Annotated in this window: 36 protein-coding genes and 1 riboswitch (1 of these 37 only partly in view); of the genes, 24 read left to right on the top strand and 12 right to left on the bottom strand. The window is 60.0% G+C overall.

Translation table 11 applies throughout. The annotated features are described in order from the left end of the window. Nucleotides 1-2133, top strand: the 3' portion of a protein-coding gene (polA, locus tag HMPREF2942_RS08035; protein ID WP_070688818.1) for a DNA polymerase I. The gene continues 879 nt to the left of window position 1, outside the view; the window shows 2133 of its 3012 coding nt (coding positions 880-3012); its start codon lies beyond the left edge, outside the window; it ends in the stop codon at nt 2131-2133. 777 nt (nt 2134-2910) lie between these two features. Then, nucleotides 2911-4365 (top strand): 30S ribosomal protein S1, encoded by a 1455-nt coding sequence (rpsA, locus tag HMPREF2942_RS08030; protein ID WP_005506223.1) that lies wholly within the window; start codon nt 2911-2913, stop codon nt 4363-4365. 224 nt (nt 4366-4589) lie between these two features. Here the strand turns inward: rpsA and coaE are convergent, their stop codons facing one another. Further along, nucleotides 4590-5225, bottom strand: coding sequence for a dephospho-CoA kinase (coaE, locus tag HMPREF2942_RS08025; RefSeq protein ID WP_049353143.1), 636 nt, complete (start codon nt 5223-5225; stop codon nt 4590-4592). Between the two features lie 58 nt (nt 5226-5283). Between coaE and HMPREF2942_RS08020 the strand changes: the two genes are divergently transcribed. Beyond that, nucleotides 5284-5970, top strand: coding sequence for an IMPACT family protein (locus tag HMPREF2942_RS08020; protein WP_049353142.1), 687 nt, complete (start codon nt 5284-5286; stop codon nt 5968-5970). 511 nt (nt 5971-6481) lie between these two features. Next, nucleotides 6482-7810: a 2-oxoglutarate dehydrogenase gene (locus HMPREF2942_RS08015; RefSeq protein ID WP_070634110.1), complete on the top strand. Its 1329-nt coding sequence runs from the start codon at nt 6482-6484 to the stop codon at nt 7808-7810. 152 nt (nt 7811-7962) lie between these two features. Here the strand turns inward: HMPREF2942_RS08015 and HMPREF2942_RS08010 are convergent, their stop codons facing one another. The 3 genes from HMPREF2942_RS08010 to HMPREF2942_RS08000 all read right to left on the bottom strand — a co-directional run bounded on the left by HMPREF2942_RS08010 (nt 7963) and on the right by HMPREF2942_RS08000 (nt 11361). Further along, nucleotides 7963-9114 (bottom strand): ABC transporter substrate-binding protein, encoded by a 1152-nt coding sequence (locus tag HMPREF2942_RS08010; RefSeq protein WP_246822826.1) that lies wholly within the window; start codon nt 9112-9114, stop codon nt 7963-7965. Between the two features lie 160 nt (nt 9115-9274). Then, on the bottom strand, nt 9275-10219 hold the full coding sequence (locus tag HMPREF2942_RS08005; RefSeq protein WP_083313478.1) for an ABC transporter ATP-binding protein: 945 nt from the start codon (nt 10217-10219) through the stop codon (nt 9275-9277). Further along, nucleotides 10219-11361 carry a FecCD family ABC transporter permease gene (locus HMPREF2942_RS08000; protein WP_083313477.1) on the bottom strand — a complete coding sequence of 381 codons (1143 nt, stop codon included), beginning with the start codon at nt 11359-11361 and terminating at the stop codon, nt 10219-10221. The genes HMPREF2942_RS08005 and HMPREF2942_RS08000 overlap by 1 nt, the downstream gene beginning before the upstream one ends. 453 nt (nt 11362-11814) lie before the next feature. Between HMPREF2942_RS08000 and uvrB the strand changes: the two genes are divergently transcribed. The 3 genes from uvrB (at nt 11815) to HMPREF2942_RS07985 (ending at nt 16565) form a co-directional block, all read left to right on the top strand. Continuing rightward, on the top strand, nt 11815-13983 hold the full coding sequence (uvrB, locus tag HMPREF2942_RS07995) for an excinuclease ABC subunit UvrB (protein ID WP_070688817.1): 2169 nt from the start codon (nt 11815-11817) through the stop codon (nt 13981-13983). A 165-nt stretch (nt 13984-14148) separates the two neighbouring features. Next, nucleotides 14149-14928 (top strand): ornithinee aminotransferase, encoded by a 780-nt coding sequence (locus HMPREF2942_RS07990; protein WP_246822943.1) that lies wholly within the window; start codon nt 14149-14151, stop codon nt 14926-14928. Nucleotides 14929-15362: 434 nt separating this feature from the next. Beyond that, nucleotides 15363-16565, top strand: coding sequence for a TerC family protein (locus HMPREF2942_RS07985; RefSeq protein WP_049346459.1), 1203 nt, complete (start codon nt 15363-15365; stop codon nt 16563-16565). A gap of 105 nt (nt 16566-16670) precedes the next feature. Here the strand turns inward: HMPREF2942_RS07985 and HMPREF2942_RS07980 are convergent, their stop codons facing one another. Further along, nucleotides 16671-18122, bottom strand: coding sequence for an alpha/beta fold hydrolase (locus tag HMPREF2942_RS07980; RefSeq protein WP_049346461.1), 1452 nt, complete (start codon nt 18120-18122; stop codon nt 16671-16673). An 81-nt stretch (nt 18123-18203) separates the two neighbouring features. Further along, a complete protein-coding gene (locus HMPREF2942_RS07975; RefSeq protein WP_070688816.1) occupies nt 18204-20804 on the bottom strand; it encodes a DEAD/DEAH box helicase in 2601 nt (866 codons plus the stop codon). A gap of 444 nt (nt 20805-21248) precedes the next feature. On the opposite strand from HMPREF2942_RS07975, the gene HMPREF2942_RS07970 reads away from it, so the two are divergent. The 3 genes from HMPREF2942_RS07970 to HMPREF2942_RS07960 all read left to right on the top strand — a co-directional run bounded on the left by HMPREF2942_RS07970 (nt 21249) and on the right by HMPREF2942_RS07960 (nt 27059). Then, nucleotides 21249-23150 (top strand): ABC transporter transmembrane domain-containing protein, encoded by a 1902-nt coding sequence (locus HMPREF2942_RS07970; RefSeq protein WP_070688815.1) that lies wholly within the window; start codon nt 21249-21251, stop codon nt 23148-23150. A gap of 1 nt (nt 23151) precedes the next feature. Continuing rightward, a complete protein-coding gene (locus tag HMPREF2942_RS07965; protein ID WP_070688814.1) occupies nt 23152-24900 on the top strand; it encodes an ABC transporter ATP-binding protein in 1749 nt (582 codons plus the stop codon). 239 nt (nt 24901-25139) lie between these two features. After that, nucleotides 25140-25325, top strand: a riboswitch (TPP riboswitch). Beyond that, the gene (locus HMPREF2942_RS07960; protein WP_083313476.1) at nt 25314-27059 is read left to right on the top strand and encodes a bifunctional hydroxymethylpyrimidine kinase/phosphomethylpyrimidine kinase; all 1746 of its coding nucleotides are present in this window, start codon (nt 25314-25316) and stop codon (nt 27057-27059) included. Its footprint overlaps the riboswitch before it by 12 nt. Before the next feature lie 452 nt (nt 27060-27511). On the opposite strand, the gene HMPREF2942_RS07955 is transcribed toward HMPREF2942_RS07960, so the two are convergent. The 4 genes from HMPREF2942_RS07955 to HMPREF2942_RS07940 all read right to left on the bottom strand — a co-directional run bounded on the left by HMPREF2942_RS07955 (nt 27512) and on the right by HMPREF2942_RS07940 (nt 32803). Beyond that, nucleotides 27512-28366, bottom strand: a complete 855-nt coding sequence (locus tag HMPREF2942_RS07955) for a YoaK family protein (protein ID WP_070688813.1) — start codon at nt 28364-28366, stop codon at nt 27512-27514. A gap of 113 nt (nt 28367-28479) precedes the next feature. Beyond that, nucleotides 28480-29253, bottom strand: a complete 774-nt coding sequence (locus HMPREF2942_RS07950; RefSeq protein ID WP_005506196.1) for a slipin family protein — start codon at nt 29251-29253, stop codon at nt 28480-28482. Nucleotides 29254-29540: 287 nt separating this feature from the next. Next, on the bottom strand, nt 29541-30383 hold the full coding sequence (locus tag HMPREF2942_RS07945) for a transposase (RefSeq protein ID WP_049341322.1): 843 nt from the start codon (nt 30381-30383) through the stop codon (nt 29541-29543). A gap of 2 nt (nt 30384-30385) precedes the next feature. Next, nucleotides 30386-32803, bottom strand: a complete 2418-nt coding sequence (locus HMPREF2942_RS07940; RefSeq protein ID WP_070688812.1) for a nitric-oxide reductase large subunit — start codon at nt 32801-32803, stop codon at nt 30386-30388. Nucleotides 32804-33418: 615 nt separating this feature from the next. Between HMPREF2942_RS07940 and HMPREF2942_RS07935 the strand changes: the two genes are divergently transcribed. The 8 genes from HMPREF2942_RS07935 (at nt 33419) to HMPREF2942_RS07900 (ending at nt 46374) form a co-directional block, all read left to right on the top strand. Then, nucleotides 33419-34099 (top strand): lysophospholipid acyltransferase family protein, encoded by a 681-nt coding sequence (locus HMPREF2942_RS07935; protein WP_044150489.1) that lies wholly within the window; start codon nt 33419-33421, stop codon nt 34097-34099. Nucleotides 34100-34289: 190 nt separating this feature from the next. Continuing rightward, nucleotides 34290-36230, top strand: a complete 1941-nt coding sequence (uvrC, locus tag HMPREF2942_RS07930; protein ID WP_070688811.1) for an excinuclease ABC subunit UvrC — start codon at nt 34290-34292, stop codon at nt 36228-36230. Between the two features lie 198 nt (nt 36231-36428). Continuing rightward, the gene (gene metK / locus HMPREF2942_RS07925; RefSeq protein ID WP_049341317.1) at nt 36429-37634 is read left to right on the top strand and encodes a methionine adenosyltransferase; all 1206 of its coding nucleotides are present in this window, start codon (nt 36429-36431) and stop codon (nt 37632-37634) included. A 33-nt stretch (nt 37635-37667) separates the two neighbouring features. Continuing rightward, a complete protein-coding gene (locus tag HMPREF2942_RS07920; RefSeq protein ID WP_070688810.1) occupies nt 37668-40064 on the top strand; it encodes a primosomal protein N' family DNA-binding protein in 2397 nt (798 codons plus the stop codon). Nucleotides 40065-40176: 112 nt separating this feature from the next. Next, nucleotides 40177-42852 carry an aconitase gene (locus HMPREF2942_RS07915; protein ID WP_246824405.1) on the top strand — a complete coding sequence of 892 codons (2676 nt, stop codon included), beginning with the start codon at nt 40177-40179 and terminating at the stop codon, nt 42850-42852. Nucleotides 42853-43080: 228 nt separating this feature from the next. Next, nucleotides 43081-43332, top strand: a complete 252-nt coding sequence (locus tag HMPREF2942_RS07910) for a DNA mismatch repair protein (protein ID WP_070688809.1) — start codon at nt 43081-43083, stop codon at nt 43330-43332. Nucleotides 43333-43693: 361 nt separating this feature from the next. Then, nucleotides 43694-43936, top strand: coding sequence for a DNA mismatch repair protein (locus HMPREF2942_RS07905; RefSeq protein ID WP_070688808.1), 243 nt, complete (start codon nt 43694-43696; stop codon nt 43934-43936). Nucleotides 43937-44313: 377 nt separating this feature from the next. Then, nucleotides 44314-46374 carry a hypothetical protein gene (locus HMPREF2942_RS07900; RefSeq protein WP_141755602.1) on the top strand — a complete coding sequence of 687 codons (2061 nt, stop codon included), beginning with the start codon at nt 44314-44316 and terminating at the stop codon, nt 46372-46374. A 181-nt stretch (nt 46375-46555) separates the two neighbouring features. On the opposite strand, the gene HMPREF2942_RS07895 is transcribed toward HMPREF2942_RS07900, so the two are convergent. Next, complete coding sequence (locus HMPREF2942_RS07895) at nt 46556-47683, bottom strand: glycosyltransferase family 4 protein (protein ID WP_070688806.1); 1128 nt, start codon at nt 47681-47683, stop codon at nt 46556-46558. A gap of 24 nt (nt 47684-47707) precedes the next feature. Further along, nucleotides 47708-48748, bottom strand: a complete 1041-nt coding sequence (locus tag HMPREF2942_RS07890; protein WP_070688805.1) for an alpha/beta fold hydrolase — start codon at nt 48746-48748, stop codon at nt 47708-47710. A gap of 276 nt (nt 48749-49024) precedes the next feature. Between HMPREF2942_RS07890 and leuS the strand changes: the two genes are divergently transcribed. The 6 genes from leuS to HMPREF2942_RS07860 all read left to right on the top strand — a co-directional run. Beyond that, nucleotides 49025-51466, top strand: a complete 2442-nt coding sequence (gene leuS, locus HMPREF2942_RS07885; protein ID WP_210399429.1) for a leucine--tRNA ligase — start codon at nt 49025-49027, stop codon at nt 51464-51466. A 195-nt stretch (nt 51467-51661) separates the two neighbouring features. Further along, nucleotides 51662-52720 carry a DegV family protein gene (locus HMPREF2942_RS07880; protein ID WP_049345392.1) on the top strand — a complete coding sequence of 353 codons (1059 nt, stop codon included), beginning with the start codon at nt 51662-51664 and terminating at the stop codon, nt 52718-52720. 586 nt (nt 52721-53306) lie between these two features. Next, nucleotides 53307-54311 (top strand): type I glyceraldehyde-3-phosphate dehydrogenase, encoded by a 1005-nt coding sequence (gene gap / locus HMPREF2942_RS07875; protein ID WP_005506148.1) that lies wholly within the window; start codon nt 53307-53309, stop codon nt 54309-54311. A 342-nt stretch (nt 54312-54653) separates the two neighbouring features. After that, nucleotides 54654-55877, top strand: a complete 1224-nt coding sequence (gene pgk, locus HMPREF2942_RS07870; RefSeq protein WP_044150479.1) for a phosphoglycerate kinase — start codon at nt 54654-54656, stop codon at nt 55875-55877. Nucleotides 55878-56308: 431 nt separating this feature from the next. After that, entirely contained in the window at nt 56309-56899 is a 591-nt protein-coding gene (locus tag HMPREF2942_RS07865) for a DUF6318 family protein (protein ID WP_070666679.1), read from the top strand. A gap of 16 nt (nt 56900-56915) precedes the next feature. After that, the coding region (locus tag HMPREF2942_RS07860) for a DUF6318 family protein (protein ID WP_070688803.1) at nt 56916-57671 on the top strand (756 nt) is incomplete at its 3' end.

Raw genomic sequence — 57671 nt, 5'->3', positions numbered from 1 at the left:
CGCAAGCGCGCCGCCGACACCCTCGGCCCCATCGTGCGTGCCGCCGGATCCGCTGGCTCTGCAAGTTCCACCGCAGAAGTAGGGGAGGAGGGCGCCACCAAGAAAGCACCCACCGGCCCCGTCTACGCACCCATTGCCACCAGCGCACCCACCAAAAACGCAGACGTAGCAGCATTCCGCGCCTTCTGCGCCGCCGCAGCCGAAGAAAACTACGGCAACGACGAACAGGGTGCGCCCATCGCCGTACCCGAACGCCTCGAAGGTGCCGTGACCCTCTACCCGGTCACCAACCTGCCCGTAGCGCGCCCCGCCATCGGCGACGCACCCGCCGTCAAGGTCACCAAAACCAAGATCCGCGCTGCCGAAGAAAACCCCGAACTGCTCGGCGTGCTCCTCACCAGCAAGAACACCAGCCTCTGGATCGACACCCGCACCATCGACCCGGAACTCGACGCCGCCCTCGCCGCCTGGCTCTCTGACGAAGCAGCCCGCAAAATCGTCATGGACCTCAAGGTTCAGCGCAAACTCCTGCGCGCCTACGGCTACGAACTCGCTGGCGCCGTCGAAGACCCCGTCCTGTCCTCTTACATGTGCGGCTTCATCCCCACCGCAACCCGCAAGCTCTTCTCCGAACGCATGGAAGACCTCGCCGAACGTTACCTCTGGATCCCCAAGGACCCCTACGCGCAGCTCGTCTTCCAACCCGAAGAAGACGAGGCAGAACCCTCCCTCTTCAGCCTGCCCGGCGAAGCCGAACCCGTCGAAAACCTGCGCTACTTCACGCAAATTAGCCGCATCATCCACGAACTCGCACGCCTGCTGCACTACGAAATGGAAGAACACGGCCAGCTGAAAGTCTACGAAGAAATCGAACTGCCGCTACTCTACGTCCTCGCAGACATGGAGCAGGCAGGTATCGCTGTCTCCGACGCGCTCCTTGCCGAACTGCACGACACCTTCTCCGCACGCGCTAACCAGGCACAGGACGCCGCACGCACCATCATCGGCGACACCGTCCAAACCGACGACGGCGAAGAACCCCTCAATCTCGCCTCCGTCAAACAGCTGCAGACCGTGCTCTTCGACAAGCTCGCCCTGCCGCACACCCGCAAAATCAAATCCGGCTACTCCACCGACGCCGAATCCGTCACCGAACTGCTCACCAAAATCTCCCCGGAGTCCGACGGTGCCGCATTCCTCGGTGCGCTCGCCGCCTACCGCGACAACATCAAGCTCGTACAGACCGTCGAAGGCCTGCAGAAAGCAGCCGCCGACGACGGACGCGTGTACACCACCTTCCAGCAGGGTGCCGCCGCCACCGGCCGCCTCTCCTCGACCGCGCCGAACCTGCAGAACATCCCGATCCGCACCGAAGAAGGCCGCCGCATCCGTGGAGCCTTCATCGTCGCGCCCGCACCCGTCGACGGCGTGGAGTACGAGGGTCTGCTCACCGCCGACTACTCGCAGATCGAAATGCGCATCATGGTGCACCTCGCCGCCGACGAGAAGCTCATCGCAGCCTACGAAGCGGGGGAGGACCTGCACCGTTACGTCGGCTCCGAAGTCTTCGGCGTAGCCCCCGAAGAAGTCACCCCCGAACAGCGTTCCAAGGTCAAGGCAATGTCCTACGGCCTGGCATACGGCCTGTCCCGCTTCGGCCTCGCCAAGCAGCTGAACATCAGCTCCGACGAAGCAGGCGAACTGCGCACCAACTACTTCAAGCGCTTCGGACGCGTGGGACGCTTCCTGCGCGGCGTGCTCAAGCAGGCACACCAGGACGGCTACACCGAAACCATTTTCGGTCGCCGCCGCGTGCTGCCCGACCTGGACTCGCCCAACCGTGTACGCCGTGAAGCCGCCGAGCGCGCCGCCCTCAACGCCCCGATTCAGGGCACCGCCGCGGACATCATCAAGATCGCCATGATCAATATTCACCGCCGCCTGCGCGAAGAGGGCCTGAAGACCCGCATGCTGCTGCAGGTGCACGACGAAATCATCCTCGAAGTCGCCACCGGTGAGCGTGAAGCCGCCGAACGCGTGCTCGTCGAGGAGATGAGTGGTGCCGCCTCCCTGCGTGTTCCTCTGGATGTGCAGGTCGGCTGGGGCAAGTCTTGGCAGGAGGCAGGCCACTAGGTTCGTTTCTTCTCTCGGCTCTGCACGGAAAGCGGTATTCGTCCTCGTTCCTACAGGGGCACCCGCCCTCGCTTCGCTTCGGGCACCCTGATGTCACTACGGACGATACCGCCTTTCCGCGCTGGGGGTAGCAGGTCACCGAGCGGGTGCGGCCGCGTTTTCCGGGTAGCTGCTCAGCGAGCCGCTCTTGGCCCCGCTACCGGAGCGTGCCGGTGCACCTTCCGGAAGCGACATCAGGGTACCCTCTCGGGTGCTCTCCGCAGCGAAGCAAGGAGAGAGCGGAGCGCCCGAGAGGGTGGGTTCCCCTGTAGGAGCGTAGGAAGGTGCGCACCGGTCGCATCCTTGGGTGGGGAGAGGAACGAGGACGGGCGCCGTCCCCTCCGCAAACCACAACGTAAACCACAAGTTCAAAACCGCAAATAAGTACGGGAATCCCGGGCGCGTAACCATTGACGACACGCCCGGGATTCCCGTACACTATTAATCGCGTGTACCAACGTACGGGTTTTCTATGCTCTTTTTTCTCCTTAAGAAAACGGGGAGAAAACGGGCACAGACCGCTCGCACACCCTGCTGAGAGCATCTGCTTCCGGTGGGTGGTACACATTGTAAGTATCCGTCAGCTCGACGTTTCCTCACCCCGTTCAAAGGCGTTAGCGGCCCTATGCCGTGCGCGCCGGGGTGAAAAAGTGAGCCGGTCGGCGCCTCCACTCGGGGGTGTTGAACGGCGAACCGGCAGCGTCGACCTATTAGAAATCCAATTGGAGCCCTCACTACATGAGCACCAACATCCCTCAGGTCGCAATCAACGACATCGGCGACGAGCAGGCATTCCTCGAGGCAGTCGAGAAGACCATCAAGGTCTTCAACGACGGCGATCTCGTCTCCGGCCAGGTCGTTAAGATCGACCACGATGAGGTTCTGCTCGACATCGGTTACAAGACCGAAGGCGTCATCCCCTCCCGCGAGCTGTCCATCAAGCACGACATCGACCCCTCTGAGGTTGTCGAGCTCGGCTCCGAGGTTGAGGCACTCGTCCTCACCAAGGAGGACAAGGAAGGTCGCCTGATCCTCTCCAAGAAGCGCGCACAGTACGAGCGTGCATGGGGCGACATCGAGAAGGTCAAGGAAAACGACGGCGTCGTTACCGGTACCGTTATCGAGGTTGTCAAGGGTGGCCTTATCCTCGACATCGGTCTGCGTGGCTTCCTGCCCGCATCCCTCGTTGAGATGCGCCGCGTCCGCGACCTCGCACCTTACATCGGTCAGCAGATCGAAGCTAAGATCATCGAGCTGGACAAGAACCGCAACAACGTTGTTCTGTCCCGCCGTGCATACCTGGAAGAGACTCAGTCCGCTGTTCGCTCCTCCTTCCTCAACGAGCTGGAGAAGGGTCAGGTCCGCGAGGGCGTTGTCTCCTCCATCGTCAACTTCGGTGCATTCGTGGACCTGGGTGGCGTGGACGGTCTGGTTCACGTTTCCGAGCTGTCCTGGAAGCACATCGACCACCCGTCCGAGGTTGTCGAGGTTGGCCAGCCCGTTACCGTCGAGGTTCTCGAGGTGGACCTGGACCGCGAGCGCGTGTCCCTGTCCCTCAAGGCAACCCAGGAAGATCCGTGGCAGGCATTTGCTCGCACCCACGCTCTGGGTCAGATTGTTCCCGGCAAGGTCACCAAGCTCGTTCCCTTCGGTGCATTCGTGCGCGTTGAGGACGGCATCGAGGGCCTCGTCCACATCTCCGAGCTGGCAACCCGCCACGTTGATCTGGCTGAGCAGGTCGTCTCCGTTGGTGAAGAGGTCTTCGTTAAGATCATCGACATCGACATGGACCGCCGCCGCATCTCCCTGTCCCTCAAGCAGGCAAACGAGGGCGTTGACCCCAACGCTACCGAGTTTGACCCCGCTCTGTACGGCATGGCTGCAGAGTACGACGAGGCTGGCAACTACAAGTACCCCGAGGGCTTCGACCCCGAGGCTAACGAGTGGCTGGAAGGCTTCGACGCACAGCGCGAGGCTTGGGAAGCACAGTACGCAGAGGCACAGGCTCGCTTCGAGGCTCACAAGGTTCAGGTTGCTAAGGCTCTCGAGGCTGACGCAGAGGCTGCAGCAGCAGCTCCCGCAGCAGCTGAGCCCGCACCGACCTCTTACTCCTCCGAGGAGCCCGCTTCCGCAGGTACCCTCGCATCGGATGAGGCACTGGCTGAGCTCCGCAAGAAGCTGACCGGCAACTAATCTGCCGCTCAGATGAGCACTCATCAGGCGTAATAGCCGATAGGTAACCCCCGCGTGGGGTGCCTAGAGCAGAGGAACCCCCTCACCTCCCGTTTGGGAGGTGAGGGGGTTCTTTGCGTTATTGGGGGCCGGGTGAGTCGGGGTTGGGGGACGTTGGGAGCCGGGGTACGTGCCCGGTGTTGCTGTGCTCTGTATTGCTGCGCCCCGTGTTGCTGGGGAGGATTTTAGGCGGCGGTCATCTGCTCCCAGACGGCGCGCACCTGCTCGGCGGTTTCCTCCAGCGAGCCGCCATTATCGATAATCCAGGTTGCGACCGCCTCACGCTGCTCGTCGGTTGCCTGCGCGGCGATGCGGGCGCGCGCATCCTCCTCACTCATGCCGCGTGAAGATACGAGGCGCTGCAGGCGAGTCGCCAGGGGAGTGCGCACCACGACCACGCCCTCAAAAGCGGACGGGTCGCCGGTCTCCACGAGCAGAGGAATATCCTCCAGCACCACGCCGCTAAAACCGGGTTCGGACTGCGCCTGCTCCACCAGCTGTGCGGCACGCTCACGAATAGCGGGATGCACAATTGCGTTCAGACGCAGGCGCGCCTGCTCATCATTGAACACGATACGCGCCAGGGCGGGGCGGTTGAGGCGGCCGTCCTCATCGAGCAGATGCTCACCGAACTCCGCGACCGTGCGGGCGAGCACCGCCTCGCCGGGCTCCATGAGGGAGCGGGAGATAGCGTCCGCATCCACCAGGAACGCGCCCTGCTCAACGAAGAGGGAGGCGATGGTGCTCTTGCCGCTGCCGATACCGCCGGTGAGGGCGTAACGGCGCAGGGCAGTGGAGGCGGGGGAAGAAGGCTGGGACATGGACGGTGCTCCTGACGGGCTGTGCCACAATAGATAGGTACTGATTAGAGGAGGACACATGCAGGAAGAAACTCGCGCCAACCGATACCTTGTGCCGCGCGGCGATGAGCCCTATGAGAGCCTCCTCGAAATTAAGCGTAGCGAATTTATCGGTCACATCAAGCGCGTGAGTACCGTTGAGGAGGCGCGCGCCTACATTGAGTCGGTGCGCAAGACCTACCACGATGCCCGCCACGTGTGTTCGGCGTTCATTATTGGTGCTGACCGCGATATTCAGCGTTCCTCCGATGATGGTGAGCCCGCCGGTACCGCCGGTGTGCCGATGATGCAGGCGCTGCTGGCGCGTCAGACCCGCGAGGACGGCACCACCGACCTGTCGGATGTGGTTGCGGTGGTCGTGCGCTATTTCGGTGGCATTAAGCTTGGCGCGGGCGGTTTGGTGCGCGCCTACACTGATTCGGTGGTGCAGACCCTGGATGGTGCGCTATTCGATTCGCGTGAGCGTCTGCGTGTGGGTCAGGTGCCCAGTTCGCATGCGGATGCTGGCCGCCTGGAGAACGAGATTCGTGCCGCCGGTCTGAATGTGCTGGGTACCGAGTACGGTGCGGAGGGTGCCACGATTTCCTTGGGCGTGTTTGACCGCTCGGAGGAGCTGGCGCGTGCCGAGGAGCTGGTGGTGAGCCTGAGTTCCGGTGCGGCGAGTGTGACCTGGGGGGACACGCAGTGGGTGGATTTGCCGGTCTAGGTTACCGCTCCCTATATTCTCGGTCTTAGATTTCCGGTCCCAGATTTTCGGGCTAGAGCGCCTGCCTAAAGCCCCCAAAACCCAAAAGATAGTCCAACCTTAGTTAATAGTTACTCTAACCCTAGTAATTGCCCGCTAAAGCTGATAGCCTAAAAAGCGTTGCGGAACGCACACGCCCCTCCACGGCACGGGCAACGGGTTCGTCACCAGCGGTAACCCAGCCCGGCGCCTCCACGAGGCAACGCGTGCGCCCGCACCGACGGGCAGGGCTCAACGCTGACATCTCAGCGCCGAGAACTGGGTACTATCTCAGCGCTGAGGTCCTGATGCTGACGTCTTGAAGCTATAGCTTAGTTGCTCAAGGAACGAGGCACAGCTGTATGCCGGTACTATACGATCCGGCAGACGGTAGTGTGTGCACGAACCATCTGCCGGTAGGCGCTGAGCCCCGCCCGTCACCTTACGAAGAATCAGCTAACGAACGCTCTGAAGAGCTCAAGGTCGTGAAAACGTGACGCAGTCGGGAACCTACTATCAACAAGTAGACGAACAAGCAGGCAAAAACTCATCAGAGCAGTCCGCGGGCAGCCGCGGCGGCACCGCGACCCTCAACCGCCAGGGAGCGCGCCTCCCCAAGATGGGCACTGTCGAGCAGCTTGAACCCGCCACCGTCGCCCAGCTACTCAACGCCTACCGCCAGCAGAACCTCGGCACCCTTCTGAGCGTGCTCACGCAGCGTCCGGCAGAGTTTGCCCGTCAGCTCGGCAGGCTCTGCCGCGTCTTCCCCGAACACGTTCACGCTATCGCCCAGGCGTTTGGCGCCGTGGGCCGCGCCCTGCCCATTGACGAGCTGGTGCGCTTGCACAACCGCTATTCCAACGCCGCCCGCGGAGTTGGCGAACACCTCAGCCTGGACAACTCCGGCGTGGCGCACCTGGTTCAGAGCCCAGCACTGAGCCGTGAAGGTGCGGGTCACCTGCTTATGGCGGTTGAACTCTGCCTCGCCGGCAGGATGCGCGGGCTCACCATCGCCATGCCCGCCACCGAGGCATTCACCCCGGCTGATCAGGCGCCAAGCCTCGGCTCCTGCAACCCCGCCCTGGACGGTGCCCTCAACGCTTTTGAACCGGCAGGCTGGGAGCCGTTCTCCCTGGACGGCAGCGAAGTGCTGCTCGCGACCGGTGTGCGCGATGTGCCCGATGGCTACGAGCTGTCCCTCTGGCTGCTCGACGACGACTACCAGTGCCGCGCCCGCATTGAGCGCGGCGCCCCGCAGGTATGCGTGGCAAGCTTCTACGATGAAGAAGTCATCACCCGCACCGTGGAAGAAACCGGGTCGGGTGAAGCTGGCCTGGTCGAAAACTACCGTGTGGAGGAGTACGCGGAACTGGACTTCCTCAACGCCATGGACCGGCAGGTACGCTACGTGGCGGTCACCGCCGCGGTGGGGGAGCCGCTGCTGTCTGTACTGAACGAGAAGAGCGCGGTGCCGAATAGTATTCCCGACCCTGCTGCTTTTGCGAACGGTGCGGGCGCCTCCCGGTTTGCGAGGAGTGCCCGCCCGGATATCCGCACCGCTGCCGTGGTCGGTAAGGGCCTGCGCACCGTCAATCACCGCGGCATGCTGCCGGTGTTGGGCGTGCCGAACCGCACCGTGTGCGCGGTGATTGACCTGTATAAGCAGCGCATTTGCGTGCCGGGTGTGGGTATTCCGCGCGGGCTGAGCGTGGAGGATGAAGAGCGCACCATGCAGCTGATTTTGAGCGCCCTGAACGGGTACCTTCCGCTAACGAACCGGGCGCTGATGAGCCTCGCCGGAGCCACCGTGGAGGTGCGCTAGCACTGCGGTCAACTAGCGCTGCCGTCAACTATCACTGTGGCGCCCCACGGCTACAAACCAATAAAATACCGCCCGGAATCGTGTTGTGAGCACGGTTCCGGGCGGTACGTGTTTAACGAACTAACCAATCGCCAGGCGAGCTAGTTGCCGGATTAGCTAGCCGCGGGACCCTGACCGTTGATGATGCGCTGCGCCTCATCCTCGGTCAGCTGGTAGCCGTAGAAGGTCGAGTAGAACTCGCGGGTCTCCTTCACCAGGTCAACGTCGGAGAACTTCTCGGGATGGAACAGCTTCGCCGCCCACAGAATCTGCAGAGCCTCCTCGGCGGAGTAGCGGTCCCAGTTGAAGGTGCCGACCGGGTTCTTAATAATTTTGCCGTTCTTCACCGCCGGAACGTCAGCCCACGCGGCGTCCGCCTTAATCGCGTCCACGCCCTTCTGCGCATCCGCGCCGCCAATGATGATGTACTCCGGCTGTGAGGCAATAATCTGCTCCAGGGAAATGTTCTTCAAGTTCTCCACGCCGTCCAGGGAGTTCTTCGCACCCGAAAGCTTCATCCATTCACCAATTAGGGAGTTCGAGCCGTCCACCTTCGTCAGGTCAGAACCGCCCGCAATGTGCAGAACCTTCGGGGACTCGGTGACGCCCTGCAGGCGCTCCTTGATGAGGTTCTCGTTCTTCTCCAGGTACGCCAGGTACTTCTCGGCACGCTCAATCGCCTCATCGGTGCCAATGACCTCGGCGGTCAGCTCAACGGTGCGCTTCAGATCCGCGAAGTTCTGGAACTCCACGTGCACCGCCGGGATACCCGCCTCAGATGCCTTCGCAATCTGCTCCTTCGAGGAGGCGAGTAGCACCTCCGGCTTATCGGCAAGCAGCTGCTCCATGTTCACGTCGGTGCCCTTCACCGGCGCGTCAACCTTCTCAATACCGGGGTACACCTGCTTGAACCATGCCAGGGACTTCACGGTAGAGGTGGTGGACACCAGCTTCTCAGCGCCGCCGAGCAGCAGAACCACCTGGTTGTTTGCGTGCCACAGGTCAGCGATGCGCTCCGGGGTGGTGGGTACGGTGACCTCCTTGCCGTCAATGTCCTTAATGACCTTGGTGCCGTCACCGTTATCCTTCACGAAGAAGCTGGTGTGCTTCTTCGAGCTCTGAGAGGAGGCGGAAGCGGACACCGAGCTCGAGGCGGAACCCGATGCAGAGGAGGAGGCGGTGTTCGCGGCACCGCAACCGGTCAGCGCAGCCAGCAGCAGGGAAGTGGTCAGGGCAATGCCGGTGTGGAACTTCGTAATCTTCATGATGTGTCTTTCTGTGTCGATAGGGTGGGTGAATAACCCGGCGGCGGCCTGGGTGGGGCAGGCGTGCTAGGGACACGCCTCCCACAAGACAAAGGGCACCTCTACCGTATCTCTTGTGTGCCACCCAAACCACCGCCGGAAATCTAAACGCTGCGGAGCCTCAGATATCGAGGCTCGTCATGTGCACGCTGGAACGACCCAGCTCGGGGGAGTAAGCCACCGTCAGGCCGGTATTGAAGGTGCGGGAGAGAACCTCGCTCGTGAGCACCTTGGAGGCGCGGCCCGTCAAAAGTTGAGCCGGCGCATCTGCAGGTACCTCCGGCGTTGCGTTTGGCACGGTATCGGGCATATCGCGCGCACCAAGCAGGGCGACGGTCGCATCCAGCATGAGGGCGTGATCCGGGTTGTGGGTCGTGAAGATGACCCCGTACCCGGCATCGCGCAGCTGCCGAATTTTCCGCAGAACCTTCGCCTGATTCGCCACATCGAGGGCGCTCGTCGGCTCGTCCAAAACGATAAGCGGGGCGTCTTGCACCAGGGTTCGGGCAATACCCACCTGCTGACGCTGACCACCCGACAGCTCATCCAACGGGGAATGTGCCAGGTCGAGCAGACCCAGCTCCTCCATCACGGTGTGCACCTGCTCACGGTCACGGCTCGAGGGTGAAGAGAACAACCCGATATAGGGTGCGCGACCCATCAGCAGGTACTCGGTCACGGTGTAGGAGATGCCGCGACCCTCCATCTGCGGAAGGTAGGCGATGCGGCGGGCACGCTCGGTCGCGGTCAAAGAATCTAGCGGCTCACCGCCCAGGTGGACGGTGCCCTCGGTGAGCGAGTGCAAACCAATCAGGGAGTTCAACAGGGTGGACTTACCCACACCGTTGCGACCCAGAATGGCGAGGACCTCACCGCGGCGCACCTGCAGGTTCACGTTGCGGAAAATCCAGCGGCTGGAGCGGTGCCCGGAACGGTGCAGACCAGCGCGGCGGCGATTGATGCGCTCGCCCCGGTGGCCGTAACGGAAGCCCGCATCGTCCAGGTGCAGCAGAACCTCGGCGCTCGCATCCGTGCGGTGCTGAGCATCGGGAACGGAAGGCGACATTACTTCACCCGAACCTTTCCAAGCAGCAGCAACGCCACGTACAGGGGCGTGCCAATGAAGCCGGTCAGTACGCTCAGAGGAACCTCCGCGCTGGTGAGGCTACGCGCCAGGGTATCGACGAACATCATGAACGAAGCACCCATCAGAATGGACAGCGGCATGAGCTTGGTCGTGTCACTACCGACCAGCAGGCGGCACAGGTGCGGAATGACCAGGCCAACCCAAGAAATCGGGCCGCCAATACACACGCTGGTCGCGGTGACCAGGGTTGCCAGCAGAATGGTGATACCGCGGGTGCGGGTCAGGTTAATGCCGAGGGTGCGCGCCTCATCGTCACCGAGCGAGAGGATATTGATGCGCCAACGCATCGCCAAGAGCAACAGAATGCAGGGCACCGCCACCAGCGCAAACTGCGTGAGTGCTTCCGCGCGTACGTCCTGCAGGGAACCCATCTGCCAGAACACGATCTGTGCCAGCTGAGTTTCAGGGTTCGCAATGAACTTCAACGCACCGAGTGCGGCGGTGCCGAAGCCACCCACAATCACGCCCGAGAGCACCAGCATGAGCGTGGACTGATTCTTCAACAGGTGAGGAATACTCACGGTCAGCAGCACGGCGGCGAGACCACCGGCGAGGGCGGAACCCTGAATCGCGAGGCTCGTGCCCACACCCAGCAGAATGGCGGAGGCGGCACCCACCGACGCACCCTGCGAAACACCCAGCAGGTACGGGGAGACCAACGGGTTACGGAAGACCGCCTGGAAAGTAGCGCCCGCAATGGCGAGGGCTGCACCGATGAGCCCGGCGGCGAGCAGACGCGGAATACGCACGGTCAGCAGCATATTTTCGGCGGGCTTGTAGACTTTCAGGTCCATGCCGAACCAGTTCTTACCGAGAATGCGGAAGAGCTCGTCCAATTCGAGCGGGTACCTGCCGGTGATGAGCGAGAGGTAGGTGACGCCCAACAGAATGGCGAGGGCGATGAGCAGAATCAGCGGGTACGAGGACGCGAAGAGGGTGCTACGATGCTCGGTTTTGGTAGCTAAGGTGGCAGCCGGTGCGCCGGTGGGGTTCGCCTCCGGGTTTGCTTCTGTGCATTCGTTCGGGGTTGCCTGTGAAGCTGTCTCCGTGGTCGTGCTCATGGAGTCCTTCCGTGCGCTCTTGTGGTCCCGTTCTGTCTGCGTGTGTGCTCTAAACATATGTGAGCCACATCAAGGAGGCAAAGGGTGCGGGTGCGGAGTGCCCGTCATAAGTCTTTATGTGTTGCCGCTTATCTTCTGCGGTGCGGCACCCGTGAGTGGCGGTGGCTGTGGGGGAGGGCGGCCACCCCTAAGAGCGCTGTTCCTAAGATCACCGTCATCGTGCGGGAGAATGCTCCCGCTCGCCTCCTGCCCGGTAGCGCAGATGAACCAGTCGAATACCTCTTATCTTTTGCGTCCTTTCTTTTATGAACTTGGGCACTTTCACGGGTAGCTACGCCGATGGTTGTGATGGACCCGGCCGTGATGGACCCATTGCGCGTGATTATATTGCGCCAGCAGAAAAGGGCGACCAATCCGGGGGCGCGTCGGGCGGCTTTCCCCTAGGATGGATACATGAGTTACGCACCCGAGATTAACCGCATTGTCGCCCCCTTTGAAGTGGTCAGCCCCTTCCAGCCTGCCGGTGACCAGCCGAAGGCTATCTCCGAGCTTACCGAGCGCGTACAGAACGGTGAGAAAGACATTGTGCTGATGGGCGCCACCGGTACCGGTAAGTCCGCGACTGCAGCCTGGCTGATTGAAGCGGTGCAGCGTCCGACTCTGGTGCTCGTGCAGAACAAGACCCTGGCGGCGCAGCTGGCGAATGAGTTGCGTGAGCTGCTGCCGAATAATGCGGTGGAGTATTTCGTCTCGTACTACGACTACTACCAGCCTGAGGCGTACGTTCCGCAGACCGATACCTTCATTGAGAAGGACTCCTCCATTAACGAGGAGGTGGAGCGTCTGCGCCACTCGGCGACGAACTCCCTGCTGACTCGCCGTGACGTGGTGGTGGTTGCGACCGTGTCCTGCATTTACGGTCTGGGTACGCCCGAAGAGTACATTGAGCAGATGGTGACCCTGCGTCGCGGTGAGGAGATTGACCGCGACGAGCTGCTGCGCCAGTTCGTGGCGATGCAGTACGCGCGTAACGACATGGACTTTCACCGCGGCACGTTCCGCGTGCGCGGCGATACCGTCGAAATCATCCCCATGTACGAGGAGAACGCGATTCGCATCGAGTTCTTCGGCGACGAGATTGAGGCGATTTACACCCTGCACCCGCTGACCGGCGAGGTGATTCGCGAGGAAGAAGAGATGTACGTCTTCCCCGCAAGCCACTATGTTGCCGGCTCGGAGCGTATGGCGAAGGCTATTACCTCCATCGAGGATGAGCTACGCGAGCGCCTGCAGACTCTCGAATCCCAGGGCAAGCTGCTGGAGGCGCAGCGTCTGCGCATGCGCACCACCTACGACCTGGAAATGATGGAGCAGATGGGCTTCTGCAATGGCATTGAGAACTACTCGCGCCATATTGACGGTCGTGCCGCCGGTAGCGCCCCGAACTGTCTGCTGGACTATTTCCCGGATGATTTCCTGCTGATTATTGACGAGTCGCACGTGACGGTCCCGCAGATTGGTGCCATGTACGAGGGCGATATGTCTCGTAAGCGCACCCTGGTCGAGCACGGTTTCCGTCTGCCGTCGGCGATGGATAACCGCCCGCTGAAGTGGGAGGAGTTCCTGGAGCGTATCGGTCAGACGATTTACCTTTCGGCGACCCCCGGTAAGTATGAGCTGTCGCAGGCTGATGGTTATGTGGAGCAGATTATTCGCCCGACCGGCCTGATTGACCCGGAGATTGTGGTCAAGCCGACCAAGGGGCAGATTGATGATTTGCTTGAGGAGATTCGCGTGCGCGTTGAGCGTGATGAGCGTGTGCTGGTCACGACCCTCACCAAGCGCATGGCGGAGGATCTGACCGAGTACCTGCTACAGCACGGCGTGAAGGTGCAGTACCTGCACTCTGACGTTGACACTCTGCGCCGTGTGGAGCTTCTGCGTGAGCTGCGCCTGGGCACCTTTGATGTGCTGGTCGGTATTAACCTGCTGCGTGAGGGCCTGGACCTGCCCGAGGTGTCCCTGGTTGCGATTCTGGATGCCGATAAGGAAGGCTTCCTGCGTTCGACCACTTCGCTGATTCAGACGATTGGTCGTGCGGCGCGTAACGTGTCCGGTCAGGTGCACATGTACGCCGATAAGATTACGGATTCTATGCGCGTGGCGATTGATGAGACGAACCGCCGCCGCGAGATTCAGCAGGCGTACAACCGTGAGCACGGCATTGACCCGCAGCCTCTGCGGAAGAAGATTGCCGATATTACGGATGTTCTCGCCCGCGAGGAAGAGGACACCCGCGAGCTTCTGCAGCAGCGTAAGAGCGGTAAGAAGGGCGCCCGCACGGTGAGCGCGGGTGCGAAGACCGGTTCTGCGACCTCGTCGAAGATTGCCACGAGCACCCCGGAGTCGGAGGAGCTTCTCGCCCGTGCGGAGGCGCGCGTTCGTGCGGACGGCCTGGCGGCGGCACCCGCTGAGGACCTGCTGGATTTGATTGAGCAGATGAACGAGCAGATGCGTGTGGCGGCGGAGAACCTGCAGTTTGAGTTGGCGGCGCGTCTGCGTGATGAGCTTGCCGATTTGAAGAAGGAGCTGCGCCTGATGAAGGAGGCGGGTCACGCCTAAGCCCGGTGTTCTAAGCCCGGCGTTTAGGGGCCGACGTGGGTTTTTCGCCATGAGGTAACTCATTGTTCATGAAGTTCTACTGAGTGCAGATACATGCTGTACACTATCAAGGTGTTTTACGTGTCAAATAACACCTTGATGCTTCCGAACGATAAAGAAAAATCTGTGACTATTTCGAATAACTCTTCAGACGCACACACCATGGGAGCTCGTTCCGTTACCCGCCGCAACCTCACCCGCGGTGCGCTCTGGGCTCTGCCCGCTATTGCCGCCTCCACGGCGGTACCCGCATTCGCTGCCTCGGCTGATGATTGCAAGACGGTACACGGCCCGGACTTCACCCAGGTCGGCGGCTGGATGATTACCAACCCTGCCAGTGGCGCCCTGCAGTCGCGCACCAAGAACAAGCCCGTGACTGCGCCGGAGACCGGTCAGGCGTGGTGGTCCATGGAGAATGCAACCTCCCCGAATCCCGCAACGATTCGCCTCATGTCCGTGTACGAGGCGACTCACGGCCCCGAGGGCGACCTCAACCTGAACTGCGGTGAGTTCGTGATGACCTACAACGTCTCCGCCCTGGAGGCGACGACCGGCACCACGCACCTGCACCCGTCCATGGACATTTACCTTTTCTCGCCCGAGGGTGAAATCATTGACCGTCAGGTCTTCACGACTGACCCGACCGGCAAGGCAACCGTCATGACCCGCAACGGCAAGACTCAGACCGTTCAGGGTCAGGTCATTCCCTTCGCGTCGAGCGTGAATGATAAGGCGACCGGCATCTCCGCGCGTTTTGCGTTGCGTGGCAATACGCTCATGGAAGGCATGTACCAGTTCGAGGTGGTTATTACCGTCCCGACGATTCGTGAGAACGGCACGCTTGATACGAACAAGCAGGTCAACGCGATTGCTTTCACCCCGCCGACCTTCAACATGGTCTCCTAATTGAATGAAAAGTAGCCCTCCCCGTAATAGTTCACGGGGAGGGCTACTTTGATGTGGGCTTGCTGCGCGGTGTTGATCTGTGCGGTGCCGATCTACACCGTGCCGCTCTACATGTTGTCAAACTCATAGCGTCGCCAGCTAGACCCCCAACTAGACAGCGCGTATTCATCACCCAGAACACCGCATCCGACGGGATAACCCCGCCGGATGCGGCGTTTCGGTGCACCTAGCTCCTGAAAGTCCTCCCGGAGGGGCTCCTGTGCGAAAACCTCAACCTGCTGTATAATCGTTCACCGAGCAAGGGAGTATCCCACCAATCGACTCATCGTCAGCACGTTAGCCGAAGGCGCCTAACCGGTGAATCGAGCCGACCTCCATTTAGGCCGGCGGGAGAGACTTGTGGTCCTGTACGCACACCACAAGAAAGGCTCCCCATGGAAGTTACCGGGTTGCAATGGTTGGTTACTATTCTCATCATCGCGGGTCTGTTGGCCTTCGACTTCGTGTTCCACGTTCGTAAGGCGCACGAACCTTCCGTCAAGGAAGCGGCCATCTGGTCGAGTATTTACATCGGCATCGCGCTGCTGTTCGGTCTGTATATTTTCGTGACGAACGGCCCCTCCGCCGCCACCGAATTCTATGCAGGCTACATCACCGAAGAAGCTCTCTCGGTCGATAACCTCTTCGTCTTCATGATTATTATGGGCACCTTCCGTGTCGCCCGTGAGAATCAGCAGAAGGTCCTGCTCTTCGGCATCGTCTTCGCGATCCTGGCGCGCGGCACCTTCATCTTCGCCGGCGCAGCGATCATCAACTCCTTCGCCTGGGTGTTCTACATCTTCGGCCTGGTCCTGCTCATGACCGCAGGTAACCTGCTCAAGGACGAAATCACCGAAGGCGACGGCGACGACGAAGCAGACAACATCATGGTCCGCCTCGCCAAGAAGTACCTGAAGACCAGCGACCACTTCGACGGCGACAAGCTCTTCACCATCGAAAATGGCAAGCGCGTCATGACCCCCATGATGCTCGTCATGGTCGCTATCGCTGGTTCCGACCTGCTCTTCGCACTCGACTCGATCCCCGCGATCTTCGGCCTCACCCAGTCCGTCTACATTGTGTTCACCGCGACCGCGTTCTCCCTCATGGGTCTGCGCCAGCTGTACTTCCTCATTGACGGCCTGCTGGACCGCCTCGTCTACCTCTCCTACGGCCTGGCGACCATCCTCGCGTTCATTGGCGTGAAGCTCATCCTGCACGCAATGCACGAGAACAACCTGCCGTTCATCAACCACGGCGAGCCCGTGCACGTGGTCGAAATCAGCACCGAAATGTCGCTGATGGTCATCGTGGGCGTTCTGATCATTACCGTGCTTGCCTCGCTGCTCAGCCCCAAGGGCCGCGCGCTGCAGACCATTCAGCGTGTTCAGGCGCTCTCCGAGAAGTACCTGGCACTGCCCGAGGATGCACCTGCCGCCGAGCGTGCGGACATCACCGCCCGCTGGCAGAAGGAAACCGAGAAGCTCAACGCCATTCCCGCCAAGCTGCGTGACGAGCTGATCGAGAAGGAAGACGAATACCATGCCCTCGTGATGCGTGCCCGCACCGCACAGGATGCGCACTCTTCCTCCAAGTAGTTACTGAGCGTGCAGCCTCACCAGGCTGGCGCTAACACTAAAGCCCCTCACACCGGATCAACCGGAGTGAGGGGCTTTAGCTATATCAGAGATATTTCAGAAGAATTACTGGTTGTGAACCTCAGCCAGCATGTTCTTCAGGTGACCCAGAATGGTCAGCGAGTCAGAACCGAAACCGTCGTGGTGGTGGGTCTTCGAGGTCCACACCTGAGTGTTGCCGACCCAGCGAGCGGTCTCCATGGAGTGCTCAAAGTCCACGTACACGTCCGGGTTGTACGCCGCAGCCACCACGGGAACCTCGTTCTTGTGCAGCTGTGCGTGGTCGTACAGGCGACCCCAGTCCTTCTTCTCAGCCAGCAGGTTCGCAACCTCAGCCAGCGGACGTAGCGAGGGATCCTCCTCGTAGTACCAGGGGAAGATGTGCTCGCCGGTGAAGAGTAGACGGTCCGCATCCGGTGCGAACTCGGGGCGGGAAGCCGCCACACGAGCAGCAGACCAGTTGGTCGGCGCGGGGGAGGGGGACAGCTCGTAGCCGGGGATGCCGGGCAGAACGCCGTCAGCGGGGCCGTCAGCGTAAATGGTCTCGTGCATCAGGGCGTACAGCGGGTTCGCCTGGAAGGTCACCTCGGCACCCATGGCGGTCAGGAACTGATCGGAGAGGTGGTCGTTACCCTCAGCGAAAGCGGTCTCCAGGAAGTAGTGCAGGCCGCGCTCGCGCCAGCGGCCACCCAGGAAGTGACCAGCCATCTGGAAGCGGTGATCGGTCAGACGCTCACCGGTGGGCAGGTACTCCTTGTGGGTGCGCAGGTGCTCAGCAATGCGGGTAGCGAGCTCAGCGTCCTCGGGGAACCAGCTGTAGTACTCCTCAACACGTTCCTTCATGCGGTCGAAGGTGTGCTGGTAGACGTTGTCCACGGAGGTACGAATCGGCGCCAGGCCCGCGGTGATGCGCGAATCGCGCAGGGACTGCGGAGCGAAGGACAGGTACGAGAGGGTCAGGAAGCCACCGAAGGACTGACCAATGGTGGACCAGCGCTTGTCGGCACGGTCAGCCAGCAGCACCTCGCGGACAGCCTCCGCGTCAGCGATGATGGAGTCCGCACGGAACAGCTCAGTGTACTCAGCCTGAACCTGCGGGTCACCCACAGCGGTGATGTTGCGGGCAGACAGCGGGGAAGACATGCCGGTACCGCGCTGATCCAGAAGAACCACGCGGTGAGTCTTCGCCAGCTCAGCAATCCAGCCGCCAATGGAGCCGGTCTTCGGCGAACCGAAACCGGGGCCGCCCTGCAGGTACACAATGTAAGGACGCTTATCAGCCGAAACGGTCAGAGTCTCGTTGGTGCTCACAACCTCGCGGGCGAACACGGTGATGGTCTGGTCCGCGAAACGGGAGGAGAGAGCGGCATCCTTGCCCTTGGAGAAAATCAGACCGTGGGTCAGGGGAACCTGGAACCAGTGGTCGGTAATCTCGTAGCCGTCGTGCTTGACGACCGAACCCTTACGGTACTCAACCTTGGGAAGCGAAGAAACGGTCAACGGTGAACCTTCTTTCATTCAAATAGATAGATACTCTGTATTCTAGCCCACTACGGGCAACATCTGGGCAGAGCCTCGGGCGGAGTCTCAATTGGAGCCTTAGAACTCGCCCACGCTCAGAATCTTCAGCACCGGGTAGCCCGCCTCATCGGAGGCCGCCAAATCAACCTCGGCACGAATACCGAAGTCAAAGTTATCTTCGGGGTCGGCGAAGCTCTGCTGAACCTTCCACACGCCCGGGTGAGCGGCGGTGTCCTCATCCATGCTGACCAGGCGAGGCGAGCGCGCGTCGGCGTCCGTGTAGATGTCGTCGTAGGTGTCGAAGTAGTCGTCCATGGCGTCCGCCCAGCGGTCGGCATCCCAGCCGCACCACTCGTCCAGGGCGCCCAGGGCGCGGTCACGCTCGTCAGCGAAGAGCTCCACACGGCGGAAGAGGGCGTTGCGCACCATCACGCGGAAAGCGCGCAGGTTCTTCGTCACGGCGGGAGGCTCTTCCTCCTCGATGGAGGCGTGCTCGGCCGCAATGGTTGCGGTGTCTTCGCCGGCAGCCAGCTTCTCCCATTCGTCCACCAGGGAGGAGTCGGTCTGGCGTACCAGCTCGCCGAGCCACTCGATGATGTCGTCGAGCTCGTCAGTCACGGCAGAATCGGGGATGGTGTGTCGCAGTGCCTTGTACGCGTCAGAGAGGTAGCGCAGAAGCACGCCCTCGGCGCGTTCCAGCGAGTAGTACTGCACGAAGTCGTTGAAGCCCATCGCGCGTTCGTACATGTCACGCACAATCGACTTGGGGCGCGGCTCAAAACGTGCAACCCACGGGGCAGACTGCTTGTAGGTCGTGTACGCCTGATCAATGAGCTCAGCCAGGGGCTGCGGGTAGGTGACCTTGTCCAGCTCGTTCATGCGTTCGGTGTAGTCCACACCGTCCGCCTTCAACTGCGCCGAGAGCTCGTTCTTCGCCTTGCGCTCCTGCGCGTACAGCACCTGGTTCGGCGAATCCAGGGTCGCCTCGATGAGGGAGAGCGCATCCAGGGCGTAGCTGGGGGATTCGGGGTCCAGCAGCTCCAGCGCGGCGACCGCGAAGGCAGACAGCGGCTGGTTGAGGGCAAAGTTATCCTGCAGGTCCTCGGTCAGGCGCAGGTAGGAGCCGTGCTCGTCCGGGGTGTTGGTTCGCTCAATCACGCCGCCGGTCAGTAGCTCCTTGTAGATGCCGATTGCCTTGCGCAGCAGCTCGCGGCGGCGCGCGGGGCTCTCGTGGTTCTCCTGAATGATGCGGTACGCGGCAATGACCGGGTTCTCCGGGCGGTGCATCAGGTTCAGCAGCATCGAATGGGTGATGTCGAAGGAGGAGGTCAGCGGCTCCGGGGCGGCTTCTACCAGCTGGTCGAAGGTCTTCTTAGACCAGCCAACGAAGCCCTCCGGCGCCTTCTTACGCTTGGAGGACAGCGACTGGTTAATGCGCTTGGTGTCGTCACCGAACTTCGCCTGAGCTTTAGCCAGCAGGCGAGCGTTCTCAATATCGTGCTCGGGTGCCTGAACCACCACGGTGCCGGCGGTATCAAAACCGGCGCGGCCGGCGCGTCCAGCAATCTGGTGGAACTCGCGGGCACGCAGACGGCGGCTGCGGGCACCATCAAACTTCGACAGCGCCGTAATCAGCACGGTACGAATCGGCACGTTAATACCCACACCCAGGGTGTCGGTACCGCAAATCACCTTGAGCAGACCCTCCTGAGCCAGCTGCTCCACGAGGCGGCGGTACTTGGGCAGCATGCCCGCGTGGTGAATACCGATGCCGGCACGCACCAGCTTATTCAGCGCCTTACCGAAGCCCGGACCGAAACGGAACTTCGCAATCAGCTCTGCAATGCGTTCCTTATCTTCCTTCGAGGCAATAGCCACCGACAGCAGCGCATTCGCCTGCTCCAGTGCCGCCTTCTGCGAGAAGTGCACAATGTAGACCGGAGTCTGCTTGGTCTGCACGAGCTCCTGCACGGTTTCCTGAACCGGGGTGGTGGAGTAGTAGAAATGCAGCGGAATGGGACGCTCAGAATGCGCCACCAGGTCACTCTCACGACCGGTCAGCGCCGTCATCTCCTCCTGGAAGCGAGTCGTATCGCCCAGGGTCGCGCTCATCAGCAGGAACTGCGCCTGCGGAAGCTCCAGCAGGGGAAGCTGCCACGCCCAGCCGCGCTGCGGGTCGGAGTAGAAATGGAACTCGTCCATAATGACCTGGCACAGGTCCGCATCCTTACCCTCGCGCAGGGCAATATTGGCGAGAATTTCCGCGGTGCAGCAGATAATGGGCGCCTCCGTATTAATGGCGGAGTCGCCGGTAATCATGCCCACGTTCTCGGCACCAAAAATATTGATCAGGTCAAAGAACTTCTCAGACACCAGCGCCTTAATGGGGGCGGTGTAGTAGGAGCGCTGACCGGTCGCCAGGCCCGTAAAATGCGCGGCAACAGCCACAGTGGACTTACCGGAACCGGTCGGAGTTGCCAGCACCACGTTATGTCCGGCGGCAATGCTCAGAACGGCCTCGTCCTGGGCGGGGTACAGGGTCATGCCGCGGGTCGAAATCCACTCGGTGAACGCCTCATAGATTTCTTCGGCGGTGAGGGGGTTGCCCTTAAAATCGCGTCGATTGTAGTCGCCGGGGTTCTCGCCCAGCCCGGGAGAAAGAAAATTCAAAATACTCATGAGGATTCCAGTCTATCGGGAATAGCGCGGGCGCGGGGGCGTTATCGTTACGAGGGAACAAACGGGTACTCGCGGAGTGTTTGCGGGGTGTTCGCTGCATCTTTGCAGGGAGTTCGCGGTTCCTTCGCGGGGCGTTTATAGGGTGTTCGGGAGGCGCGGTGCCGCGCTAACGCGGGAATTCCCCAAATTCGTGTAGTGTAGAACAAAGCACTAAAAGTGCAGTGGTGCAAAAACCTGGTGCTCAGAAGGTCGAAAACGTAGGCCTCCATGCCGCATAGATTACCGCGTAGATGCAGAATCCGCCGATTGATGTCGGTGCATGTTGAGCGGCTGATACAAACTCCAAAATACGTTGCATAAATGACGACACGCCCATCTATGGTGCAAATAGTGTTGCGTGCCACATTGATAAAGGAATAGGGTAAGAGAAAGGAGAGACGTTGAATGACTGAATACAACGCTGACAAGGCACAAGAAAACGCCGCGCGTGAAGAAGCTACGCATGAAGAATCCATGCATAACAAAACCACGCAGGAAAAAGCCGCTCAGAAGAAAACTGCGCAGAAAAAAGCTGCACAGGAAGTAACCGGTAGCGAACAGCGCAAGGCCGAAGAGGAAGCCCTCAAAAAGCGCCTCGCCCTGCGAGTCACCGCACCCGGATACAAATACCCCTGGCACCGCTGGGCAATCCCCGTCGTGGGTGAAACCACCGCGGGTACCGGTGCGATTCTTATCCCCGTCATGGTGGGTCAATTCATCAACCAGCACATCGCCGGCAAAGCCCCCGACGCCTGGCCCATGTTCTGGGTGGTGGTCGCATCCATCACCTTCATCGTGATTAACGAGTTCTTCGGCTGGGGTACCTCCATGACCCTCAGCGCGGAGCTCGGCCGCGACTGGCGCATCTATATCAACCGACTCATGGGACGCACCCGCACAACCGTTGACGCGGGCGAAGCGGTTACCGTCATGAACAAAGACGTACGCCGCATCACGGCCGTCTACTTCTCGCTACCGCTATTCGTCAATGCCATGATTGTTGCGACCCTCGGTGCCGTGCAGCTCTGGCTCATTAACCCCGTCACCGCGATTGTCACCCTCATCGGTACGCTCATCGTGGTCGGCGTGATTGCCTGGTACTCGTCCTTCCTCGAATCCAAGATTGGCGAATACCGCGAAAAGGACGGCGAAGCCTCCTCACGCGCCTCCGACATCGCCACCGGTCTGCGCACCATCGCCGGCCTCGGCGCCGAAGAACAGATGCGTGAACGCTACCACCGCGGTACCGACGAAGTTTTCGACAGCTACATGCGCTACGAAAAGACGCACCGCTGGATGTTCCTCATCCGCGCGCTGCTCGGTGGCGCCGTGACCCTGCTCGGCATCGGCTTCGCCCTCACCGGCCACGTCGAAAACGGCCGCTGGGTCTCCGACACCCCCGCCGCATCCCTGGTGACCGTCGCCTCCATTATCGCGATGATGGGCGGCCCCATCTGGATTACCCAGAACTTCCTCACCGCATGGCGATACGCCAAGATTGCGCTCGCCAAGGTTGCCCGCCTCGAAGGTCACGCGGGCGTACGCCAGGGCGTGCTGAAGAGCCCGCGCACCGACGAGGAAATGGCGCAGCTGGCACACGCCGAACAGGCAGTCGAGGCGAGCACCCTCGAGGTGCCCGTACCCGTCGCCCCCGCCGGTGCCAGCAACCCGCGCATCGTGTACGTCAACCCGCGCGACTACAACCTCACCGCGCAGGACTACGCCGAGGCGCTCGCCCGCACCCTGCGACGCGGGGGAGAGGACCTTAAGGACGCAACCGGCCGCCGCGTGCTGCTGAGCGAACCGAACCCCATGATTTTCGCGGGAACCCTGCAGGAGCACCTGCGCCTGGGCACCGTGCCGAACCCCGACGAGGAGCTGGCACAGGCGAAGGATGAGGAACTGCTGAAGATTACCGACTCCCGCGAAATCGCCTACCGACTGGGCGGACGTAACCCCGAAGACTACTTCGCCGCCCGCATCACCAGCGAAGGCGCGAACCTCTCCGGTGGTCAGCGTCAGCGTCTGGCACTCGCCCGTGCTCTCGCACAGGATGCGCAGGTGCTCATTCTGACCGAGCCGCTGAACTCCGTGGACGAACCCAGCCAGCGCTACATCTACGATGCGATGGAAACCCAGATCGGTAGCGACCGCCTGCCCGTCGGCTACCCCGGCCTGCTGCAGGATTTGGAGCAGGTCTACGTTGTCTCCACGACCGCGGAGACGACCCGCCGCATGGAACGCGACGGCTACCCCGTCGCTCAGGCAGAAACCCCCGAAACCACTCAGAATCAGGAGGTGAACTAGCATGGCAAAGCAGCTCCCCATCGAAAACCCCGCCTACGTGGCACGCCGCATGTGGAACTACCTCGCAGCGCATAAGGGGCGAGCCCTCTACACCTTCGTCATCTACATGGTCAGCACCCTCATGGGTGCGGTGGTGCCCCTGCAGATTGGTGCCACCGTGGACGACGTGGTGGCGGGCAAGTTCTCCAGCTACCCGTGGCAGCCGATTCTGATTATCCTGGCGGCGTTCATCGTGCAGGCGATAACCCTCATGGTCTCCTCGTACAGTGCGGCGCGACTGGGTGCGCTCGTTACCCGTGACGCCAACCAGGACACCCTCGACGGCACCCTCGACCTGGATGCACGCACCGTGGAAGAAGCCGGCAGTGGCGACCTGCTCACCCGCGTGACCGACGACCTGTCCTCGGCGGCGAAATCTGTCAGTGAGGACCTGCTCGGCGCGATTTACGTGGTGCTGTACTTCATTATCTCCACCATCTCGCTAGCGGTTGTGAGCCCGGCAATGGGTCTGATCATGCTACCCATGATTGCCGGTCTTGCCCTCATCATGTCGAAGATGCTGCCGCTCATGGCGGCACGCAACCAGACCGCCCAGGAGCGCGTGAGCGACCTCAACAGCGTGCTGACCGAGAACATTCGCGGCACCTCCACGATCCGTGAGCTGGGCGTTCATGCCGCCCGCGAAGACGCCTTCGCCGGTGAGAACAAGCGCCAGTTCGCCGCGCAGCTGGGCATGGTGCGCATCCGCCAGCTGTACTTCACCGTGGATGCTATCAACGCCTGGATCCCCACGATTCTGTGTATGCTCTGGGGTGCCGCCTGCGTGGCTCTCGGCTGGGCAAGCTGGGGCGCCGTGGCGACCGCCTCGGTCATGGTTTTCAGCCTGCGAATCCTCGCCGACATGCTGAACCACCACGTCAGCAGCCTGCGCATTATGCTCGTGAATATGGGCCGCGTGTTCGGTGTGGTGTCCCTGGCGAAGAAGCAACGTGAGGCGCGTGCACAGCACCGTGCCGAAGCGTTCGCCGCCGTGTCTGATGAAGCCGTGAAGAACCCGGAGTACGCCATTGACTGCACCGACGTCTCCTACGGCTACTCGCCGGACGCCCTCGTTCTGGAAGGCATCAACCTGAAGATTCGCCGCGGCGAGGCGCTCGCTCTGGTGGGTCGTTCCGGTTCGGGCAAGACCACCCTGGCGCGTCTGATTGGTGGTTCGCTGACCGCCCTGGAGGGCACCATCACCGTGATGGGCCGCCCGGTCGGTCATGGCGACTTCCCGACCGATGCCGCCGCCGACGGCCGCCCGCGCCTGCTGGTCTGCACCCAGGAAGCGCACGTCTTCTTCGGCACCCTCGCCGATAACTTCACGGTGGTTGTGCCGGATGCAACCGTCGAGCAGATGGGTGAGGCACTGGACGCTGTCGGTGCCCGCTGGTGGCGCGACCTGCCGCAGGGCATGGACACCGTCGTCAGCGGCGCGGATTCGCCTCTGACCCGCGACCAGATTCAGCAGCTGGCCCTGGCACGTATTGTGCTTGCCGACCCGCACGCCGTGATTCTGGACGAGTCCACCACCCAGCTGGAACTCGCGGACGCAACCGAGTCCCTGCGCGCCGTGTTGGCGAACCGTGCGGTGCTGATTATTTCGCACGATGCGCGTATCGCCTCCCTGGCTGACCGTGCGGTCCTGCTGCACGAGGGCAGGATCATTGCGGAGGGCTCACCGGCAGAGATTTTCGCCCTGACCTAACCGGCAGCATATATTCCCGGCAGATAGTGCCCGGCACCGTGTGAAGCGGTGCCGGGCACACTCGTTTAACGGGTGGGTTGAGGTGGTGGCTGGGGGAGTGATTGGCGCTGCGGCGATGTGTGGATGGGACGCGTTGTGAAGAGCACCGTTGTGAAGGGCGCCGACAAACGAAAATTTCGGAGAGATTCACTTGTCACCCGCAAAACTTTCAGCTACTGAGAATCGTTGTGATAACCTGGCAGAGCGATATGGGGTGCCTTGAGACGCCCGCGACCCGCTGACCCGCCCAAAGACGGGCAACCAAAACAGCGGGGGCACGGAACAGCGGGCGCGCGAAACAGCGTACAAACACTCAAGGCTGAGAGAATCACCCATTGAACCTGCTCTAGTTCGAACTAGCGAAGGGATTATCGATGAAGGCAGAGCAGCCTAGCGCGCCCACGTGCGCATCCACCACCCCCTCTAACCCTGCACCCGGCGCGAGCGCTCCCGGAAACCCCCGGGCACCCCAGACAGCTCGCGTGCCGAGGGTCCTCTCGATTGCGGGAACCGACCCCTCCGGCGGTGCGGGTATTCAGGCGGATCTTAAATCCATTACGGCATCCGGCGGTTACGGCATGTGCGTGACCACCTCACTGGTCGCCCAGAACACCTGCGGGGTTCGTGAAGTATTCACCCCGCCCCTGGAATTTTTGACCGCGCAGCTTGCCGCCGTTTTTGATGACGTCACGGTTGACGCCGTGAAAATCGGCATGCTCGGCGACGCAGACACGATCCGCACCGTCCGCACCTGGCTGAGCGAGCACCCCGTGCCCGTGGTCGTGCTCGACCCGGTCATGATTGCTTCTAGCGGTGACCGCCTGCTGCAGGCGGAAGCGGAGCAGGCGCTGCGCGATCTCGTGCCGCTCGTGAATGTGATTACCCCGAACATTCCGGAGCTCGCCGTGCTCTGTGAGAAGGAACCCGCCCAGACTTTCGATGAGGCGCACGAGCAGGCAGCGAACCTTGCGGCGGCGACCGGAACTACCGTGATTGTGAAGGGCGGCCACCTGTGCGGTCAGGACGCCGGTAACACCGCGGTCTTCCCGGACGGCACCTGCGCGCACGTGCGTACCCCGCGTCTGGACAGCCGCAATACGCACGGCACCGGATGCTCCCTGTCCTCCTCGCTGGCAACCCGCCTGGGCGTGGAGCTGCTCCAGCACGCCGAAGTCGCAGAACACACCGCAGAGCAGAGCGTTCTGACCAGCGAAGACACCCACCGCGCCCTGCAGTGGAGCACCCGCTGGCTCCACGAATCCATTGCCGCAGGTGCCGGGCTACAGGTCGGCTCCGGTGAGGGCCACGGCCCGGTGGACCACGCCGCCCGTGCCCGCCGCCTGGAGGCTGCCGCCTCCGCATACCCGTGGCATCACCTGCTCGCCACCACCGACTCTGAGGGCAATACTCTGGACGGCACCAGCCCGGAGCGTCTGCTGCCGGTCAGCCCCGTGCCCGCCGGTGAAGCCGTCGTAAAGCCCGCCGGACCCTGGACCGCCGCCCTCTGGGCAGCCGGTGGCGAAACCTGGCACCAGATCCTGGACCTGCCCTTCGTGCGTGCCCTCGGTGATGGCACCCTCGACGAGGACCTGTTCGCCTTCTACCTGGACCAGGATGCCCTCTACCTGCGTGATTATTCGCGTGCGCTCGCGACTCTCTCGGCGCGTGCTGACACCGCTGAGGCGCAGGTGCACTGGGCCGCCGGTGCGCATGAGGCGATTGCCGCCGAATCGCAGCTGCACGAGGGCTGGCTGGCGAACCGTGCGCGTCTGGGTGGCCCCTCGCCGATTACGATGGGGTACACGAATTTCCTGCGTGCCTCCGCCGCCGGTGATGATTACGTGGTCGGTGCCGCCGCTATCTTGCCCTGCTACTGGCTGTACGAAGAGGTGGGCGCTGTGCTCTCCTCGCAGAATCACGCGGACCACCCGTACGCGGAGTGGCTGAGCATGTACGGTGGCGAAGAGTTCGCCGCGGAGGTGGCGCGTAGCCTCGCGGAGGTGGAGCGTGCGTTTGAGACGGCTTCACCGGCTCAGCGTGTGCGCGCGGCGCGGGCGTACCTGTCGGCGTGCGTGTACGAGCGTGAGTTCTTTGACCAGGCGCACCGAGCATTGCGTTAGTTTGCCGGGCGCTGCGCTAGCTGACGGGCGCTGCGCTAGATGACTAGCTCTGCGCTAGCTGGCGGGCATTGCGTGAGGGGGTGCACCGCAGCCAGCTCGCAGGTGCTTTAGGTGCCGGTTTTTGGGCTGAATACCGTCCCGGCATGGCGTGAGATAGGTGATTGATGCTTCACTCAAGCTACCGCTGGTTCGGGGGTTGTGCCGGTTATGCTTAAGGCGTCGGTGAAAACCGTTAGCGGTAGGATTCCGGCCCTCACCCAACTGGCTGATGTACCTGCCGCGCCCGCACCTCTACGGCGTGTAACCGACCAGTTTGGCCCGTCGCAACCACCTCATCCAACCCCCGCGGCGGGCCAAACGCCTTCCTTCTAGCTTTCGCGAAGAATGTTCGGCATAGAAATATCCCGTGCAGATACTCTCATCTGCACGGGATATTTCTATATGTCTCACCGTTACGAATCAGCCGCCGCTTCGTTATCCGCATCTTCATTTTTCTCGGCCCGGAACCCCACCCAGAACGCTCCAGCTGCCAAACACCCGACAAACCACAGAGAGATACTACCTACTAGATGATCTAGGAGAGCCATCGCAATCACACCGGCGACAAATCCTCCGACCACCAGGGAGTAATCTAAAGCCGTCATCAGAGCACGTCTGCGGGTGCGGCGTTCTTCGTCCTCAGGCCGGGCGGGGGAGGTATCCGCTGACGGGTGACGAGCCTCAACACGCCTTCTAACAACACGCTCCCTCCGGGTGCTGCAAGCATTAGCTATAGCACGGGTATAGAGAGCACCGGCCGTGTACCAGGCGCTTAACATTTTGCGCCAATTTCCGCTGGTCATAAACAGGGAAAACGGGTTCTCACCAATACGGGTGTCTGCAAGTGCATGAATGAGCAGGCCAATAGTGAACGCTAACGCCCCCACCTGAACCCCGTGCTCGCTCACCCGGTGAATCAGAGGAGTCACAAAACAGACGAGGAGGAAGGGCACCAGAGTAAAAATGCGCCAGTGTTTCAGGTGTGCCCTCTGCCCCAAAAGATCGTGCAGAAGATGACCGCCCAGGTACCCCAGGCTAAAGAAAATCACTGAGAGCCAACGCAGGTGAATAGCGTGCTGCGAACTGTGACTCATATCAGCAATGAGAAGGATAAAATTACCGGTCTGCGTGGCAACCAAAGCTTTGTAATGAATATGAGAGAAAACATCTACCGCTCCACCCAGGGATGCTAAGAGAAGCGCCATAATCCGCCCGTAGCGGCGCGGAGTTGGAATCCTGGAAAGAAAAAGTGCAAAGCGGGCAGTCATCGTGGTCCTTGGTGGTGAAAAAGATCCGGGCATGCAAAAACCTCGAGCACCTATGGTACTCGAGGTTTTTACGATAGGCACGTAGGTGCCTCAGAAGATGCAAGGTCTACAGTCTACTTGCTCTCACCCTTGAGCGCACCCACGAGCGGACCAATCACGTCCATGGGCAGCGGGAAGACCACGGTCGAGTTCTGGTCGGCACCCAGCTCCAGCAGGGTCTGCAGGTAACGCAGCTGCAGGGAAGCGGGGGACTGGCTCAGAATGTCGGATGCTTCCTTCAGCTCGCTGGAGGCCTCCAGCTCACCGCGTGCCGAAATAATCTTTGCGCGGCGCTCACGCTCAGCCTCAGCCTCGCGAGCCATGGCGCGCTGCATAGCCTCGGGAATCTCAACGTCCTTGATTTCAACGAGCTCCACCTGAATACCCCACGGCTCGGTGCGCGAACCGATGATGGAACGCAGGTCCTCGTTCAGGTCCTCGCGGTGTGCGAGCAGGGTGTCCAGGTCAACGCGACCGAGCAGGGAACGCAGGGTGGTCTGCGCAATCTGGCTGGTGGCAATCGGGTAGTTCTCAACCTCAAGCACCGCGTTCTTGGCGTTGGTCACGCGGAAGAGGACCACGGCGTTCACGCGGGCGGGAACGTTGTCCTTGGTGATGACTTCCTGCGGGGGAATGGTCAGGGTGATAACACGCATATCAACGCGCTGCAGGGAGTCAACGAGGGGGAAGACGACGTTCAGGCCGGGCTTCAGCTCCGAACGCAGGTGACCGAAGCGGAAAGAGATGCCACGCTCGTATTCGGGGATGACGCGGAACATACGAATCAGAATAAAAAGAACAATGACGGCAACTGGGATGAGGATAGTTGCCAGAGTGACGGGATCCATGGTTTTCCTTCACAAGTATTGGGGGAGGACGGTATGTGTGCCCACCTGCCCGCGCCTCGTACGGTGCAGGTAGTAGGGGGTGCCCGGTAACCGGGCTGTGTGTGGGGGAGTTTAGGGAGGGAAATTTTCCGTCCCGGCGTACATCGCGGCGGTCGGTGCTTTAGCGGCACCCCGCATGGAAAACTCAAAAGAGGAATAAAAGAGAATTCCATGCAGGGTGGCCGCCGAAGCTAACAGACGGGACCAATCGACCGGTCAGCCGCCGGAACGGAAAAACTTGTGCAGCGCTACTTCTTCGCCATCTGCTCTGCCAGCTTTTCAGCAGCCTCAACCTCAGCCAGGTTCTGCTCCTGCAGGACCTCGTTCGTGGTCTTGTGCAGTCGCTTAACCGAGGTGCCGGTACCGCTCCATGCGGGGCGGTCCGGGTCGAGGGCAGAGGTACGAACCGGCAGGGTTGCCTCCGCAATCATCTGCTTGCGGGTCTGCTCGGTACGGCGCTTACGCTCATTCGACACGCCACCCCACTTCGCCGCGAAACGGTCCATCTTCACGTTCACCGATTCGTCAGCGGTGGATGCGTGAATATGCTTCGGATCGTTCTCGAAGTTCGCGGGGGAACGCATGAGCTTCACAGCCAGCGGGTAGGTCAGCGACAGGCAGACCACCGCGGCGGCACCCTCCACCAGAAGCTCCAGCGGGGAGTGCCAGACGATGGCGGCACCAATCAGGATGACCACACCCAGCAGCGAGACAGCAACCGCCAGCCCGCGGTGGAAACGACCCGACTCGGAGTAGGGCCATTCGTCCACTTCACGGGTGAGCTCGCGGCCGTTCGCCGAGACGGTGCAGCTGTCCTTAATCGGGCAGGTGTTGCACACGCTGGGCTTGGCGCGGTAACGCATCACTCGGTTATCCGAGTCGAATGCGGTCGCCCACAGCCACTGGTCTTCGGGGCAGAGCCACGCGTCGCTCTCTTGGTGGTAGGTGAACCCGAAGGTTCGCGCCGCCACCATGCGCTGGCTGGTGCGCTTGGCGAGAATATCGAAGCCCCAACCCACGGCGACCAGGCCGAGCGCGTACACGCAGGCCAGCCACACGAGGAAAGAAACTCCAGCAATCTGCTCAGGCATGGTTAGCCTCGACGATCGCTACGGTAGGGGCTGGTCTGCTCGGGCAGCTCCTCGGCAGCCTTAGCGCCGGCGAACTCTGCGATGCGAGCGTCCTCAACCACCTCGTACAGCGGCGGTTCGGGCAGCTCCAGGACGGTTTCCTTAGCGTTCTTGGAGAAGATCTCCTTGAGAGCCAGCAGAGCCAGCTTAATCAGCGGGATAATGCCGACCAGGAAGATGACGTCACCGGGCATGCGCATCCAGCCCATCACGGCGGAAGCGCCGTCGTGGATAAACGCGAAGGAACGAGCCTCGTAGTAGCCCTCACCAACGGACTTGTACAGCTGAGCAATACCCAGCGGCAGCAGTGAGATGAAGGACATCCACAGCAGACCGATGTTCAGGGTCCAGAAGGAGAACTTCAGACCCTTCTCAGGCCACTTGTTCTCAGGGATCAGGTAGCGCAGACCAAACACCGCGAACGCGATCGCTAGCATACCGTACACACCCATCATGGATGCGTGCGCGTGGTTTGCGGTCAGCGCCGTACCAATCTCGAAGTAGGACACAATCGGCAGGTTAATCAGGAAGCCGAACACACCTGCGCCGAGGAAGTTCCAGAAGCCCACAGCAATCAGGAACATCACAGCCCAACGGTGCGGGAAAGGCTTGGTGCGGTTGGAGTACTGGCGAGCACCCAGCTGCATGAAGCCCCACGCCTCAACGGTCAGGAAGGTCAGCGGGATAACCTCAGCAGCCGAGAAGAACGCACCGAATGCCATCTGCTCGGAGGGGGTACCGACGAAGTAGGTGTGGTGCAGAGTACCGATCACACCACCGGCGGAGTAGAGCACGGCGTCCATCATGATGATGGAGATTGCGATGCGCTCGCGGACCACGCCGAGCAGCACGAAGATGTACGCCACCATGACGGTGGTGAACAGTTCGAGGAAGTCCTCCACCCAGAGGTGAACCACCCAGAATCGCCAGAATTCGGCGACGGTCACGTGAGTACGCTGACCTGCGAGCAGGCCGACCGCGTAGAACATGGGGATGGCGAGGCCGGAGAAGAGGAACAGCCACGGCAGGGAGGTCTTCTTCGAGCCCTTCAGGCGAGCAGAGAGGGTACGCCAGACGATGACAATCCAGATGAACATACCCGCGGTGAGCAGGATCTGGAAGAATCGCGGCAGGTCCAGGAACTCCCACTGCTGCGAGAAGAAGCCGGTGAATTCCTTGGGGATAAGGCCCTTCTGAGAGAACCATTCGTTCAGCAGCGAGCCGAGGACAACGAAGACCACGGCGCCGATGAGAACATAGGTGAGCAGACCCTGCTTCTTGGGTTCGCGGCGGGTAATCAGCGGGGCGATGAAGATACCGCCCGCCAGGAACGCGCCTGCGGTCCAGAAGAGGGAGAGCTGAAGGTGCCAGGTTCGGGATACCGTGTAGGGCAACAACTGGCCCATGTCGATACCGAAGAATCCGGTGAGTTCTTCACGGTAGTGCTCGGTGAGCGCACCCACCAGAGCCTGTAGCAGGAACAGCACCAGGATCGTTGCGAAGAGCAGGCAGGCTGCCTTCTGCGAGGGGGTCAGGCGAACTTCGTCGGGCTGACGGAAGTCGAGGACGGGTGCCTCTTCCGCGTGCCAGCCGATAGCGCGGGACCAGCGGCCGTAGATGGCGAACATCAGACCGGTACCACCGATGAGGGCAATCAGGGAGAGTGCCGACCAGACCATCAAATCCGCGGTGGGCTTGTTGTCCACGTTGGGTTCGGAGGGCCAGTTGTTGGTGTAGGAGTAGGGCTGGTCGGGGCGGTCTGCCGCCGATGCCCATGCGGTCCAGCCGAAGAATGCGACGATGTCGTGCAGTTCTTCGTCGTTCTTAATGGCGTTGGGGAACAGGCCCTGCGAGGTGTCACCCTTCATGAGGGTTTCACGGTAGTGCTTGAGCATGAGCTGGTAGCCCTTGGTCTCACCAGCGGACCAGGTGATGGTCTTAGTCTGCTCGTCGTACTTGTTCTCCTTGCGCCACTCGTTCTTGACGAGCTCGCGGGGGTCCTGCTTGCCCTGTTCACGGTACTCCTTGACGGCAGCATCGGTGGTCAGGCGCAGGTATTCTGCAGTGTAGTCGGGGCCGAGGTAAGCACCGTGGCCGAGGACGGATCCGTACTGCTGCAGGCCGCGTCCCTGGAACAGTTCCTGACCGTGCAGAATCTGTTCTTGGGTTGCGATAGTTTTGCCGTCGTTGCCGACGATTTTGTCGGGGAGCGGCATGGAGAGTGCGTAGGTGCGCATTGCAAGGACTGCCATGATGGTGAAGCCCAGGAGCATCACAAACGCAACAGCCTGTACCCAGCCTTTTCCGGCATAGGCACCGACCGTGTCTGAGCGGCGGGCAATCTTTGCTGCCTGCGCACGCGAGACGGGTTTTGTAGCCATAGTGTATGTCTCCAGTGTGCGTGGATTGTGTAGGTGGAGTGGTTCCGACGCACATCCGCTGGAGGGGCGGCTCACTATGTTCAGGGTGAATCGTCCTTGAGGGAGGTGCGACAGCCCACCCTGCTCTCATTTTTGCATATTAAATGCGTATTTACGAAACTTTGCTGACGTAGCGTCATAATGTGACACGGCTATTTGGCGGGGAAATCAGTAATCATAAGGCGGAAAACCTGAAATATTACGTTGAGGTTGAACCCTTAGCTTCCGCGCTACCTCCCCGCCTGTAACGGGGGAGGAGGCGCCGGGGTGGAGGCTGCGCAGACTCTCTCAACCGAGGCTTTTACTCAGGCTCCTACTCGAGCTCCTGCCGGAGTTCTCGCTGAAGTCGTTGGAGGGAGGCGCATCCCAGCATGTGGAAGGGGAATGCGGCACCCCTCACGTTCCTACACTCGGGTGTGGAATAATAAAACTCGGTACTACTATACACAGTACAAATTTTTTCAGTACAGATTCTGTGCACCCACACGGTGTACCCTCAGAAGGGGCCACTCACCCCGCACCCACGGCAGCCCGCCACCACAGCCCGCAATCTATCGGCACCTCAGGAGAGTTCACGTGCTTCTCTACAAATCCACCCAGAAAGCAGTCACCGGAATCCTGCGCACCGTCTTCCGCGCCCGCGTGACCGGACTCGAAAACTTCCCCGCCACCGGCCCGGTGATTGTCGCCTCCAACCACCTGTCCTTCCTGGACTCCATCATTATTTCTGCCATGATGCCGCGCCGCGTGGCGTTCCTCGCCAAGGCTGAGTACGTGAACACCCCCGGCCCGCGCGGCAAGATGATGAAGGCATTCTTCGAAGCCGTGGATATTATTCCCGTGAACCGCTCCGACCGTTCCGAATCGCTCAAGGCGCTCGACATTGCCCTGGAGAAGCTACAGGAGGGTAAGGTCTTCGGCATTTACCCCGAGGGCACCCGCTCCCGCGACGGCTACCTGTACCGCGGCAAGATTGGTGTGGCGTGGCTGGCGCACATGACCGGCGCGCCCGTGGTTCCGGTTGGTCTGATTGGCACCGACCGCCTGCAGAAGCCCGGCTCGAACATGATTTACCCGCGCCGCTTCACGATTCGTGTGGGCAAGCCGCTTTACTTTGAGAAGACCGGTGAGAAGATGACCGGCAAGCAGCGCCGCGTCACCACCGACACGATCATGGATGAGATTGCTCAGCTGTCCGGTCAGGCGCGAAAGCATGAGTACAACGTTTCGCCCTCAGCCGCACGTGACGCAGGCTAGGGCACTCGCCGCCTATACCGCGTAGACTTAAACCGCGCATTCACGCACCGACCCCCGCGTTATGGGGGAGATGGGTGTAGGATGCGCGGTTTGTCGTATGCGCGAGCCTGGGATGCCCCCGGTAGCCCCAGCAGCGGCAACCCCGCAGAAAGTCCAGTAGAAAGCCCAGTAGAGCGAGGAGAAAGTACCCATGGCAGAGCCTTCCAGCTACCGCCCCGCCCCCGGCGAAATCCCCACCGACCCGGGTGTTTACCGTTTCCGCGATGCCGACGGCCGCGTCATCTACGTGGGTAAGGCGAAGAACCTGCGCAACCGCCTCAACAACTATTTTGCGTCCCCGCAGACGCTGAGCCCGAAGACCTACGCGATGGTGCATACGGCGGCGAGCGTTGAGTGGACCGTGGTGGCGAGCGAGATGGAGTCCCTGCAGCTCGAATACACCTGGATTAAGGAGTTTTCGCCGCGATTCAACATTGCGTTCCGTGACGATAAGTCGTACCCGTACCTGGCGATTACCGTCAATGACGTGTACCCGCGCGCCATGGTGACCCGCGGTGAGCGCCGTAAGGGCGTGCGCTATTTTGGTCCGTATTCGCAGGCGTGGGCGATTCGTGAAACCCTGGATGCGCTGCTGCGCGTCTTCCCGGTGCGCACATGCACGAACGGCGTGTTTAACCGCGCGAAGAATAGCGGCCGCCCGTGCCTGCTCGGTTATATCGATAAGTGTGCGGCGCCGTGCGTGGGTAAGATTAGCGCCGAGGAGCATCGCGAGTTGGCGCGCGGGCTGACCCGGTTTATGGGTGGTGGCGCTGAGAAGCATATCGCCCAGTTGACCGCGGAAATGAAGGCCGCCGCAGCTGATATGGACTTTGAGCGTGCCGCGATTCTTCGTGACGATATTGCCGCGCTGACTAAGGCGTTTGAGCGTAACGCCGTGGTGCTTGGCGCGACCGTGGATGCCGACCTGTTCGCCTATGCTGAGGACGATCTGGAGGCATCCGTTCAGGTGTTCTTCGTGCGCGGCGGCAGGATCCGCGGCCAGCGCGGCTGGATCGTGGAGAAGGTCAACGACAGCACCGACGCGCAGCTCATCGAGCAGCTCATCGCGCAGGTGTACAGCGATATTGCGGCGAGCCTCGCCTCCCAAAAGGACGCCGAGAAGAGCCTGAACAGCTACGATATTCCGCGTTCCGTGCTCGTGCCGGTGGAGCCCGAGAATAAGGAGCAGCTGGCGTCCTGGCTGGCGGAGGTGCGCGGCGGCCCCGTGGAGATTAGCGTCCCGCAGCGCGGCGACAAGGCAGAACTCATGAAGACGGTTGCCGAGAATGCGCGCCAGTCGCTGACCCTGCACAAGAGCCGCCGTGCCGGTGATCTGACCACCCGCAGCGCATCCCTCGTGGAACTGCAGGAGGCGCTGGAACTGCCGGACCCGCTACTGCGCATCGAGTGCTACGACATTTCGCATGTGCAGGGCACGAACGTGGTTGCGTCCATGGTCGTCTTTGAGGACGGCATGCCCGCGAAGAACGCCTACCGCACCTACAGCATTACCGGCGACGCCGCGCGTGACGATACCGCCAGCATGTACGATGTCATTACGCGCCGCTTCAAGAGGCACCTGGCGCAGCAGGCGGAACGCGAAGCCGCGCCCGTGCACTCCGGCGAGATTGACGCCTCCACACCCGAGCCTGCGAAGTTCGCCTACCCGCCGAACCTGGTGCTCGTGGACGGCGGCCCGCCGCAGGTGGCTGCCGCCTCCGCCGCGCTGAGCGACCTGGGCATTACGGACGTGTACGTTGCCGGCATCGCCAAGCGCCTGGAGGAGCTGTGGCTACCGGACGACGACTACCCGGTCGTGCTACCGCGCACCTCGCAGGCGCTGTACCTGGTGCAGCGCATCCGCGATGAGGCGCACCGTTTCGCTATCACCTTCCATCGTTCCAAGCGCGGTAAGGCGATGGTCGCCTCCGCCCTGGATGAGGTGCCCGGTCTGGGTGAGGTGAAGCGTGCCGCGTTGATCAAGCATTTCGGGTCGGTGGCTCAGATTAAGCAGGCGAGTGCCGAGGAGCTGACGGCGGTGCCGGGTATTGGTCCGGCGCTGGCGGAAAAGATTCTGGCGGCGCTGACCTAATCCTCTGGCTGGCGCTGGCCTAAGTGCCTGCTGGCGCTGACCTAATCCTCTGGCTGGCGCTGGGTGAAGGCCCGCCCGGGGTGTGAACGTAGCACCCCGCCTCGTAATGGCGCTTAACAAACGTGTCATAATTGAAGGAAACCGTCATCATTACGAGCGCGCTATCTTCGCGCGCCCTCAACCAGTAGAGTGGAAACCGTGAGTAATAACCATCTGCGCCTATTCACCAGCGAGTCGGTGACTGAAGGCCACCCCGATAAGATTTGTGACCAGATTTCTGACGCCATCCTTGACGGCATCATCGCCCAGGATCCCGCAGCGAACGTTGCTGTGGAGACCATGGTGACCACCGGGCAGGTGCACGTTGCGGGTGAGGTGACCACCTCCAGCTACGTCGAAATCCCCTCCATCGTGCGCGAGACCATTCTGGGTATCGGCTACGATTCCTCTACCCGCGGCTTCGACGGTGAGTTCTGCGGCGTGTCCGTGTCCATTGGCGAGCAGTCCCCGGACATTAACGCCGGCGTGTACGAGTCCCTCGAGGTTCGTCAGGGCATCGCTGCTGACGAGTACGACCGCCAGGGTGCGGGCGACCAGGGCATCATGTTCGGTTACGCATCCAACGAGACCAACGTGCTGATGCCCGCCCCGATTTGGCTGGCGCACCGCCTCTCTGAGCGTCTGACCAAGGTCCGTAAGGACGGCCTGCTGACCGAGCTGCGCCCCGACGGCAAGACTCAGGTGACCCTCGGCTACGATTCGAACAACAACCCCGTCTCCGTGGACACCGTGGTTGTTTCGAGCCAGCACACCGCAAGCTACGACCTGGCTGACCTGCGTGCAGACATTGAGAAGCACGTTATTGCACCGGTTCTGGGTAGCGTCGACCTGGATTCCTCCAACGCTAAGTTCATTGTGAACCCCGCTGGCCGCTTCGTTCAGGGTGGCCCCGTGGGTGATGCGGGCCTGACCGGCCGCAAGATTATTGTGGACACCTACGGCGGTTCGGCTCGTCACGGTGGTGGCGCGTTCTCCGGTAAGGACCCGTCGAAGGTGGACCGTTCCGCAGCGTACGCAATGCGTTGGGTTGCGAAGAACATTGTGGGTGCCGGTCTTGCCGACCGCGCCGAGGTTCAGGTTGCGTACGCTATCGGCCAGGCAGCGCCGGTCGGTCTGTACGTTGAAACCTTCGGTACCGAGAAGGTCGACCCGATCAAGATTGAGAAGGCTGTGCGTGAGGTCTTCGACCTGCGCCCGCTGGCAATCATTAACGAACTGGATCTGCGCCGCCCGATTTACAAGAAGACCGCAGCTCACGGCCACTTCGGTCGTACCGAGCCGGAATTCACCTGGGAGCGTCTGAACCGCGTGGATGCACTGCGTTCGGCAGTGTCCTCCTCCTAATATCTGTCAGGGTAGAGGAGCACGCTGATTCGGGTGACTCAGAGCAGTTCTGAATCGAACTCTTCGGCACCGTTGGGTGCTCAGCAGGAATCCCTGCAACAGCTTGACCTGTTGCAGGGATTTCCTGCTCTTCGTGATGCCCTGATTCCGGCTACCCCGGAGCCGGTAAACGTTGCCGCCGAGTTGGAGGCGAGCGGCGTGCCGAACCCTGTGGCGCGTGTGCGCGTGGACAGCACCCTGCCGCAGGTGGACCGCACGTTTGATTACCGCGTGCCCGCCGAGCTGAGTGAGGATGCGGTGCCCGGCGCCCGCGTGCGCGTGCTGTTCAACGGCCACGAGCTGACCGGTTACATTGAGGAGCGCGCCGCCACGACTGATTGGACGCGCACCTCGCTGCTGCCGCTCAAGTCGGTGCTGTCGCGTGTGCCCTCTGTTGCGCCCGAAATTTTTGCGCTTGCCGAGGCGCTTGCTGACCGTTACGCCTCCACGGTGGCGAACGTGCTACGCCTGGCGGTGCCGCCGCGCATTGCCGCGCTGGATAAGAAGTACGCGCCTCTTCTGCCGGGGTACGAGTCGGCGTATTTGGGTGATTCTGCCCCGGTAAGCACTTCCGATGCTCCCGAGAACGCGGCTCCGGAGCACGCGGAATCTGAGCCTTCTACCGCCGCCGCTGCCTCCAGTGCCGCTGTCTCCAGCGCTACCGACCCGTACGCGTGGCTTGCCACCCCCGGCGCGCCCGCACCCTTCGTGCTGGACCCGCCGGCGCTGAACCCGGACGCGCCGGATGCCGCCTCCGTCTTCTCTGATTACGAGAACGGCGCGGAGTTCATTGAAGATGTTGCTGCCGGTGCTGCGACTCGCGCCGTGATGACGGTTCTTCCCGGCCACCTGGAGCACACGTGGGCGGATGTTTTGGCGACCGCACTCGCGGCTGCTGCTACCAGTGGTCGCGGCGCTATTGCGGTGGTTCCGACCGCTAAGAACCTGGATCTTCTGGAGGCGGCGCTCGCCGAGCGTCTACCGGCTGACGCGTTTGTGCGTTTGAGTTCTGATTCGACTCCGCATACTCGCTATCACGGTTTTGTGAAGGCGCGTTTGGGGCAGGTTCCGGTGGTGATTGGTACCCGCGCGGCGGCATACGCGCCGGTGGCGAACCTGGGCCTGGTGGTGTGCTGGGATGACGGCGATTCTTCGCTGGTGGAGCAGCGCGCCCCGTATTGTCATGCCCGTGATGTGTTGCTTCTGCGTGCTTCTGCTGAAAATACTGCGGCGCTGTTTGCCGGGTTCAGCATGAGTAGTGAGGCGGCGCGTCTGGTGCGTACCCGTTGGGCGTCTCATGTGCGTGCGCCGCGTGCGTTGGTGCGTGATTATTCGCCGCGTATTTTTTCGACGGGTTCGGAGTTTGAGTTGGCGCGTGACCCGTTAGCGGCGATGGCGCGTATTCCGCACCTGGCGTTTGAGCATGCTCGTCGGGCGTTGGCGCGTGGTCCTGTGTTGGTGCAGGTGGCGCGTAGCGGTTATATTCCGTCGTTTTCGTGTGAGCGTTGCCGCATGCCGGCGCGTTGTGGCGAGTGTAGTGGGCCTTTGTCGGTGGCTTCGGGTTCGTCGGTTCCGTCGTGTTCGTGGTGCGGTCATTTGGCGCAGCAGTGGCGTTGTTCTGAGTGTGGTTTTACGCATTGGCGTTATTCGGCGGCGGGTGCGACTCGTACTGCTGAGGAGCTGGGTCGTGCGTTCCCGAATGTTCCGGTGATTTCTTCGGCGGGTGATCATGTGCGGGCGTCGGTTGGTCCTGAGCCTGCGTTGGTGGTGGCGACTCCGGGTGCTGAGCCGGTGGCTTTTGGCGGCTATGCGGCGGCGCTTCTTCTGGATGCCGATAAGATGCTTCGTTTTGATTCGTTGCGTGCTCCGGAGGCGGCGTTGCGTCGCTGGTTGAATGCGGCGGCGTTGGTTCGTCCGGCGGCTCTTGAGGGTACGGTGGTGACGACTGCTTCGCCGTCGCCGGTGGAGCAGGCGCTGGTGCGTTGGGATCCGGCGTGGTTTGCTCGTCAGGAGCTGGAGGAGCGCGCTCAGACGGGTCTGCCGCCGGCGGTTCGTACGGCTGCGGTGACCGGTGCGGAGGTGGATGTTCGCGCCTTTATGGAGGAGTTCTTGGAATCTTCTGCGTTGCTGGAGCGGGTGCGTGAGCAGTTGCGTATTGTGGGTCCGGTTCCTCTGGATCAGGGGTATTTTGCCTGGTCGGAGTCTCTTGAGGAGGATTCTGAGGAGGCGCCGGTTCAGGGCGATTGGCGTACCCTGATGTTTTTCTCGTATGGCATTGCGCAGCAGGTGACCCGTGAGTTGCGTGCTACGCGTGCCACGATTGCGGCGTTGAAGAAGAACGTGGGGGAGCGGCCGGTTCAGATTCGCTGTGACGGCCTGGACGTGCTGTGATTTTCTAGTCGTGCTGTAGTGTTCTAGTGAGGGGCGGTTTTTTGCCCCGGGTTGGGCGTTGAGCACGCGGGTTTGCAGGCGCGCTGTGCGCAGAGGCGAGGAGGTGAGAGGCGTGTCGAAGGTGCCTCATCTGCTGAAGGGTAGTGCGCTGCCTGATGGTGAGCAGCGGCGGCTGGCTGAGTATGCTTCTGCGCATCCGAAGAGTGCTCTGCACCGCAAGGGACAGCACCATGATGCGGCGGTGCTGCTGCTGGTTCACGGTATCGGCTACCAGAATCACGGCGAGACGCTCGCGTATTTTGGCAAGCCGGTGGCGCATAGTGTGCAGACTCTGCTGGCGCTGAACACGGATTCTGTCGCGCTCTCCGAAGAGAACCCCGCCGCGGAGGATTCTGCGCGGGTTCGTGTTGAGGTGATTCCTGACGGCGATACCCTCCCGCTTGCCGCCGAGGTGAACCCGCTGAGCCACCACAGCGAGTTGACGTATTCGTTGACGATTGAACGCACGGAGTACCCTGCTGACCCGGTTGAGGAAAGCCCGCAGGTTGAAGAGAATTCCGTGCAGGAAGAACCCGCCGAAGCCTCCGGGCCCAAAGAATCTACAAGAATCAGTCTGCCGAAAATTGAACTTCCGAAGGTGGAGCTGCCCAAAGTGGAGTTACCCAAGGTAGAGCTACCCAAGGTAGAGCTGCCCAAGGTGGAACTTCCCAAGGTGGAGCTCCCTAAGATTGAGCTGCCGAAAATTGAGCTTCCCAAGGTAGAACTCCCGAACATCGATTTCCCGAACATCGAGCTACCTAATCTTGAGCTTCCGCGCCTGCCTCAGCCGAAGCCTCGCCCGGTTCGCACGGTCACTCGACGCAGCCTCCTCTTTCAGGAGGGCTTCTGGCGACCCCGGCATTATCGCCCGTTGAAGGAGCATTTGCCCTGGTTGGCGTCGATTTTGCCACTGTTTTTGATGTTTTGGTTCTACTATGAGCGCCCCGGCGCGACCTGGCGTGAGCGTGCCGGGCACCTGCTGCGTTCTACGGCGCGGTTTGTGAACGTGGCGCTGTGGCTGGTGCTGGCGGCAATGGCTGTGATGACTTTCCGTGATGCTTTTGTGGCGTCCCTGGGTACTCCGCAGGGTGCGTTTACGGGTCTTGCGGCGGTGCTCGGTCTGGGTATTGTGGGCTGGATTTTGGCTCGTCGCACCCGTGAGCTGTGGGCGCTGGTGAAGGCTATTCCGACGCAGCTGATTCAGACGGCGACCAGCCCGGAGTCGCGCGATTTGGAGCGTATTTATGCGCGTCTGGATCGTCAGCTGGACGATTTGAGTTCCCGTAGTGATGCGGTGGGTATTATTGCTCATTCGCAGGGCGGCTACCTGGGGTATGAGTTGTTGCGTCGTCGTGCGGCAGCGGGTAAGAAACCGATTCGTTTCTTCTACGGTCTGGGTAGTGGTGTGGTGCCGATTAGCATTATCGCTAGTGACCGTAACGACATTCCGGCGCCCCTGGATGTTGCGGGCGGCTACCGTAACCGCGCGATGCTGCTGTGGGTGAGTGCGGTTGCGGCGTTCTCTTGGCTGGCGGAGGTTGCCCTGCTGTTTAGCCCGTACCGTTCGCTGCTACATCATGCGATGCTTGTGCCGCTGGCGCTGAGCGTGGTGCCGCTGGTGGCGAGCGTGCCGGGCACCTTCAAGGGTAGGGCGCGTATTGTCCGCAAGAGCGCCCGAGAAAATGGCTCAAACACCTCCGCGAAGTCCCCGGCGGATGTGCGCTTGGTGAACCCGTACGGCACGCGCGCCTACGTGAAGTGGCTGATTCCACTGCTGTTCGTGCACGGCGTTTTCATGCTGTACGCGGTGTTCATGCTGGCGTTGGCGAAGCTACGTTTTGCCGGTGCTGTGCCTGAGTTGACCTCCGCCTCGGTGGCGTTTTGGGGTGCGTTGATTCTGGTGCTCATGATGTCTGTGCGTAGCGCCTGCCACCTGTATGTGCGCGCCTACGCGCCGATGTTGCAGGGCCTTGACGTGGCTGACCGGTGCGAGATTTCCGCTCGTGGAGACAGTATCGGCAGGTCGAATATTACCCAGCCCGCCGGCGTGGACGTCAGCTTCGTGACCCTGCCGGGCCCATCGGTGAATAGCCACATGCAGTATTTTGATGCGTGCTCGCCGGTGCCGTTGATGCTTTCGCACCGCCTGATTCCGCACATGATGCCGGCAGGGGAGCAGGCGCAGAAGGCGGCGGCTTTCACGGATATTGGCGCGGAGCTGAACCGTGGTTTTGCGCGGGTGAAGAAGCTGATGCGCACCACGCATTACGGGCTGTATGCGGTGCTTCTGCTGATGCTGTCGGTGCTGCTGAATGTGGCGTCGCCGATGAGCCTGTCCGCATTGACTGGGCTTGATACGTCGCGCCTGCATTCGGAGGGCTTCGACCGTCTGGTGGCGGACGCTCAGCAGTTGCGTGAGCAGGCGGGTTCTTCGGATCTGCTGCTGTGGGTTCTGATCGGCATTTTTGTGGTGGAGGCGCTGCTGATGATGGTGCTTTCGCCGTGGACTCAGAGGCGTTTGCAGCGTGCGTTCATGATGCGCAAGGTGGACCGCACGGGCCGACTGAGCGAGTTCAACTCGTTACCGATGGTGACGGCTCTTCTGGGCCTTGATGATGCCGAGGATGATGACGAAGAAGCTGCAGCGAGCACAGTCCAGACTAGTGCACCTCAGACTAGTGCAGAGCAGGCGCGCGCAGCCCAGCCCAGTACGGCACAGACCAGTACTGCACCGGCGAACGGGGTATAGATTAGTCCCGCCCGCTGGGGGCGCACCTCCAGTATTTCGTGCACCCTGTGCATTTAGTGGTCGATGGCAGCCCTAGATGCTCCTAATTGGCGTAGTTGCCGTATCCACGGTAAAATATTCAGCACTGCGGATACTATTTCGGCGCTTGTCGAGAGGGTATCAGCGGTATCTATCACTCAACTTCGCGCATGCCTCACAACCGTGCGCACCAACGAAAGATGAATACTGGTGACTCAGACTATGATCACCCCCGCATACGAACCTGCATGCGGCGGGTCTGCTTCTGTACACAATTACGGCGTCATGCACCCGGACCCCGTTTTGCTTGCCGATATGACCGTTGCGGAACGAGGAGCTGTTTACCGCTACCTGGCTCGTTTCGCGGAGCTGGATGACGCAAAGATTTTCTACGCGTACGGTCACGCCTACGAGCTGGCTCGTAAGGACGCTGAACGCGGTCTCTACGCAACTATGGCGTAGCCTGCATAATTAGCTTTTGAAATGCTGCTGCACTCTTTACGAGCGCGGCAGCATTTCTGCTTTCCGGACTGGTTTCCGGGCTGAGTTTCGGACGGGTTTAGCTCGGCTGGGAACGGGTGACTATACGCCTTTATGAAGCCCCTGATTTCTTCCTGACAACCGGGTATGTGTCCACTATGGGGGCGTGCCCTGATGGTTCTTGAACATTGGTTAGCTCTTGGGTACTTTAGAGGTATCACAACCACTTCTGCGAAGAGACTTCCGGTGTTCTCCGTAGGTTCTTTTCGCGGTGTTGCCTCCGGTTGCGTCTGCATTGTTGCGGCGCTCCACTAAGAAACGCCCTAGTGAAAGGTACTCACCGATGAGTTTCACCAATATCACCTCTGATTACGAGCCCGAGTTCGGCAATTCGGCACCGAGCCGCGACAACGGTATTACCCACCCGGACCCTGTGCTGCTGTCCTCGATGACGAAGGCTCAGCGTGGCGCGGTGTGCCGTTACCTGGCTCGTTTTGCTGAGCTGGATGATGCGAAGATTTTCTACGCGTATGGTCATGCGGATGAGCTGGCTGCGAAGGAAGCGGCGCGCGGCGCGTACGTGTAAGGATTCCTGCTCCGGTGTGATGCGGTGAGGCTGCACCTTCCGGATGCGCCCTCAGGGTGCCCGAGCTCTGCGAGGGCGGGTTCCCTGCGTAGGCGCGGAGGAAGTGTGTAGCGAACCACCGCTGTGAACCGTTGCCGCAAGCGCCACCCGACAACCATAAACCAAATACGAGAATGCCGCCGCACCCTCCCGAGAACCGGGGGAGTGTAGCGGCATTTCTGTTTGTGTTGCAGTGGCAGAGCTGGTTCTTTTCGGTCTTTAAACGTGTGTTGATAAGGGGCTATGCCCTTGTGTGAATATAATAAGTGAGGCTGACCATAGGAGGTCAGCGCCATGGTATGACGACACGTGTACATCTAGTTTCAAGGAGGAAGACTATGACAGAAGAGTTGTCACAGGATTCATCAAGGCCCCAGGAGACATCGAAAGATTCGGGTGTTAGTTCTGAGGGGCGATTGTCTAACCCGACTGGGGAAAATGCAGTATTGCAGAGTAGCCAAAAATCTCCGACGGTAACTAAACAAAACAATCAGAATAATAAAAAATATGACTTGGGCGTCCTTTTCGTACATGGAATTGGTGGCCAGAAAAAAGGTGAAACATTTAAAGCGATATATCCATCAATCAGAGATGAATTTAATTCTAATGGGCTTTTTAAATATAAAGAACTTTCTAAACTCTCAGATGAATCAGTTGAAGTAACTGGTGAAATATCTGATGGAAATGCGATTAAGAATATAATTTTCCGAGAGTCAAACTGGAATAAAAAATACTCAAATCCAGCAAGACTAAAAGGTAAAAGAACGCGTTTAGCTAAGGTGAAAGAATGGGTTTTAAATGCCATAAACTGCTTTTTTCTACTTCTGTATTTTTGTGGGATGAGAATTGTCTCATCTAGGATTCACAATATTATATTCTCTTTGAGTGCCGTTTTCCTATTCTTGTTTTTGGGGGATAAATTAATTTTTATTTTTTCAAATTTTCAAAAATTTACCTCAGAAGACAGGTTTGCCCTTTATTTTAGTGCAGCACTATTGTTTGCGCCAATATTTCTATTTTTTACTGTATGGTCAAAATGGGATAAATGGTTTGAGTGCAAAAAATGGGTTTTAATTTTCGCGTTTATATTTATTCTTCTGGTATTTATGATGCGCGATATGGAAATCTTATGGAAGGTAATTGCATGGGTGTCAATCGTAATCCTAGGTATAATTGTTTCACTCATTATTCTTTTTCCTTTCATGGAGTGGGAAAGAATTAAGCCTCTGGTTACGCAAATGTGGGAACAGGTTAACGATTCAGCTGATTATATTAGGACAGGGTCTGAATTTAAATATTTACAGGCTGTGGAGTTAGGCGTTAAAGACTTAATGAAGGAGAGCGATAGAGTTATTGTTGTTGCTCATTCTATGGGTGAATATCTTACGTATAAATCTCTTAAGCGGACCGTCGCAAATATGGACTGCGAGGAAGTCCAGCTTATTGGGGTTGGTGGAGGTCTTGGGCTCGTCTCTCTCATGGGTTCTCTTAGAGCAAGCGATAGAAAAGGAGAGTACTCGATTGCAAAGTCAATATTTCTTTCCTTTGGAGCGGCATTTCAGGTATTTATTATTTGGGGTGGATTCACTATATCTGTTCTAGGTCTAGTGCTTGACCTTTACAGGTCTCTACCTCTGCTTGCTGGAAGTAAAACACTTGATTCTTATATTGAGTTAAATATTCGAAATCCTTATATTCCATTTGAAACACCGAGTTGGGTTTTTAATATAATTTTTCATGGTGTATTTTTTATTATATTTCTTGCTGCTGGATTTTTCATAGAGAAAATTATTAGCATTGATGTTATTGGTGATAGTAGGCTAAAATTCTTTAAATACTCTCATTTTTTGGACCCGGTAGGAAATTCTGCTGGATTTTACTATGGAAACATGGCAGATAAGTCAATTACTCCTAATAGCTCGTTTGCTCATTCGATTCGGAGCTATTTTACGGCTGGTGAAATTGGCGCAAAGTCTATGGCTCGGCATGTATCAAAGTATATCTATATGAGGAGGAGGGTTGTTCAACATATATTATCAACTGCATACGAGAACCCTGATATTCTGCAGAAAAAAACTCATTCCTTAAAAGATGTGATAATTGAGGTTGTTTCTTGGTTGATTGCTATGCTCGTCACCGTACTTTCTGGCAACATGGATCTAAAACTATTTCTTGCGTTCTTGCCGCTGGTTGCAATATATAATTATCTAATTCTGAGAATATTTTTATGGATTAGGGTGGTTGCTGAAACTACTCGAGATTCATTCCAGAATCCCAGAAATACGGGGCGTGTGTGGGATGTGCTCTTTTGGTTGGTGGTATGTATATTAATATTTTTCATGATAGATATTGTAGTTCTTTCAGCTATTGATACTATATTGTCGGTTGGTGTTAAGTGATTTCGGAATGGGAGTCTTTAATTTTCGTTTTATGAAATTTTCCAATCATTAAAGCACGACTAGTAGGAATGCCGCCGCACCCTCCCGAGTTTCGGGGGAGTGCGGCGGCATTCCTGTATCTAGCGCCGTAATTTAGCGCCGCGCTACATAAGCCGCGCAAGCCCTAGAAACCGCGCAGGCCCTAGAGCCCGCGCACGACCTCCAGCAGCTTGAGCGCCGAGTCGCGCCAGGAGTAACGGCGCACATCCGACAGGCCGTCAATAATCACGCGCTCACGAACGGCGGTGTCCTCCAGGGAACGGATCGCCTTGACCCAGTCGGCGGCGTGCGCCTCCGGAGCACCGTCCACCGGCGCGAACACGGCGTGCGGCGCAATCTCACGGAAAATCGGGATGTCACTAATCACCGCCGGGCAACCGGCAGCCTGAGCCTCGACCACGGGCAGGCCGTAACCCTCCTCGCGGGAGGCGGTCACCAGGGCGTGCGCCTGGCGGAGCAACTGCTGGTACTCCTCGTCGCTCACGCCGTTGTGCACCTCCACGTTCTCACTGATGAGGCGTTCGTCGGTGAGCTGCACCAGGCGCTGCGGCGGCATCTTCGACAGCAGGTGCAGGCGGTAATCCGGCAGGGAACGCATCGCCAGCAGCAGGGTTTCCACGTTCTTGTACGGCATGAACGAGCCCATGTACACCAGGTGCTTGACGGGTTGCTCTTCGCGGGTGGTGGCGCGTTCCAGCGCGGTCTGGCGGGATACGACGCTGCCGGGCTGCGGGGCGTTGGGCACCACGAATAGCGGCTTGGTGGTCAGCTCGTGCTCACGAATCAGTGAGGCGGTCGACTCAGAAACAGTCACGACCGCGTCGCCGTGGTTGAGCAGGAAGCGCTGCGGGGTGTAGGTCTTGTGGAAGAGTCGCCAACCCACGCGCACCGGCGCGGGCAGGAACCCGGGCGGGGTCGGGTGCGAGTAGTAGATCAGGTCGTGCAAGGTGAGAATCAGTTTGAACTTGCGTCCGGTGGAGCCGATGGTCTGCATGGGGGAGAACACCACGTCCGGCGCATACTTATTCAGCTGCAGCGAGGCGGTCGGTTCGAGCGGGCCGGTGGGCGAGCAGATTTTCACGTGCGGCAGGTCGGGCAGCATGTCCAGCTGACGCTCGTCGCTAATGATCATGGTCAGGTCGAGGTCGGCGGCGGCTTCGTCACCGGTGTCGATGAGGGTCTTGAGCGCGCCCAGTAGGGAGGCGGTGTAGCGGCTGATGCCGTCGTGGAATCCGATACGGGTGTATCGGGCGTCAACCATGAGTTTCATGTTGGTTCCTTACTTCTCGTTCCCTTAATGGTCGGCGGCGAAATCGGCAATGAGTTCCGCGGCGCGGCGAGGGGTTTCGTAGTGGATGAGGTGCCCGACTTCGGGAATCATGTCCAGGCGCTCGCGGGCGTTGGACGAAGAAGCGGGCAGGTTACGGGAGGTGAGCGTCGCGTACATGGCGCGAGCTGTTTCGGGGGTGCCCAGGTCGTCGTCTTCGGCGACGAGCATCTGCACCGGCACCCGGATGGCGGCGGCGTATTCGGCGGCGGTGTGCGTAATGGACGCCTCGTAGGCGCTGAGCACTCCGCGGCGCGAGCCGAAGGAGCCGAAGTAAGCGGCGTGCTGACCGTTGATGAAGCGTCGCATTGCCTTGTCTTTGGTGCGCATCATGACTTCGCTGGAGGCGCGGGTAATCAGCTGCGAGCGCAGTAGCGGGTAGCCGATTTTTTCGGGTAGTGCCGCGCCGGCACGGTAGTAGAGCGAGGCAAGACGCGAGGCGACGCGCTGGCTGCCTTCGAGGGCGGGTTCGCTAATCGGGTTGATGAGCGAGAGGAGCGCGAGCGAGTTCGGGTGTGCGGCGGCGAAGGCGCTGGTGACGATGGAGCCGAAGGAGTGGCCGACCACGTGCAGCGGCAGACGCTGTGCATCCTCGCGGGCGGGGTTGATGTGTTCCACGAAGTCGTTCAGCCACGCCACGTACGCGTTGATATTGTCTTCGCCCTGGGTGTTTTTGCCCTGGGTGTTTTCGGGTAAGTCTGCGGAGCGGCCGAAGCCGGGCAGGTCGGGGCTGATAATGCTGACGTTCGGGATGAGTTTCAGCAGGTAGTTCGCGATGATTTCGAGGCCGTGGTGGTCGCCGCGGAAGCCGTGCACGAGTAGCACGGGGTAGGAGCCTTCGGGAAAGACACCGTCGTTCATGCCTTTGCCGTACTGCCAGTAGCGGGTCATGACCGCCTGCGCGCCGTCACCGATGAGGGCGTCGTGGCGGGTGCCGGGAATGAGCGGGCCGGGTACACCCTCAAGAATTGAGGTGTTGGGGGAGTCCGGGGTAACGGTGGAGGTCATGGGTACCTTTCGCGGGTTGGGTACTGGGACGGCAAAGTCCCGTTCTTAATTCTAGGGGAGAAGCCTGAAAGGGCTCTGAAACCCGCTTCCCGCATCGACAACCGGACGGGTGGTGCCGTCCATTTGGTAGTCGGGGCGGCCTCAACTCTGGCGCGGTGCGGGTTTCGCGTTACACTTGGAGGGTTAAGTTTTTATCAACCTGTCTTTATTTAAGGAATCGCTGTGTCTGCTCAGGTAGAGACCGAACGCAACGAAAATGCGTACGACTTCCGCGCTATGGAAGCCAAGTGGCGCCCCTACTGGGACGAAACGAAGGTTTTCCAGCCCACCGGTGACGCCCCCAAGGGCCGCAAGTATGTGCTGGATATGTTCCCGTACCCCTCCGGTGACCTTCACATGGGTCACGCGGAGGCATTCGCTATTGGTGACATGAACGCCCGCTACTTCAAGCAGTGCGGCTACGATGTTCTGCACCCGATTGGCTGGGACTCCTTCGGTCTGCCCGCTGAGAACGCAGCCATTAAGAACGACACTCACCCCAAGGAGTGGACGTACAAGAACATTGAGACTCAGGCTGAGTCCTTCAAGCGTTACGCTATTGCCGCTGATTGGAGCCGCCGCCTGCACACCTCGGACCCCGAGTACTACAAGTGGACTCAGTGGCTGTTCGAGCAGTTCTACAAGAAGGGCCTGGCGTACCGTAAGGACTCCATGGTCAACTGGTGCCCCAAGGACCAGACCGTGCTCGCGAACGAGCAGGTTGTCAACGGTGCGTGTGAGCGTTGCGGTACTACCGTGACTAAGAAGTCGCTGAACCAGTGGTACTTCAAGATCACTGATTACGCACAGCAGCTGCTGGACGACATGGAGCAGCTGGAGGGCAAGTGGCCCGACCGTGTTCTGCTCATGCAGCGCAACTGGATTGGTCGCTCCGAGGGTGCTGAGGTGCGCTTCGAGATTGAGGCGACCGAGGATCAGCCTGCTGAGTCCTTCACCGTGTTCACCACCCGCCCGGACACCCTGTACGGCGCAACCTTCATCGTGGTTGCTGCGGATGCGGCGTTCGCCGAGCAGATTGTGGCGCCCGAGCACAAGGCTGCCCTGGAGCAGTACCGCGAAGACATTAAGGCACTGAGCGATATTGACCGCCAGTCCTCCGACCGCGAGAAGACCGGCGTGTTCACCGGCCGCTACGCGATTAACCCGCTGACCGGCGCGAAGCTGCCCGTCTGGGCTTCTGACTACGTGCTCGCTGACTACGGTACCGGCGCGATTATGGCTGTGCCCGCGCACGACCAGCGTGACCTTGAGTTCGCCCTGAAGTTCGACCTGCCCATCGTGAAGGTCCTGGACGTTGAGGGTGCTGAGGACCCGGCTACCAGCGGTGTTGCCGCAGCTGGTGACGGCGTGCTCATCAACTCTGGTGAGCTGACCGGCCTGCCGAAGGCTGAGGCGCTCGCTAAGGCTATTGATCTGGTTGAGGCTGCCGGCACCGGTGAGGGTAAGGTCATTTACCGTCTGCGTGACTGGCTGCTGTCTCGCCAGCGTTTCTGGGGTACCCCCATCCCCGTGATTCACTGTGAGGATTGTGGCGAGGTTCTGGTTCCTGAGGATCAGCTGCCGGTGCTGCTGCCCGATAACCTGCGCGGTGAGCAGCTGGCTCCTAAGGGTCAGTCGCCTCTTGCCGCTGCCGATGACTGGGCGATTGTGCCTTGCCCCGAGTGTGGCAAGCAGGCTCGCCGTGACTCGGACACCATGGACACCTTCGTGGATTCCTCCTGGTACTTCCTGCGTTACGTTTCCCCGAACTACGACAAGGCTCCTTTCGACCCGCAGGCTATGAGCGAGTGGGGTGCCGTCGACATGTACGTTGGCGGTGTGGAGCACGCTATTCTGCACCTGCTGTACGCACGCTTCTTCACCAAGGTTGTTCGCGACCTGGGCCTGATCAAGCACGATGAGCCGTTCAAGGCGCTCATGAACCAGGGTCAGGTGCTCAACGGCGGTAAGGCGATGTCCAAGTCGCTGGGTAACGGCGTGAACCTGGGCGAGCAGCTCGACAAGTTCGGTGTGGACGCTATCCGCACCACCATGATTTTCGCGTCCCCGCCCGAGGATGACGTGGACTGGGCGGATGTTTCCCCGGCTGGTTCGCAGAAGTTCCTGGCTCGCGCATGGCGTGTGGCTCAGGACGTCACCAGCGAACCCGGCGTTGACGCAACCACCGGTGACCTGGAGCTGCAGAAGCTGATTGCTCGCACTGTGCACGAGGTTCAGGGCCTGCTGGATAACGGTAAGTTCAACGTGGTTGTTGCTAAGACCATGGAGCTTGTGAACGCTACCCGTAAGGCTATTGACTCCGGTGCTGGTGCGGCTGACCCGGCTGTGCGTAAGGCTGCTGAGACTGTCGCTATTCTGCTGTCTCTGTACGCACCGTACACCGCTGAGGACATGTGGCACGCTCTCGGCCACGACACCCCGGTTCTGACCGCGGGCTTCCCCGAGGTTGACCCGGCTCTGCTGGTGGATGACACCGTCACCGCTATCGTGCAGATTAAGGGCAAGGTCAAGGCTCGCCTGGAGGTTGCGAAGGATATTTCCGAGCAGGAGCTTCAGGAACTGGCTCTGGCGGATGCCGCTGTTCAGCGTTCGATTGGTGACGCCGAGATCCGTAAGGTGATTGTGCGTGCGCCTAAGCTCGTGAACATCGTGATCTAAGCTTTTTAGATAAAGGAAGTTTCTTAGATAAAGTACAAGCCCCGCTGTGGCTTCGGTTCGTTCTACGGAACGTGCCGGAGGCGCTGCGGGGCTTTGCTGTACTGCGGTAGTGATGAGTGCCATAATGTTCAGGGAACGCTAGGAGAGGGTTCGTCATCGAATCACGCACTGACGAACCGGAAGAAGGGCCGGAATATGGAGCGAGAGAACAAAGCAGAGAACCGCATTGCCGTGGTAACCGATAGCGCCGCCGCCCTCGACCCGGAGCTCGTGCAGCGCCTGAGCGCTCGCGGTAATTTTGTGCTCGTTCCGATGCCGGTGACTATTCGCACGCCCGGTTCACCGGATCGTCAGCTGCAGGATTTGACCGCCGCCGAGGTGGATGAGGCGATTATGCTTGCACACGTGATGGGTCAGACGGTGAGCACTTCCGGGCCCGCGCCGGGCGTGTTTGCTGATGTGTATGACGAGTTGGCGTCGCGAGGTTTTACGCATGTGGTATCGGTGCATCTGTCCGGTGAGCTCTCGGGCACGGTGGAGGCGGCACGCACCGGTGCCCGCCTGAGCCGCCTGGGTTCTAAGGGCGTGAGCGTGGTGGATAGCCGCACGGTCGCCGGTGCCTACGGTCATGCGGTGGTGCGCGCCCTGGAGGTGCTGAACTCTGCTTCCTCTGATTTTGTTCCGAGCCCTGACTACCCGAGCTCTGACTACCCGACTGTGGCGCAGCTGGTGGACTACATTCAGTCCGTCTGCGAGCAGTCCACGCTCTACTTCTATATCCCGACCCTGGATGCGTTGCGCCGAGGTGGCCGTGTTTCCCCGGCGTTGGCGATGGTGGGTCAGATGTTCCAGATTAAGCCGATTGGCACGATTACCGAGGGCAAGCTGGCGTATGTGGAGCGCCCCCGCACTGCGGCGCGCGCCCTGGAGCGCCTGGTGGAGGTGACCGTGCAAACCTGCCGTGAGCATCAGCATGCGGCGGCGCTCAGCTCTGCTTCCGTGGGCTCTACTGCCACCGACCCCGCCAGTTCTTCGCTTGCCGCATCCCCGCGCGGTGAGGTGGTTGCGGTGCATCATGTTGGTAATGCGGCGCAGGCGGTGCAGCTGTACGAGCAGGTTCAGCAGATGCTGGGGGAGAGCTCCCTAGTTCATGATGCCGCCGCTTCTTCGGCGCCGGAGTTTTTGGTGAGTGCGCTGCCGCCGGTGCTGTCGGCTCATTCGGGGCTGGGTGCTGTGGCACTGGTCGTTTATTAGGATCGTGTACTAGTCGCCTATCCAGCGTGCCCGTGCTGAGTGCTCGTGCGGTGTTCTTGTGTGGCGTTCTCGTATGATGCGCCGCGGGCGACACGAAACACGACACGAAAACTGTGTGCCGGGAGCATATTTAACCCGTTTTGAGGCTGTGGTGTGTCTTACGTTGGGCTCGTCTGTTTTCGCGTGAGAAATTGCACTGCGTGCGAGCGCATGGGGCGTCATTGAAACCCATTCGCAGGTGAAAGGGTATTTTTTACCCTCAGATTTTGCCTTGATATGGCGCGGTTTTTAGTAAATGTGCGTTTCATGTGTGTTTATGTTGCCGTGACCGTATCGCAACATTTTCTAAGCATGAACACAACGCAAACCAACAGAAAACAACGGGTTTTTGCCGGTTTTTATGGCGCAACTCACAAAAATTTCTCGATATAACACACCAAAACACACACAAACTAGGGTAGGATTATTACCAACAACGGCGGAACGCACCGGGCAACATAGAGCACGGACAAATCCGACTAAACCAGAGCCCACAAGGCATCGGATTTGTACACCGCCACCAACGCACTGACAAGGAGATACTCCAGTGACTGTACGCGTAGCAATCAACGGCTTCGGCCGCATCGGCCGCACCTTCTTCCGCGCAGCTCAGACCGAGGGCGTCGGCTTCGAGATCGTCGCAATCAACGACCTCACCGATGTTGAGACCCTGGCACACCTGCTCAAGTACGACTCCATCATGGGTCGCTTCAACGCAGAGGTTGAGGTCAAGGAAGGCGCGCTGGTTGTTGACGGCAAGGAAATCAAGATCCTCGCTGAGCGTGACCCCCAGAACCTCCCCTGGAAGGACCTGGGCGTTGACGTAGTCCTCGAGTCCACCGGTTTCTTCACCGAAGGCAGCAAGGCAAAGGCACACATCGAGGCTGGCGCTAAGAAGGTTATCCTCTCCGCTCCCGGTAAGAACATCGACGGCACCTTCGTCATGGGTGTGAACGACGACCAGTACGATGCAGCTAACCACCACATCGTCTCCAACGCATCCTGCACCACCAACTGCCTCGCTCCGATGGCTAAGGTCCTGAACGACGCATTCGGCATCAAGCAGGGTCTGATGACCACCATCCACGCATACACCGCTGACCAGCGTCTGCAGGATGCTCCCCACCGCGACCTGCGCCGTGCACGCGCAGCAGCTGTGAACATGGTCCCCACCTCCACCGGTGCAGCAGCAGCTGTTGGCCTGGTTCTGCCCGAGCTGAAGGGTAAGCTGGACGGCTTCGCAGTCCGCGTTCCCACCATCACCGGCTCCATCACCGACCTGACCTTCACCGCTGAGCGCGAGGTCACCGTTGAGGAAGTCAACGCAGCAGTCAAGGCAGCAGCTGAGGGCCCCATGAAGGGCATCATCAAGTACAACGAGGATCCCATCGTGTCCAAGGACATCGAGGGTGAGCCCATCTCCACCGTCTTCGACGCACCGCTGACCAAGGTCATCGGCGACCAGGTGAAGGTTATCGCTTGGTACGACAACGAGTACGGCTACGTTGCACGCCTCGTGATGTTCACCAACAAGGTTGTGGCATCCCTCTAAGCCCCAATAGGCTTGCGACGCTCATCAAGTGTAAGCGTCACCCCGCGTAACTAACGCATAGTGAACCCCGGCACCACCGCATCAAGCGGGGGAGTCGGGGTTTGCTGTACCAAGACCCTGTGTAAGGGTCTTAATAAAACCCCAAAAACGTATAAACATACTATTTTCCGTCGCCCTTTTTGGGTCAAAAATACCGTAAGAAAATAGCTGATAGAGAGTGTGAATATCCGCGATATTCTGCGGAGAAACACCATCTAAAAACTATTTACTAGGCTGTCATTCACCCTAATGTTCGGTATGATGGAAACGGTATATAAACCCACCTATCCAGGAGGAATTCCTATGGCTAAGGCACTGTCCGAACTGCTCGAAGAAGGCGTCGCAGGCCGCCACGTTCTCGTCCGTTCCGACCTGAACGTACCCCTGAAGGACGGCGTTGTCACCGACGATGGCCGCGTCCGCGCATCCCTGCCCGTCATTGAGAAGCTCGCCAAGGCTGGCGCACGCGTTATCGTGACCGCACACCTGGGCCGCCCCAAGGGCAAGGTTGACCCCCAGTACTCCATCGCACCGGCAGCTGCACGCCTGGCTGAGCTGGCATCCGTGCCCGTGAAGGTTGCAACCGACCTGGTAGGCGAGGACGCAAAGGCTAAGGCAGCAGCCCTGGCTGACGGCGAAGTTCTGGTCGTTGAGAACGTCCGCTACGACGCACGCGAGACCTCCAAGGATGACGCAGAGCGCGGCGAGTTCGCTGACGAGCTGGTCGCACTGACCGGCGAGAACGGCGCATACGTGAACGACGCATTCGGCGCAGTTCACCGCAAGCACGCTTCCGTCTACGACGTTGCTAAGCGTCTGCCCGCATACCTGGGTGACCTGGTGAAGAAGGAAGTTGACGTTCTGGCTAAGACCCTGAACGACCCCGAGCGTCCCTTCGTTGTGGTCATGGGTGGCGCTAAGGTTTCCGATAAGCTCGCCGTGATTGACAACCTGATCGGTAAGGCTGACACCATCCTCATTGGTGGCGGCATGGGCTACACCTTCGCATACGCACAGGGCTACGAGGTTGGTCAGTCGCTGCTGGAGAAGGACCAGGTCGAGAACGTTCTGCGTTACCTGAAGGAAGCTCCCGAGAAGGGCACCGAGATCATCACCGCAGTTGACGTTGTTTGGTCTGACGCATTCTCCGCTGACGCTAACACCGAGATCCGCCCCATTGAGGATCTGACCGGCGGTAAGCTTGGTGCAGAGGCTGAGGGTCTGGACATTGGCCCCAAGACCCGCGAAATCTTCGCTGAGAAGATCAAGGGCGCAAAGACCATCTTCTGGAACGGCCCCGTTGGCGTGTTCGAGATTGCTCCCTTCGCTGAGGGTACCCGCGCGGTGGCACAGGCTATCGTCGACTCTGACGCATTCTCCATCATTGGTGGTGGCGACTCTGCTTCTGCAGTCCGTAACCTGGGCTTCAAGGATGAGCAGTTCGGCCACATCTCCACCGGTGGTGGCGCTTCCCTCGAGTACATTGAGGGTAAGACCCTGCCCGGCCTGGAGGCACTGGGCGCCTAATCTGGGTGCACAGATTTAGTACACGGTTTTAGTGTAAGGAACCCCCGCTGGGGCGGTATTTTGGTACCGTTCCGGCGGGGGTTTCTGCATGCCCGGCTGATCTTTCGTGGGCGGGGTAGCGCACGCTGTTTCCTGGCTATATGCTGTGGATTCCCTAGATGTGCGGCCTGTATCCGGGAGGGACAGAGGCGGCTTTACTAGACTGGAAATATAGAGGTTCCCGGCGCTCACCGGGCGGTACCCATACGGTTACCGCGGGGGAGCGAAGCAGGGAGCGCACGCACCTCCACAGGCAAACAAATACAAGCAAGCGAATACAGGCGGGCGAAGAAGCCCAGCGATTGAGCTTAGCCGCCCGCGAGTAGCCCAGAACCACCTCGGCAGCTCGTGAAAACGGTAACTCATAAATATGGAATCCAAGGAGGGAAAGAATGACCGTAAACGCTCAAATGCTCTTTGACGAAAAAGACTACACCGGAACATACCCGTACGTTGCCGATGGCGTGATCGGGCCCTACACACCCGCAAACCGGGACCACCCCGCCTACTCGGCACCCGCCCCGGGCGTGAGGTACACGCCGAATGCTTACAAGGTGTCAAACCTGCGCCCCTACCTGGGCTACTACTACGCCTGCCAAAACTACATGATTCTCGCCTCCGAACCGGCAGTTCTGAGGATCGACAATATCAGCGAAGAAATGTTCTTCCCCGCCATTCAGGACCTCTACGAAGAGGGTAAAGGCTGGGTCATCACGCCTGCCTCTAAGGTTCTGACCATGAACCTTCTGGAAGGGCAGCCGCGCCTCATCGACGAGACGCTAAAAATTGTGGAATGGAACGTGCGGTTCGATATTCTTCCCGAAGTTCAGGTGTACCGCAAAGACACAAACCAGGTGTACCCCATCACCGACTTTGATACGCGCGGCCTGATCCGAGACGGTGCAATACACGGGACTCTACGCACACAATTCACGAATGAGTGGAGGCCCGTCCAATTCATCCCAGAAAATAGTTTGAGCTAGGGGAGGGGAGAGCAACATGACGAATAACTTTGGTGGACCCGGATACGGCGGACCCGGATACAACGAGCAACGAGCGCTCATGAGGTCTATGATTTCTCGCGCCAAGTTTATACGAGCTGGCGTGTTCGCCGGCGCCGCCCTCGTCGCGATAGCGTTTGGCTGGGGCACTCAACTGCTCAACGGGACAGGCTCGGAGTCCCAGGCCGATAAGAAGCGTGACCAGGAATTTGTGCGCCTGGAACCCACGGAGAAGTACGATGAGCTCCGTACCTTGGGACCTTCCTCCGGGCCTCTCGTCTATACGGCGTTTGAGCGTAAGGGGCGCTTCATTCCTGCCACCGAGGTGCAGGCGGCGCAGAACGTGCCGTACCCTATTCAGCAACCCGGAATGGATAACTACGACCGCGCCGGCTTGTACGCGTTCTTGGCGTACTTCTTTGCGTCGATGAATTACTTCTACCACACGGGCGATACTGAGCCTCTTTCCAAGGTCACGGACCCCGAAAAGGTGCTGCACCCCGAAATTCTTCGCCTGTACAGGGAGAAGCGCGGATGGATTATCTCGGCTGATAAGAATGTGCTGAGCGCCAATGTTGCTGATGATCTTATTGCGGGTGAAAAGGCTAAAAATACGAGCCGAAATATTCTGGTGAGCACCCTGTACACGACTAAGGCTAAGGACCTTGCGTTTTATGTTAAGGAGACGGGGGAGAAGCAGGATATTCGCAAATATTTGAAGTATCTGGGGCGTTTCTCGCTGGCTGTGGAGCAT

Source organism: Rothia sp. HMSC071C12 (assembly GCF_001813895.1).
Taxonomy (GTDB): domain Bacteria; phylum Actinomycetota; class Actinomycetes; order Actinomycetales; family Micrococcaceae; genus Rothia; species Rothia mucilaginosa.
This window is presented reverse-complemented; position numbering and strand designations above follow the sequence as displayed.

Coding starts and splice junctions, on each gene's coding strand:
- HMPREF2942_RS07980 (WP_049346461.1), bottom strand. CDS start 18,122: ATGAAAGAAGGTTCACCGTTGACCGTTTCTTCGCTTCCCAAGGTTGAG.
- HMPREF2942_RS07865 (WP_070666679.1), top strand. CDS start 56,309: ATGACCGTAAACGCTCAAATGCTCTTTGACGAAAAAGACTACACCGGA.
- uvrB (WP_070688817.1), top strand. CDS start 11,815: ATGAGTTACGCACCCGAGATTAACCGCATTGTCGCCCCCTTTGAAGTG.
- HMPREF2942_RS07965 (WP_070688814.1), top strand. CDS start 23,152: ATGGCAAAGCAGCTCCCCATCGAAAACCCCGCCTACGTGGCACGCCGC.
- HMPREF2942_RS07880 (WP_049345392.1), top strand. CDS start 51,662: ATGGAGCGAGAGAACAAAGCAGAGAACCGCATTGCCGTGGTAACCGAT.
- HMPREF2942_RS07985 (WP_049346459.1), top strand. CDS start 15,363: ATGGAAGTTACCGGGTTGCAATGGTTGGTTACTATTCTCATCATCGCG.
- HMPREF2942_RS08000 (WP_083313477.1), bottom strand. CDS start 11,361: ATGAGCACGACCACGGAGACAGCTTCACAGGCAACCCCGAACGAATGC.
- leuS (WP_210399429.1), top strand. CDS start 49,025: ATGGAAGCCAAGTGGCGCCCCTACTGGGACGAAACGAAGGTTTTCCAG.
- HMPREF2942_RS07890 (WP_070688805.1), bottom strand. CDS start 48,748: ATGACCTCCACCGTTACCCCGGACTCCCCCAACACCTCAATTCTTGAG.
- HMPREF2942_RS07940 (WP_070688812.1), bottom strand. CDS start 32,803: ATGGCTACAAAACCCGTCTCGCGTGCGCAGGCAGCAAAGATTGCCCGC.
- uvrC (WP_070688811.1), top strand. CDS start 34,290: ATGGCAGAGCCTTCCAGCTACCGCCCCGCCCCCGGCGAAATCCCCACC.
- HMPREF2942_RS08010 (WP_246822826.1), bottom strand. CDS start 9,114: ATGAAGATTACGAAGTTCCACACCGGCATTGCCCTGACCACTTCCCTG.
- HMPREF2942_RS07895 (WP_070688806.1), bottom strand. CDS start 47,683: ATGAAACTCATGGTTGACGCCCGATACACCCGTATCGGATTCCACGAC.
- HMPREF2942_RS07975 (WP_070688816.1), bottom strand. CDS start 20,804: ATGAGTATTTTGAATTTTCTTTCTCCCGGGCTGGGCGAGAACCCCGGC.
- HMPREF2942_RS08020 (WP_049353142.1), top strand. CDS start 5,284: ATGCAGGAAGAAACTCGCGCCAACCGATACCTTGTGCCGCGCGGCGAT.
- HMPREF2942_RS07955 (WP_070688813.1), bottom strand. CDS start 28,366: ATGACTGCCCGCTTTGCACTTTTTCTTTCCAGGATTCCAACTCCGCGC.
- HMPREF2942_RS07945 (WP_049341322.1), bottom strand. CDS start 30,383: ATGCCTGAGCAGATTGCTGGAGTTTCTTTCCTCGTGTGGCTGGCCTGC.
- coaE (WP_049353143.1), bottom strand. CDS start 5,225: ATGTCCCAGCCTTCTTCCCCCGCCTCCACTGCCCTGCGCCGTTACGCC.
- HMPREF2942_RS07900 (WP_141755602.1), top strand. CDS start 44,314: ATGACAGAAGAGTTGTCACAGGATTCATCAAGGCCCCAGGAGACATCG.
- HMPREF2942_RS07970 (WP_070688815.1), top strand. CDS start 21,249: ATGACTGAATACAACGCTGACAAGGCACAAGAAAACGCCGCGCGTGAA.
- HMPREF2942_RS07950 (WP_005506196.1), bottom strand. CDS start 29,253: ATGGATCCCGTCACTCTGGCAACTATCCTCATCCCAGTTGCCGTCATT.
- HMPREF2942_RS08005 (WP_083313478.1), bottom strand. CDS start 10,219: ATGTCGCCTTCCGTTCCCGATGCTCAGCACCGCACGGATGCGAGCGCC.
- HMPREF2942_RS07905 (WP_070688808.1), top strand. CDS start 43,694: ATGAGTTTCACCAATATCACCTCTGATTACGAGCCCGAGTTCGGCAAT.
- HMPREF2942_RS07960 (WP_083313476.1), top strand. CDS start 25,314: ATGAAGGCAGAGCAGCCTAGCGCGCCCACGTGCGCATCCACCACCCCC.
- rpsA (WP_005506223.1), top strand. CDS start 2,911: ATGAGCACCAACATCCCTCAGGTCGCAATCAACGACATCGGCGACGAG.
- pgk (WP_044150479.1), top strand. CDS start 54,654: ATGGCTAAGGCACTGTCCGAACTGCTCGAAGAAGGCGTCGCAGGCCGC.